Consider the following 57,003-nt stretch of genomic DNA (forward strand, 5'->3'; position numbering starts at 1 on the left):
GGCCGTCAGCGAGGATGGCCTGCTGTCGGTCGCGCTGGCCGCGCCGAAGGAGCTGGGCGGCCAGGGCGGCGCCACCAACCCCGAGCAGCTGTTCGCCGCCGGCTATTCCGCCTGCTTCATCGGCGCCATCAAGTTCGTCGGCAACCGCGACAAGATCGCCGTCCCGGCCGATCTGACGGTGAACGCCACGGTCGGCATCGGCGCCCGCGACGACGGCGAAGGCTTCGGCTTGACGGTCGATTTCATCGTCTCGCTGCCGGGCATGGACAAGGCCGCCGCCGAGGATCTGCTCGCCCGCGCCCATAAGGTCTGCCCCTACAGCCACGCCACCAAGGGCAACATCCCGGTCACCACGACCGTCGCCTAAGGGACAGGCCTGAGGGCGATGCCCCGAGGACCTCGTCCAGGGGCGTCGTCCGAGGCGAAAAGACCTTCGGCATTGCGCCGCCGGGCTGTTGCGCGCGATTGTGCTGGGCGCACGATCGACAGACGCGCGGCATCCCGGCGGCGCCATTCCTGTTCCAGTTGGCCGTTTCCGGGTTCCGCTTCCAAGGGTTCAGACATCATGGCAGCCGACAAGGACGACCCGCTTCTGCTCTCCAACCAGGCCTGCTTCGCGCTCTATTCGGCCAATCTGGCGATGAGCCGGGTCTATCGGCCGATGCTGGAGCAGCTTGGCCTGACCTACCCGCAATACCTGATCATGCTGTTGCTGTGGGAGGAGGACGGGCTGTCGATGAAGCTGCTGGGCGAGCGGCTGGGGCTTGACAGCGGTACGCTGACCCCGCTGCTGAAGCGGATGGAAGGGCAGGGGCTGCTCACCCGCAGCCGCGATCCGCAGGACGAACGGTTGGTGCGCATCGCCCTGACCCCGCAGGGCGCGGCCCTGCGCGCCGAGGCCGAACGCCTGCCGACGCGGATCGCCGCCGCCGCCGGCTGCTCGGCCGGGGAGCTGATGGCGCTGCGCGACTCGTTGCTGCGGCTGCGCGACGACCTGAACCGGGCCGCCGATCAGGACTGACGGATGCGTCGGCTTGGGACAAGGGGCTGGAAATCGGCGGCGGGAGGGTCTTTTCTAGAGAGCTCTTTCCAGTCTGCCGCTCTCCTGATCGCCCTTGACCGAAGGTTCCCGCCGTGAGCCCTGCATTGACCGACGACCGTCTCCGCCTCCGTCCGGCCGAGGCCGACGACGCGCCGGAACTGGCGCGGCTGATCGACATCGCCGGCGGCGGGGTCTACGGCTTCCTGCTCGACGGGCTGATGCCGGGGATGACGGCGGCGGAGATGCTGATGCCGGGGCTGGCCGGGCGCAGCGGGTCGCTGTCGCACCGCCAGAGCGGCGTCGCCGAGCTGGACGGGCGGGTGGTCGGCATCGCCCACGGCTATCCCACCGACTGGATCCGGACGGAGGATTACAGCGGCCTGCCGCCCGACCGTGTCGCCCATATGGGCTCCTTCTCCGAAACGCTGGATTGGGGCAGCTATTTCCTGTCGGCGTTGGCGGTCGATCCGGAGCTGCGGCGCCAGGGCATCGCCGGCCGGCTGCTCGGCTGGTTCTACGAGCGGGCGCGGACCGGCGGCTTCGACCGCGTCACCCTGCATGTCTGGGCCGACAACGAGCCGGCCCGCCATCTCTATGCCGGCGAGGGGTTCGAGGAGATCGGCCGCGCCGACATTCCCTGGCACCCCCGGCTGCCGCACCAGGGCGGCAGCATCCTGATGCGGCGCCATCTGTGAGCGGCGATCTATCGGACGGCGATCTGGCGCTTCGCCTTCTCCGCTGACAGCTCGCCGATCCGGCGCACCACCAGCTCCGGGTCGGCGTAATGCACCATGTGGCCGGAATCCGGCACCCAATGCAGGGTGCTGTTCGGCAGGACATGATGCAGCCGGCCGCTCTGCTCCTCCTGCCCGACGATGCGGTCGCCATGGCCGGCGAAGATCGCCGCCGGCACCATCACCTCGGCATAGCGGTGCTGCAGCCGGTCGGCGGCCGGCACCATGGTGACGCCGTCCTGGGCGTTGGCGCGCAACTGGCCCGGCCGGGTGGTCAGGGCGGCGGGGAAGCTCTCCGTCAGGTGCTCCGGCACCGGCCGCGGCGAGAACAGAGTCTTCAGCATCGCCGGCATCACCGCCTTGGAGACGGGCGGCGACAGCGTGTGGCGCAGCAGGTCGCCCAGCACCGGCGTCGCCACCGGCGCCACCAGGGCGGCGTCCACCCGCTTGGTCGGGAAGTAGTAGCCGGCCAGCAGCACCAGCCCCTTCACCGTCCGCGGATGGTCGAGCGCCAGGGCCAGCGCCACCAGCGTGGCATAGGAATGGCCGACCACCACGGCGTTCTCGATGTCCAGCGCGGCGAAGGCGCGGGCCAGCAGGTCGGCCTGATCCTCGGGCGTCCAGGCGCGGTCGCGGGGGCGGTCGCTGTGGCCCATGCCGGGGCGGTCGCAGGCGATCACCCGGTGGGTCTGCGCCAGCCGCTGGAACAGCCCACTCGCCAGCCAGTCGCCGAGGGCCGAGACGTTGCCATGCAGCAGGACGACCGGCGGGCCTTCGCCGGCCTCCCTATAATGCAGGCGGACGCCGTCGACGGTCAGGAAGCGGCCTTCGGGCGGATAGCGCCGCTCGGCGGCGCGTGCCGCCACCGTATTGGCGACGGCCAGCCCGCCGAGCGCCAAGGCGGTGAGGCCCAGGGATTTGACGATGGTGGTGTGGCGGTCGGTCATGGCGGTGGTCCTCTCGAAGCGGCTGCTGCGATGCAGCATGGTCGAGGGGACAACCGGAGGATGGGGGAAGGGTTCCCGGATGAAAATCCCCCCTCTCCCCCCGCCGTAAGCTCGGCTTACGGCGCCGACAGGCGAAGCGCAGCTTCGCCGAAAGGCGGGGAGAGGGTCGGGGTGAGGGGGATGCATCGCGTGGCTGTCCCGAGAATCCTCGCCGTGCGCCCCCCTCACCATAACCCTCTCCCCGGGGGGGAGAGGGGATTCTTCCTGCTTTGTAAAATGTATGCATCACAAGGCGTTAAAGGTGAGGGAGAGTCATCGACCTTTCCCCTATATCCTCATTTGCCCGCCTTCAGCTGGTCCCGCGTCAGCCAGAAAACCTCGCCGAAGCTGTTGGCGGTCTGCAGCCACAGGAAATCCAGGTTGGGATACTCCGCTTCCAGGATCTCGCGGCCGGTGCCGAACTCGCAGAGCAGGCCGCCTTCCGGCGTCAGGTGCTTGGGCGCTTCCTTCAGGATGCGGCGGACGATGTCCAGCCCATCGTCGCCGCCGGCCAAGGCCATCTCGGGCTCGGCCCGGAATTCCGGCGGCAGGGCGTTCATCGCCTCGGCGTCGACATAGGGCGGGTTGGTGATGATGACGTCGTATTTCCGCGTCTTCAGCGGCGCGAACAGGTCGCCCTGATGCAGGGTGATGCGGTCCTCGAACCCGCTGTCGGCGACGTTGCGCTTCGCCACTTCCAGCGCGTCGGGCGACAGGTCGACCGCGTCCACCTGCGCCTCGGGGAAGATGCGGGCGGCCAGGATGGCGAGGCAGCCGGAGCCGGTGCACAGATCCAGCACCCGCTCGACCGAGGTCGGATCCTCGACCAGCGTGAAGTCGTCGCCGCCGAACATGTCGGAGAACAGCAGCTCGCCGATGTAAGAGCGCGGGATGATCACCCGTTCGTCGACATAGAAGGGGATGCCCTGGATATAGGCCTTGTTCAGCAGGTAGGGCGCCGGCTTGCGGGTGTCGATGCGGGCATGGAGGATGCCGGCCACCGCCTCGCGCTCCGCCGCGGTCAGCCGGGAGTCCAGATAGGGATCGAGCTGGTCGACCGGCAGGTGCAGCGTCTCCAGCACCAGGAACACCGCCTCGTCGAAGGCCGTGCCGGTGCCGTGGCCGTAATCGAGGTCGGCCTCGTTGAAGCGGCTGACGCCGTAGCGCAGGAAATCGCGGATCGTCTTCAGCTCGGCGGCCGCTGCGGCGGCGGTGTGCTTGGTGGTCACGGGCGGCGGGCTCCGGTCAGGGGCGGGGCAAGGGTAAAGGGCGGACAATGCGGGTCAGAGGATGTCCAGCACCGACTCCGGCGGGCGGCCGATGCGGGCATGGTCGCCCTTGACCACGATCGGGCGTTCGATGGCCGCCGGGTTGGCGGACAGCGCGGCGACCAGCGCCTCGCCGTCGAGGTCCTTGGCGATGCCGGCCTCGGCCGCTTCCTTGGCGCGGGTGATGTCGCGCGGGCCCTTGCCCAGCTTGGCGAGGATGGCCGACAGCTCCGCCGGGCCGGGCGGGGTCTTCAGATATTCGATCACATTCGGCTCGACGCCGCGGGACCGCAGAAGCTCCAGCGTCTCGCGCGATTTGCTGCAGCGCGGGTTGTGATAGATCGTCACGTCGCTCATGGAGAATTTCCAAATTGGAAGGGCAGCTTCGAAGAGCGGTCAGACTGATACACCCAACCCGCGTGGCGCGCCAATCCGGCATGCGGAAACGGACGCCGCGGCGCAACATCCGTCAGGTGACAAGCCCTGCCTTTGGTATTATTTTGCGCGCTCGCTTTTCCGCGAGGGCCAGCCGCGCCGTTTCCGGCGGGCCATCCCTCGCGGAACAGAACCGATGCCCAGATATGGAAGCCGGCCGTGACCAAGCTCTCGCTCTCCAAGGACAAGATCAACATCCTTCTTCTGGAAGGTGTCCACGACAACGCCATCGACGAGCTGGCCCGCGGCGGCTATGCCTCCGTCGAGCGGCTGCCGCGTGCGCTGGACGAGTCCGAGCTGCTGGAGCGCATCGGCTCGGTCCACATCCTGGGCATCCGCTCGCGCACCCACCTGACCGCCAAGGTGTTCGAGGCGGCGAGCAAGCTGATCACCGTCGGCTGCTTCTGCATCGGCACCAACCAGGTCGACCTGAAGGCGGCGCGGCGCCATGGCGTCCCGGTCTTCAACGCCCCTTATTCCAACACCCGGTCGGTGGCGGAGCTGGTGATCGGCGAGATCATCATGCTGATGCGCGGCATCTTCGACAAGTCGCAGCTGGTCCATGGCGGCGGCTGGATGAAGTCGGCCAAGGACTCTTACGAGATCCGCGGCAAGACGCTGGGCATCGTCGGCTATGGCCATATCGGCACCCAGGTGTCGATCCTGGCCGAGGCGATGGGCATGCAGGTCCGCTTCTACGACACCGTGCGCAAGCTGGCGCTCGGCAATGCGCGCGCCTGCGATTCGCTGGAGGAGTTGCTGTCGGTCTCTGACGTGGTGACCCTGCATGTGCCGGACACCCCGCAGACCCGCGACATGATCGGCGAGCGTGAACTGGCCGCCATGAAGAAGGGCAGCCACCTGATCAACGCCGCCCGCGGCCAGGTGGTGGACATCGAGGCGCTGGCCGCCGCGATGAAATCCGGCCATGTGCTGGGCGCCGCCATCGACGTCTTCCCGGTCGAGCCCGGCTCCGACAAGGAAGAGTTCCAGAGCGCGCTGCGCGGCATCAAGACCGCCATCCTCACCCCGCATATCGGCGGCTCGACGATGGAGGCGCAAGCCAACATCGGCACCGAGGTGGCGCAGAAGCTGATCGAGTATTCGGACAACGGCTCCACGGTCGGCGCGGTCAACTTCCCGCAGGTGGCGCTGCCGGTGCAGGCCGGCTGCACCCGCTTCCTGCATGTGCACGAGAACCGCCCGGGCATCCTGCGCAAGGTGAACGACGTGTTCTCCGCCCGCGGCTTGAACATCGCCTCCCAGTATCTCCAGACCGATCCGGAGCTGGGCTATGTGGTGGTCGACGTCAACGGCGACGTGGACGAGCTGGAGGTCGCCAACGACCTGCGCTCCATCGAAGGTGCCCTGAAGGCGCGCTTCCTGTTCCCGTCCCAGCATTGAGGACGGCGGCGAGGTAGGAAAGGGGCGCCGGGCGATCCGCCCCGGCGCCCCTTCCATATCTCTTGTCGGCGACCGGTTTCCCGGTAACAGTGCTCGGATGACCGTTCGCCTCCTGTTCCTCTCCCTTGCGGGTATCCTGCCCGCCCTGTCGCCGGCTGCGGCGCAGTCGAACGGCTGCGCCGGCTTCCCGCCGATCACGCTGACCTTCGACAGCGTGCTGGCGCCGATCCAGCGCGACGACGCGCTGACGGTGGCGCAGCTCACCCGGCTGCCCGGGCGCACCCCCGGTCCGGCGAAGACCACCGACAGCCACGTCCTGGGACTGACCCAGGCGCGCTACGGCGAACAGTCGCAGGTGTCGGCCCTGTTCAAGGCGATGGGCGACGGCACCTACTGCGCATCGGCCAGCGCGCTGACCGTCAGTTTCGGTTTCCAGCAGCGCATCGTCCATGTCGCCAGCGAGATCCCGGCCGATTCCTGCCTGCATGGCGAGGTGCTGACCCATGAGATGCGCCATGTCGCGGTGGACGAGGCCCTGCTGCGCGAGATGATGCCGCAGATCCGCGGCCGCCTGGATCAGGTGATCGCGGGAATGACGCCGGTGCGCTCCCGCAGCCAGGCCCAGGCGATGGCGGCGATCCGCCGGCCGCTGGAATCGGCGATGCGGCGGATCATGCAGGATTTCGGCCGTGAGCGCGACCGCCGGCAGGCCCAGGTCGACACGGTGGAGGAGTATGAGCGGGTCAGCCGGGTCTGCAACGGCGAGGCCCGCAATTACCTGCCGAAGCCGGTCCGGCGTCCGGCGGTTCGCCGAGGCTGAGCCGCCTGGGTCAGCGCTTGCGCCGTCGTCGGTCGGTGGCGTGACGGTCGACGAACTCCGGCGGCTTGCGCCGGACCCAGCGGATGAAGGCGGCGATGTCGGGATGGCCGCGCAGCGCCTCGACCGCATGATAGTGGTCGCGCAGCTGCTGCTCGGTCAGCACGGCGTGGATCTTCGCATGGCAGATGCGGTGCATCGTCACCGTGTCCCGTCCGCCATAGGTTCGGGGGATCAGGTGGTGCTCGTTCAGGCTGGCGCCCGGCACCATCGCCCGGCCGCAGAGCGGGCAGGCGGGGCGGTCGGGCTCGGCGGCCGGGGGAGATCCGGGGGAAAACGGATAATCAGTGAGGCGCATCTCTTTTGGAACCGGCGGGCGCTGCCCATGTAGACAATCTTGGGGGACCGTAATCGATATGGTCCGCAACCTCCGGGAGGCCACTGTGGACGAGTCCAAATCACAGCCTCATGACGAGAAAAACGACGGCCGGGAGGCCGGCCGATCCGCCGATTGCACCCACTACGGGCAAGCCGCCGGGTCGCCCGGCGGGCGCGGCGGCACGACATGCTATGGCGGCATCCAGCGGGTCCAGCCGCGCACGGCGCCCGCCGGCACCCCGTCCGCGGACAAGGGCCGGGACGCCAAATGAAAAAGGGGGAGCCGCAGCGGCGGCTCCCCCTTTTTCTCACGGCCCTGTGCGGTGGCGTCAGGCCGCCTTCTTCTCGGCGATCAGCCCGATGAAGCGGTCGAACAGATAGTGGCTGTCCTGCGGGCCGGGTGAGGCTTCCGGGTGGTACTGCACCGAGAAGACCGGCTTGCCCTTCAGGCGGATGCCTTCGTTGGTGCCGTCGAACAGGCTGACATGGGTGACCTCGGCGTCGGCCGGCAGGGTCTCCGGCACGACGACGAAGCCGTGGTTCTGGCTGGTGATTTCCACCCGGCCGGAGGCGAGATCCTTGACCGGATGGTTGGCGCCGCGGTGGCCCTGCTGCATCTTGGTGGTCTTGGCGCCGAGCGCCAGCGACAGCATCTGGTGCCCCAGGCAGATGCCGAACATCGGCACGCCGGTGTCCAGCAGGCCCTTGATGGTCGGGACGGCATATTCGCCGGTGGCGGCGGGGTCGCCGGGGCCGTTGGACAGGAAGACGCCGTCCGGCTGGTGGCGCATCACGTCCTCGACCGTGGCGGTCGACGGCACCACCGTCACCTTGCAGCCGGCCGCGGCGAGGCAGCGCAGGATGTTGCGCTTGGCACCGTAGTCGATGGCGACGACGTGGTATTGCGGCTTGTCCTGGGTGGCGTAGCCGCCGCCGATGGTCCAGCCGGACTCGGTCCAGCCATAGGTCTGGCGGCAGGACACGTCCTTGGCCAGATCCATGCCCTCCAGCCCCGGCCAGCCCTTGGCCTTGGCGACCAGCGCCTCGATGTCGAACTTGCCGTCGGGGGCGTGGGCGACGACGCCGTTGGGCGCGCCCAGGTCGCGGATGCGGCGGGTCAGGCGGCGGGTGTCGACGCCGGCCAGGCCGACCAGGCCGTAGCTCTTCAGCCAGTCGTCCAGGTGGCGGGTTGCCCGCCAGTTCGACGGGTCGGTGATGTCGGCGCGCAGGATCAGGCCGCGGGCGGCCGGCGTGATCGTCTCGATGTCTTCGGCATTGGCGCCGGTGTTGCCGATGTGCGGGAAGGTGAAGGTGATGATCTGGCCGGCATAGCTGGGGTCGGTCAGGATCTCCTGGTAGCCGGTCATCGAGGTGTTGAAGCACACCTCGCCCACCGAATCCCCCGTGGCGCCGATGCCTCGGCCGCGGAACACGGTGCCGTCGGCCAGAACAAGCACGCCGGTGTGAACCGCATCGTCGGAGGGGGGAGTGGCGAGAGTCATTCCTATGAACCTTCCCAAAGACCGCGGCCGCCGACGGATCGGATGAGCGGCGGAACGGCGACGGCCTAGCGTCCCGCCGGGCGCGCACACGCAACCGCCCGCACCCCAACCTCCGCCAGGATCGGGCGGCGGCGTGGGATCGAGTGGGCTGATCGGTTGGGCCGGACATCCTATATGACGATTGGCTGCCGGATTTCCAGCAATAGCTTTGCAAGGCGGCCCTGATCGGCGGACAAGGTCCGGCCATTCGGCATGGGGCGGTCCGCATCGGGGCTTTTGCCATGGAAATCGGCCGCCATTTTCGGAATAGTCGGCTGTCCCGGCGGGCAGCGAACCCCGGATCGACGAACAAGGAAGACAGGACATGATGTTGCGCACGCAGTTCAACGACTCCCTGAAGGAGGCGATGCGCGCCAAGGACACGCGCGCGGTGTCCACCCTCCGCCTGATCCTCACCGACCTGAAGAATCGCGACATCGACGCCCGCACCCGCGGCGTGACCGACGGCATCGACGAGGCGGGCATCCTGTCGATGCTGCAGACGATGGTGAAGCAGCGCAACGAATCGGCGGGGATGTACGAGCAGGGCGGCCGTCCCGAGCTGGCCCAGCAGGAGCGCGAGGAGATCGCGGTCATCGAACGCTTCCTGCCCAAGCAGATGAGCGCGGAGGAGGCCACGGCCGCCATCGAGAGCATCGTCACCGAGCTGGGCGCCTCCAGCATCAAGGACATGGGCAAGGTGATGGCCGAGCTGAAGGCTCGCCATGCCGGCCAGATGGACTTCGCCAAGGCCGGCGGCCTGGTGAAGGCGCGGCTGTCCGGAAAGTAATCGGGGGCAGGCAAGCAGGGTGGCCGCCGCGGGGTGTTCAAGCTAGGCTGAGGCCCGGTGCTCCCGGCGGCAGGAGGAGAGTGGAATGGTCGCGGTCCGCAGATCCACCTTTTCGGACATGACGGTCGCTGAGTTCCTGGATTGGAGCGGTGACGGCACCGACACCCGCCATGAACTGGTGAACGGGGAACCGCGTGCCATGGCACCGGCGAGCGCCACCCACGCCTATCTCCAAGTGGCGCTGGCGCGGCTGATCGAAGGCTATCTGATCGACCGCGGCAGCCCCTGCCGAGCTGCGACCGAGGCGCCGGTGGTGCCGGGTCTGTCCAGCAACGTCAATCTGCGCGTTCCCGATCTGGCGGTGACCTGCACTCCCGACGATCCTGATGGACGCCTTCTTCCCGAACCGGTGTTGATCGTGGAGATCCTGTCGCCCGGCAACGAGCGCGACACGCGCGGCAACCTATGGGCTTACGCCTCGATTCCCAGCGTTCAGGAAATCCTGTTCGTCCATTCCACCCGCGTCGGTGCCGAATTGCACCGCCGGCGCAATGGCGACTGGCCGACCGACCCGCTCGTCATCGGTCCGGATGAGGAACTCGTGCTGGCCAGCATCGGCTTCCGTGTCCCGTTGACCCAGATTTACGCCCGGACCCGGCTGGTGCAGAGGCCGGACTGACGCCGCTGCGGCCTCTGCCATCTTCGCCCTTGGGGGCGGCGGCGCTGGTTCCCATACTATGCCTCTGCTATAGCCTTGCGCCCATCGCACCCGCCCTCCGTATTCCGGTGACCGTTCGACCATGGCATTTCCGCCCCAATTCCTGGAGGAGCTGCGCACCCGGCTGACCCTGTCGGAGGTGGTGTCGAAGCGACTGCGCCTGATCCGCGCCGGCCGGGAATACAAGGCCCCCTGTCCCTTCCACAATGAGAAGTCGCCGTCCTTCTATGTCAACGACCAGAAGGGCTTCTTTCATTGTTTTGGCTGCGGCGCCCATGGCGACATCATCGGTTTCGTCATGCGCCACGACAATCTCGGCTTTCCCGAGGCGGTCGAGCATCTGGCCGGCGAGGCCGGGCTGCCGGTGCCGCGCCCGACCGAGGAGGACCGGCAGCGCTATGAGCGGCGCAAGACCCTGCATGATCTCGTCGAGCAGGCGGCGCGCTGGTTCGAGCAGCAGCTGCACGGCGCCGCCGGGCGGGCCGGCCTGGATTACTTCGTGCGGCGCGGGCTGGACGGCGAGACGATCGCCCGCTTCCGGCTGGGCTATGCGCCCGGCGATTCGAACGCGCTGAGGACATATCTCGGCAAGCAGGGCTTCTCCGACGAGGATATGGTCAATGCCGGGCTGCTGAAGCGGCCGGACGACGGCCGGGCGCCCTACAGCTTCTTCCGCAACCGCGTGATGTTCCCGGTGACCGACCGGCGCGGGCAGGTGGTGGCCTTCGGCGGGCGCATCCTGGAGGGTGACGGGCCGAAATACGTCAACACCGCCGACACCCCGCTCTTCCACAAGGGCACGCTGCTCTACGGCCTGTCGCGGGCGCGGCAGGCGGCGGCGGACGGCAAGCCGGTGATCGTCGCCGAAGGCTACATGGACGTCATCGCCCTGGTCCGCGCCGGCTTCGAGGGGGCGGTGGCGCCGCTGGGCACCGCGCTGACCGAAACCCAGGTGCAGGAGCTGTGGAAGCTGATCCCGGCGGCGGAGAAGGTGCCGTTCCTCTGCTTCGACGGCGACAAGGCCGGCCGGCGGGCGGCATGGCGGGCGGTGGAGCGCATCCTGCCGCACCTCGGCCCCGGCCAGTCGGCCCGCGTCGCCTTCCTGCCGGAGGGGGAGGACCCCGACAGCCTGATCCGTGCGCAGGGGCCCAAGGCGATGGGCGCCTTGCTGGAAGCCGCCATCCCGTTGTCCGACGCCCTGTGGCGGATGGAGAGCGAAGGGCGGCCGACCGACACGCCGGAAGCCAAGGCGGCGGTGAAGGCGGCGCTGGAGGCCCGCGTCGCCACCATCGCCGACCGCGACGTCCAGAGCTTCTACCGCACCGAGATGCGCCGCCGCGTCGACGAGGCCTTCGCCCCGGTGCGGCCGGCCTACAACCGGGGGCCATGGGTGCCGGGGCAGGGGCGCGGCCGCTTCGGCGAGGCGCCGCGCCGCCATGTGCCGGGCACGCCCGGACGCCTGACCTCCAAGCCGGTGGGGGAGGGGAGGGGCCGCGCCTCCCGCCTCGTCTCGATGCGGGAGCGGATCCTGCTGGCGACCCTGATCAACCATCCGGACTTGTTCGGCGAACTGGCCGAGCCGCTGGGGCTGTTGCCGTTCGGTGACCCGGAGCTGGAAAAACTGCGCTGGTCGGTCATCGAATGTCTGTCCGACGACCGCAACCACGACTCGGCACTTGACGCCGCTGCCCTTTGTCGCCACTTGTCATCCGCCGGCCATGAGACGATGGTCGGTGCTTTGCTAGGCGAGTCGACCTATGTCCATGCCGGCTTCGCCCGTCCGGATGCCTCCGCGGAGGACGCCCGGAAGGGATGGTGGCCTGCGTGGCGGCATCTGCATCACGAGCGGGTGCTCGACGATCTTAGGGAAGCGAAGGCGGCTTTGACCCGTGACAACAGCGAGGTGAACTTCGCGAGGGTCGTGGCTCTTCAGCAGGAGGTCATCAGGTCCGGCATGGGTATGACGGACGATGGCGACTTCGACGAGGCCTGACGGTTGATGACCGATATCGTCGGGCGTCGGCTGGCGGGACGCGGGTTACAACAGGACGGGGCCGCATGACAGTTTCTGTGATGGCGGGTTCTGGGTAGATACATGGTTTGGGGGTGGAGCGGACGGGCCGGGCAACCGGGACCGGGCGCTCCTTTCGTCTTTATTCACTGGGGTAATGCGGGGGCACCGATCGCATGGCCACGAAAGCTGCGAACAGCGTGGAAGTTTCCGAAACGCGGGAGGAATCCGCAGACGGTCCTCTGATGGACGGCATGGGTTTGGCCGTCAAGAAGATGATCGCCCGCGGCAAGGAGCGCGGGTATGTCACCTATGACGAGCTGAACGCAGCGCTGCCGCAGGATTCGTCCTCGTCCGAGCAGATCGAAGACACGATGGCGATGCTGTCCGAGATGGGCATCAACATCGTCGAATCGGAAGAGCAGGATTCGGAGAACAGCGGCGAGGCCGGCGCCGAGGGCGAAGGCCGTTCGTCGGGCAACCTCGACGACGACGACATCGGCCGCACCGACGACCCGGTGCGCATGTACCTGCGCGAAATGGGATCGGTGGAGCTGCTGTCGCGCGAGGGCGAGATCGCCATCGCCAAGCGGATCGAAGCCGGCCGCGAGATGATGATCGGCGCGATCTGCGAATCGCCCCTGACCATCCGCGCCATCCTGGAGTGGCATGATTCCCTGATGGAAGGGAAGATGCTGCTGCGCGACATCATCGATCTGGACGCCACCTATGGCGGCGGCCCGGACGGCGAGGAGATGCCGGGGGGACTGACCGAGGTGGTCGAGGCCCCCGGTGGCGCACCTGCGCCTGCGCCCGCCGCCGACGCGCCGCCCGCCGAAGAGGAAGGCGACGAGCCGCGTCCGCCGCGCGCCGAAGGCGAAGGCGACGAGGGCGAGGAAGGCGACGAGGGCGAGAACAGCCTGTCGCTGTCGGCGATGGAAGCCGCGCTGAAGCCGCAGGTCATCGAGACCTTCGAGAACATCAAGGCGACCTACGACAAGCTGCACAAGCTGCACGAGGCCCGCATGGGGGCGATGCAGCGCGGCGAGGACGTCGCCAAGCAGACGGACAAGAAGTACGACAAGCTGAAGCTCGAAATGGTCGAGCTGATGAACACCGTCCGTTTGAACAACCAGCGCATCGAACAGCTGGTCGAGCAGCTCTATGGCCTGAACCGCAAGCTGACCGGCTTCGAAGGCCGCCTGCTGCGCATGGCGACCGAGTGCCGGGTGAAGCGCGAGGACTTCCTGAACCAGTATTTCGGCCACGAGCTGGACCCGAACTGGCTGGAGCGCATCCGCGGCCTGAACCCCAAGACCTGGGGCAAGTTCGCGGAGAAGTACGACGGCGACATCCGCAAGACGCGCGAGTCGATCTCGAACGTCGCCGAGGAAGCGCGCCTGCCGATCAACGAGTTCCGCCGCATCGTCTCCACCGTCCAGAAGGGCGAGAAGGAAGCGAGCCGCGCCAAGAAGGAGATGGTCGAGGCCAACCTGCGTCTCGTCATCTCCATCGCCAAGAAGTACACGAACCGCGGCCTGCAGTTCCTGGACCTGATCCAGGAAGGCAACATCGGCCTGATGAAGGCGGTCGACAAGTTCGAGTACCGGCGCGGCTACAAGTTCTCGACCTATGCGACCTGGTGGATCCGTCAGGCCATAACCCGCTCCATCGCGGACCAGGCTCGGACCATCCGCATCCCGGTCCACATGATCGAGACGATCAACAAGCTGGTCCGCACCAGCCGCCAGATGCTGCACGAGATCGGCCGCGAGCCGACCCCGGAGGAACTGGCCGAGCGTCTGATGATGCCGCTGGAGAAGGTCCGCAAGGTCCTGAAGATCGCCAAGGAGCCGATTTCCCTCGAGACGCCGATCGGCGACGAGGAGGATTCGCATCTCGGCGATTTCATCGAGGACAAGAACGCGGTCCTGCCGCTGGATGCCGCCATCCAGGCGAATCTGCGCGAGACGACGACCCGCGTCCTGGCCTCGCTGACCCCGCGCGAGGAACGCGTCCTGCGCATGCGCTTCGGCATCGGCATGAACACCGACCACACGCTGGAAGAGGTCGGCCAGCAGTTCAACGTGACCCGCGAGCGTATCCGCCAGATCGAGGCGAAGGCGCTGCGCAAGCTGAAGCACCCGTCGCGGTCGCGCAAGCTGCGCAGCTTCCTCGATACCTGACGGGAAGCATCCGGTTTCGAGACGAAGCGGGGGCCGAAGGGCCCCCGTTTTCGTTATCGGGCTTCCGCGTCGGAATGATGAACGAGGGGTTGCATTTCCCCGCCGCTTTGTCGCAGAGTGCGGCCCGCGGTAGGGCCTGTAGTTCAGCGGTTAGAACGCGCCGCTCATAACGGTGTTGTCGTCGGTTCAAATCCGGCCGGGCCCACCATCTTTCCCAAGTTTTCTTCCTATGCCGCGACGGACAGCCGCCGTCCCCGGCCATTCCCGGAACCGGGCGATTGCATCAGCTCTCCTCTGGTCGGTGCATCGTTGCGGTCGTCGTAGCGATCGACGGTGACGCCGGCGCCCAGTGACTTTGCCAAATCGCGAACGTACAGGTCATTCATCTGTTCTTTCGACAATCCGGATGACAGGCCCCGCTGGATGAGATTGTCCTTGTCCCAAGGGTTATCCGTGGGTCTCCGGACTTCGGTGGTTCCATCGCGCCATTGGATGGCGGCAATCTGACCGTCCTTGCGTATTATGCTGTGCGCCTGCGTGGCGAGGAACCGCGCGTTCATCGCGGCATCCGGTTCCTGCTTCATTCGCTCCATTGCGGTTACGGCCTTCCTCACCACGTCGGGAGCCGAGACGACTCGAACTGGCGTCACCGGAACCATGTTCGACAGCAAAGGAAGCGGTCCACCGATTTGTCCAATGCCTGCCATTGAGTCCTCCACCCAGGGCTTTCTCCGGAGAGCTTTTTGCAACCGCTGTGCCGAGAAGCGAAGCGTCAGAAGAAATACCGGCCTTCCCGCTTTGCCCTTGGGAGGAGGCATATTTTTCCGCCGGGGTCAGGAAAATTCCGCCCATCTCGACGGGGATTGCGCCTTATGGGGGCATTGATTGCCTGGAAATCCGCTGCAGGTTTATCGAGTTCAGGAAATTTATCCAAACTGCCTTGCAAGCAATTGGCTTTCGCCTCGCTACACGGTTAGGGTGCCGTCAGCCTCGTATGGTGATGACGCCGTCCTGCAGGTGGTCCGGATGATCGATCCTCTTGCTCGCCTCCAAAGTCATGATTGGGATCGATGATCATGGGCGACAGTCTCCGACTCCTTAAATCCGGTGCCGCGGCGTTGCAGCGGCGCGATCCGGCTGCGGCACGCAAGGCCTTGCGTCAGGCGCTGGCTCTCGATCCGGGGCAGGGAGACGCGTGGAGCATCCTCGGGGTGGCGGCGATCGGCGGCGGCGATGCGGTCGGGGCGTTGACGCCGTTTCGCCGGTCGCTGTGCTGCGCTCCCGCCAACCCTGCCCATGCCCGTAATCTCGCGGCCTGCCTGAAGCGGCTGGGACGCACCATGGATGCGGCGGCGGTGCTGGACCGGGCGGTGATGGAGGGGACGTTGGCGCCCGATCTGCTCTGCGACCTTGCCGATCTCCGGCTTGGAGAGGGCAAGGCGTCGGCGGCGCTGCCGCCCTACCGGCTGGCGCTGCTGCTGGCGCCGGATCATGGCCGCAGCCTGAACAATCTGGCGGAGGCCCTGCGCCGGCAGGAGATGCCGGAGGCGGCGACGGAGCTGTGTCGGCTCGCGCGGCTTCGCGGTACGGCGCCGGCTTGGGCCGCCGCGGGTGCGGAGCTGGTCGAGGCCGGACGCATCGCGGAGGCGCGATCGGCACTTTGCCGGGCACTGACGCTCGATCCGGCCGATGCGGTGGCCTGGACCAACCTTGGATTCGCGCATCTCCAGCGACATCGGGCAGAAGCCGCGGTGGCGGCATTCGCCCGTGCCCGCCGGCTCGATCCCGCATCGGCGGAGGCGGCGGTCGGGCAGGGCAGCGCGCTGATGCTGATGGGGCATGTGCGCGACGGAGCGGCGCTCTATGAGGAGAGGCTGCGGCTGTCCTTGTTCCGGCCGCCGCGGCGTTTCGATCGGCCGGACTGGGATGGCCGCATACGACCGGGAGCAACCTTGCTGGTCCACGCCGACCGCGGACTGGGCGATGCGATCCAATTCATCCGCTACGCGCCCATCCTCCGGGCGCAGGGGATGCGGGTGCTGTTCTGCGGTCAGGATGGCCTGCTGGAACTGTTGCGCTCCTCCGGTATCGTCGACGCGGCCTTCGGCTATGACGAGGACTTGCCGCCTTACGATATGCAGGTCCATGTCATGAGCCTGATCCACCGGATGGACAGCGATCTGGACAGCATTCCAGCCGAGATTCCCTATCTTCGCGTGCCGGCCGCTGCACTGGAACGCTGGTCCGGGCGAGCCGCCGGGCTTGCTGGGCTGAAGGTCGGCATCGTCTGGGCGGGGTCAACGCAGTTCCGCCATGACTGCGTCCGTTCGCCCCGGCTAGCGCCGCTGCTGCCGCTGTTCGACATCCCGGGGACCACGCCGGTGGTGCTTCAGTTCGGCCAGGGGCGCGAGGACATGGCCAAGCTGTCCTTGCCCGACGGCGTTGTCGATTGGGGTGGTGAGTTCCATGGCATAGTCGACACCGCGGCGGCCGTCGCCGGGCTGGACGTGGTGGTCAGCTCCTGCACCTTCATGGCGCATCTCGCCGGTGCGCTGGGGCGTCCGGTGGCGGTCCTGCTCCATGCCGGATCGGAATGGCGCTGGCTGCGCGAGCGAGAGGAGTCGCCCTGGTATCCGACGGCGCGGCTCTACCGGCAGTCGGTTGCCGACGACTGGAGCGGGCCGGTCACCCGGTTGAGGGCCGATCTGGCCGCCCTGGCCGAACGGCGGATTGCCCCGGCACGCAACTGATGCCGCCCGGCTGAAGCCTTTTCGGCACAAGCGCCGCCGCTCCGCATAAATTTTGCTGCAAGCCCGACAAAGTCTGGAATAAAGGATGCGCGGCGCGCGTTCGCACCCATATGCATCGGGTCCCCATTTCGACCGCAAGGTCGATTGAGCCGGCCCGGCCCTGGAGTTGCGGCGCCTTCGTCGCCCCGTCCGGCCTCTGGTTGGAAGGGGGAGGCCATGGCGTGAGCCGTGGCGTGATCGGTAAGGATCGGGTGCGCGGTTGAGCAAATTCGGGGTCGATCTGGAAGTCCACATCGCGTCCTTGCGGCGCTACGCGCGTGCGTTGCTGCGCAACAGCGCGGATGCGGAGGATCTGGTGCAGGAAGCGCTGACGCGCGCGGTGGCGCGCGCCGACAGCTTCCAGGCGGGGACCAACCTGCGGGCATGGCTTTTCACCATCCTGCACAACGTCCACGTCAATCAGGTCCGTTCCAAGGCCGCCCGGCCGCAGGAGGTCGACGTCGCCGACGTCGAATCCAAGCTGGTCAGCCCGCCCCGGCAGGAGGAGCGTGTCGAGTTGCGTGAGATGATGCGCGCGGTCGACGAATTGCCGGAGGAGCAGCGCAAGGTTCTGCTTCTGGTGGCGCTGGAGGGCCTGAAATACGACGAGGTCGCCGACATGCTCGGCGTGCCGATCGGGACTGTCATGTCGCGCCTTTCCAGGGCGCGCGAGGCGGTGCGGGCGAAACTGGCGAACGAGGGTGGCGTCACCCTCCGGCGGGTGAAGTAATGAATGCGCATCAAGCTACTGGACGGGTCACGGAGGACGAACTCCACGCCTATGTCGATGGGCAATTGGACGGCAATCGCCGTCTGGCGGTGGAGCGATGGCTGGCCGAGGATCCGGAGGCCGCACGCCGGGCAGAGGATTACCGCGCCCAGGCGGTGCTGCTGCACGAGATGTTCGACATTGTCCTGCGCGAGCCGGCGAGCGACACCGTCCAGGAGCTGTCCGACCGGCTGAAGGGGCGCATCGCCTTCAACGACAACCGTCCGGCCTGGCATGCCCGGCCACTGGTGCGTTTCGCCGCGGCGGTGATGCTGGTGGTCGCCGGTGCGACCGGCGGCTGGATGGGCCGCGGCGTCGACCAGCAGGCGGGCGCCCCCGTCGCCCAGCAGCGCCAGACGCTCGCCACCTTCGCGCAGGAGGCGACGCAGGCACACCGCTTCTACACCTCCGATGAACGGTTCCAGGTGGAACTGGGCGCCGACAACCAGGACGAACTGAACGGCTGGCTGTCCAAGCGGATGGGCCGCGACGTCTTCGGGCCAGATTTGGGCCGGGTCGGCTACCGGCTGATCGGCGGCCGGTCGCTGCCGACCGACCTCGGAGCCGGCGCGCAGTACATGTACGCCAACGACGGCAACAAGCGGATCACCCTGTTCGTCGGTGCTCCCCAGAGCGGCAACCAGTCCAACTTCAGCTTCACTCAGAACGGCGACGTCGCCACCTTCTACTGGGTCGAGGGACCGCTGGCCTATGCGCTGGCCGGCCGCCTGTCGAAGGAAGAACTGCTGGAAATCGCCAAGGCGGTCTATCAGGACGTCAAGGCCGGTCCGCCGCGGCGCGAGCCGCCGCCCGAACAGCAGCAACAGCAGCAACAGCAGCCGCAACCCCAACAGCAGGATCATCCGCCCGGGGTGCAGCCGATCAGCGACACCCAGAAGGCGAAGGAAAGCTGAGAGGGATGGTTTGTTGAAGGGGGGCTTCGGCCCATAGGCGCTAACTTACAGGTTCGATTGCTGTCGAAGCCAAGTACGTCCCTTATCGACCGTCATCCCCGCGGAGGTGGGGATCCAGTGTTTCCCAAGCAGAACCACTGGATAAGCCTGGATCCCCGCCTCCGCGCTACGGGATGCACAGATCTCGCGCTTGCAACAATGCATGCAGTCTGGAGTTGAGAAAAACCCCTCTCCCCTCGCGGGAGAGGGGTTGGGGTGAGCAACCGTATTTTTTGGGTAGCGAGAGCTGAACCGTTCGTGCTCCCCGTCAAGGCTCGCGCTGGCGCGCGCCCGCCCTTCGGGCGGCTTTGGCCTTGACGGGTCCGCGCGCTCGGTTCGTTAGGCTTTGGCATGCGGTCGGCGCGGTGCGCCGACCGTCGGCATCTCAGGCTTTCAGGCCTGCTTGTTCGTTCCAGGTCTGAGCGTGGGCGAGCATGGCGTTCAATCGGGTCAGCAGCTTGCGCATGCAAGCGGTGATGGCGAGTTTGGGCGGCTTTCCCGCCTTGATCAGCCGTTGATAGAAGGCGGCCACAATGCCTTTGGTGTGGGTGGCGGCCACCATGGCGGCCATGTAAAGAACCCGTCGCAGGTCGGCTCGCCCTCCGGCGATGCGACGCCGCCCAGAGCGCTCGCCGCTGTCGTCGGGAAACGGCGCCACCCCAGCCAAGGCCGCCATTTGCCCACCGGTCAGCCGACCCAGTTCCGGGGCCAGAGCGGCAAGGCTGACGGCCACCACTGGGCCAATGCCTGGAGCGGTCACCAAGCGCTCGACCGTCTGCTTGATGATGGGCGAGGAGTGAACTTGGCGGGTGAGCGTGTCGTCCAGCTTGGCGATGCTCCGGCTCAAAGCCTCGATGGCGGCGTCGACCGCCTCGCGAGCCGCCTCGGGCGCTGCCGTCGCTACCTTTCGCAGGTCGGCGCGCTTGTCGACCAGGGCGCGTCGTGTGCGAACCAATCCCGCAAGTTCCTCGCGCGCCCGATCCGGGACCACCGACGGGCCACCAGCCATGCACGCGGTGAATTCGGCAATGACCCGCGCATCGATCGGGTCGGTCTTCGCCCACTGCCCCTTGGCCTTGGCAAAGTAACGCACACGTGCAGGGTCGAGGACATGAACCTCCAGACCCACCGCGACCAGGGCGTCGCGCACCGGACGCTCGTAGCCGCCGCTGGCCTCAAGCCCAACCCGCACAGCGCCCTGCTCCTTGATCCAGATCGCCAACTCCTGATGCCCCTCGGGCGTGTTGGCAACCTGTCGGTGGGCCACAGCAGGGAAAAGGGCTGCATCGAGCCGGGATTTCCCGCAATCGATGCCGACATGAACAGCCGCTTGTGACATCCTCGTATTCCTTCCTTGTGGTGCGGGCTCAACGCCCGAGCAACCGTGCGGACTTCAAGGAAGGCTGGCCGCCCTCACGCTCACTAACGGCGTCTTACGCCTCGGGGGCAACAGGGTCGGCCAGCCCGGACGGCTCGAGGCCAACGAGCCGTCCGGGCTTCAATATGGGCACCCCGCAATACACAAGGGGGGCAAACTGAATTTTCCCAGGCCTCTGGCCAGCCGCACCCCTCATCCCAACCCTTCTCCCGCAAGGGGAGAAGGGCCAATCGCTACCAGAGGATGTATTTCTTCGCGAATGCGAGATCTGTGAATGCCGTAGCGCCTCCGCGGGGATGACGCCGAAAGAGGTGCCGGCCCATTAGAAAATGGGCAAAGTCCTTTAAGTCAGCGCCTATGGGGCTTCGGCCCCCCTTACCGATTCAGCAGATGTTCCTTCAGCCAGTCGCGCACCTCGCGGCAGACCGCCTCCGACGTTTCGTCCAACGCGTGGCCGGTGCCGGGGACCAGGACCAGCTTTTTCGGATCCCGCGCCTTGCGGTGGACGTGGATGGAACAGCTGGGCGGCAGAATCTCGTCCGCCTCGCCATGGATCAGCAGGATCGGGCAGGACAGGTCGCCGACGGGGTCGGTGCCGTAACCTTGGGTCGCCAGCGTCACCACCGTGCAGACGGCGCCGCGATTGGACGCCGCCGCCTGGACGACCACGGCGCCGCCGAAGGAATGGCCGACCAGCGCCACATGATGGATGCCCTGGCGTCCCAGGAAGCTCAGTCCGCAGAGGACGTCGTACACCGCCTCTTCCAGGTCGCGCGGATCGCGGAAGCGCAGGCGCAGCGAGGTGATCCCGTCGGCGGTCAGGTCGGCGGCAAGCCGGGGATAGAGTCCGCGCGCCGGCGTGTCGAACCCGCCGCCGACCCCGCCGACCCACAGCGCAGCCAGATCCCCGCCCGGCACCGGGTAATAACGGGCCTCGACCGGGCCGCGATCGGTTTCCAGCGTCACCGGCTGAAAACCCTCGGCGTCGGCGACGCCTAAGGTGGAATCCAGAAGCGGCACGGCCATTCTCCCTTCCGATCCTTGCTGCTGAAGATGGTAACAGCGGGAGCGCCCGGCGGTTGCCCTTTGCCATGGCGGGTGAGGCAACGAAGCCGCAACCCGGCTGTTCTCTGTCCATAGCCTTTGGACAGACGGGAAAGGAGCGGCGATGGCGTCGAACAGTTTGACCGGGCACGGCCGCCGGCCACAGCCGGGCTCTTTGGGTTCGGGCATGAGCCGGATCGGGGCCGGCCTGGGGCCGACCGGTGTCGCGACCGGCGGCCGCTGGCTCGCCTTGATGGGCGGCACTGCGCTCGGCGTGCTGGGGCTGCGGCGGTCCGGATGGGGCGGTGCGATGCTGGCGCTCGGCGGCGCCGGCCTGTTCGCCGCCGGCGCCCTGGGGCTGCGGCCCCTTGGGGAGCGGGCGCTGAACGCGATGCCGGGCTCCGGTGCCTGGCGCAGCCATGTCCCGGCCTCCCGCCGCCGGTCGCTGACGCCGGAACGCACGCAGGCGGTCGTCACCATCGCGTCGGAGCCGGGGACGATCTTCCGATTCTGGCGCAATTTCGCGAATTTGCCCAAGCTGATGCCGCAGCTTGAACGGGTGGACGTGCTGTCGGCCACCGAAAGCCGCTGGTTCGCCAAGGACGGCGGGACGGCGGGCGGCGAGGCGCCGAACTGGCGCTGCGTGCTCGACCGCGTCGACGAGGACCGGCTGCTGACCTGGCATACGGTGGGCGAGACGGTGCTGCCGCACCGGGCTTCGCTGATGCTGAGCCAGGCGCCGGGGGACCGCGGTACCGAGGTGCGGCTGACTCTGGTCTACCGCGTCCCGGCCGCCGAGGTGGCGGCGCATCTCGGCGTGACGCCGGAAGGGCAGGCGGAAGAGGCGCTGCGCCGCCTGAAGCAGCGGGTGGAGACCGGGGAACTGTCGACCATCGAGCGGCAGCCGCGCGGAAACGGCTCCGGCATTTTCCGGGGGACGGCGGAATGAAGGCGCTCTGCTGGAACGGGACCAACGATTTGCGGGTCGAGCGCGTGCCCGACCCGGTGCTGATCAATCCGCATGACGTGATCGTCAAGGTGGCGCTGTCGTCGGTCTGCGGGTCGGACCTGCACCTGATCGACGGCTATGTGCCGACCATGCGGCCCGGCGACATCATCGGCCACGAGTTCCTGGGTGAGATCGTCGAGAAGGGACCGGAAGTCCGCTATCTCAACCGAGGCGACCGGGTCATCACCGTGTCGATCATCGGCTGCGGCCATTGCGGCCATTGCCAGCACGGCGAAAGCTCGCTGTGCGACAACTCCAACCCCAACCCGGACCATGCCCGCACCGCCTACGGCCATTGCGGTGCCGGCATCTTCGGCTACAGCCACGCCTTCGGCGGTTATGCCGGCAGCCACGCCGAATACATTCGCGTGCCCTATGCCGACTTCAACGCTTTCCGCGTGCCAGAGGGCGTGAGCGACGAGAAGGCGGTCTTCGTGTCGGATGCGGTGCCGACCGGCTACATGGCCGCCGACATGGCCGGCATCAAGCCGGGCGACGTGGTGGCGGTGTGGGGTTGCGGCGGTGTCGGCCAGATGGCGATGCGTAGCGCCATCCTGCTGGGGGCGGAGCGGGTGATCGGCATCGACCGCTTTCCCGACCGGCTGCGCGCCGCCCAGATGAAGGCGGGGGCGGAGACGCTGGATTACAGCCGCGTCGACATCTTCGACGCGCTGCAGGCGATGACCGGCGGGCGCGGTCCCGACATCTGCATCGACGCCGTCGGCATGGAGGCCGACAGCGCGTCGAACGCGGTGGAGGACCTCTATGACCGGGCCAAGCAGGCGGTGGGGTTGCAAACCGACCGGCCGGCGGTGCTGCGCCAGATGATCGAGAGCTGCCGCAAGGGCGGCACCCTGTCGATCGTCGGCGTCTATGGCGGGCTGATCGACAAGTTCCCGATGGGGGCGGCGATGAACAAGGGCCTGACCTTCCGCATGGGCCAGCAGAACGGCCAGCGCTATGCCGAGCGCCTGTTCGGGCACATCCGCAACGGCGAGTTGGATCCCTCCTATCTGCTGACGCACCGCCTGCCGCTGGACGACGGTCCGCAAGCCTATCGCATGTTCAAGGAGAAGGCCGACGCCTGCATGCGCGTCGTCTTCGCCCCATAAGCACAGGAAGGGAGAAGGGTCATGGAACTGGTCTACGCCTATCCCGCCGAACGCGGCCGGGGCGTGGAGGCCGAGATCGTCGGCAGCCTGCGCGACCGCTTCGGCAACGTCGTGCAGACGGGACGGGAGGAGCGGGATGCCGAGCGCGGCGACCGCGCGGACGTGCTGGTGACGCTCGACGTCGCCGACGACAAGGTCGAAGCTGTGCTGACCACCCTGCGCGCCCATCCGCTGGTGATCGACGCTGCGGCGCGGAGCTTCGGCGAGAGGGTTTGAGGGGCGGTCCTGCTCCATGACGTTACCTCCATCGGGCCTCTTCCCAGGGAAAGCGGGCTGTCGTCCGCTCTCCCTTTTCGTGCTTCGGGAAAGGGAGTTGGGATGAGGAAGCTTCTGGGTGTCGTCGCCCTGGCCATCGCGCTGGGAGGGAACGATGCTGCCGCGCAACAGTCCATCATCGACGGCTGGTCATGGAGCACCCTCGTGCCATCGATTGCCCAGACCGACGTCCTCGGTACCCATCTGCGCGAACTCAGGAACGAGCAAGAGCGGCGCAACACGCCGCCGCCGGACGTCTCGCGGCTGGGCTATGCGCCGTCGAAGGCGCGGCGCAGTGCCAATCTCGCCGCCTTCGTCGAAAAGACGCGGGCGGTCGATCCGAACGGCGCCGCCGATCTGCAGCGGCTGTTCGCGGAGGGCGACATCATCGAGCGGATCGGGGCGGCGATCGCCCCCGTCGGCCTGCGGACCGACAATCTCGCGGACGTCTACGCGCTGTGGTGGATCACCGCATGGCAGGCGACGCGCGGCGACAATGACACGCTGGGCCGCGACATGTACGCCGCCGTCCGCGCCCAGTCCGCAGAGGCGCTGAATGGCGCCGGCAGCCCCGCCAGGGCGTCCGATGCCGAGAAGCAGGAGCTTGCCGAGGCTCTGCTGGTCCAGACGGCGCTGATCGACGCCGCGGTGGAGCAGGCCAAAGGCAATCCCGCGCTGATGCGGCAGGTCGAGCGGGCCGTTGCCAAGGGTGCGCGGGGCATGGGGCTCGACATGGCAAGGATGGAGATCACCAGCGGCGGCTTCGTTCCAGGCGGGGGACGGTGAGGAAAGGTGGTATCGCCTTGTCCCCCGGCGTTTCCTTAGTTTCCGAAACAATTTCCCGCCCCCGGCGTGACCACGCCGCCCGGCACCTGTTGACCATCCCCACAAGGCAAGTCCGCATCACTCGTCCGGGGGGTCCGTTTCCGTGAAGATGTCCGTCACAGTTCCGCCTGTCGAACAGGCGCAGGCTACCGTCAAACGCCGCTGGCCCATCGGGGTGGAACTGCAGCCCGGTGGCGCGCACGCGCGGGTCTGGGCGCCGAAGGCGACGCGGGTGGACCTCGTGACCGAACCCGACGGGCGGGCGACGGTGCTGAAGGGCGAAGGGAACGGCTATTTCTCCGGCGCGGTGCCGGGGCTGGGGGACGGCGGGCTCTACCGCCTCCGGCTGGACGGAAGGGACACGCTCTATCCCGACCCGATGTCGCGCTTCCAGCCGGACGGGCCGCATGGTCCCTCGCAACTGGTCGATCCCCACCGCTTCGCCTGGACCGACCAGGGCTGGCAGGGCCGAGCCATCAAGGGCCAGGTGATCTACGAGATGCATATCGGCACCTTCACCCGGGAAGGCAGCTGGGAGGCCGCCGTCCGCGAACTGCCGGCGCTGGCCGATCTCGGCGTGACGGTGCTGGAGGTGATGCCGGTGTCGGAGTTCCCCGGCCGCTTCGGCTGGGGTTACGATGGGGTGAACCTGTTCGCGCCGACGCGGCTCTATGGCGATGCCGACGCCATGCGGCGCTTCGTGGACGAGGCGCACCGGCTGGGGCTCGCCGTCATTCTCGACGTCGTCTACAATCATTTCGGCCCGGACGGCAATTACCTGAAGTGCTTTTCCGACGATTACTTCACCGACCGCTACAAGAACGAATGGGGCGAGGCGATCAACTTCGATGGTCCCAACTCCGCTCCGGTGCGCGAGTTCTTCCTGTCGAATGCCGCCTTCTGGATCGAGGAATACCATTTGGACGGGTTGCGGCTGGACGCCACCCAGTCGATCCATGACGGCAGCGAGGGGAGGGGCGAGCCGCACATCCTGACCGAGATCTCCCGCACCGTGCGCAAGGCCGCCGGCGGGCGCGCCACCATCCTGGTGGGGGAGAACGAGCCGCAGCATGCCAGCATGGTGAGGCCGACCGAGGAGGGCGGCTGCGGGCTCTGCGCCATCTGGAACGACGACCTGCACCACTCGGCCATGGTGGCGCTGACCGGCAGGGCCGAGGCCTACTACACCGACTATCGCGGCACGCCGCAGGAATTCGTGTCGGCGATGAAGCACGGCTTCCTCTATCAGGGGCAGTGGTATCGCTGGCAGGGCAAACGGCGCGGCATGCCGGCCTTCGATGTGCCGCGGCCGGCCTTCGTCGGCTTCCTGCAGAACCACGACCAAATCGCCAACTCGGCCCGCGGTCTGCGGCTGCATGCGCTGACCTCGCCGGGGCGACTGCGGGCGATGACGGCGCTGATCCTGCTCGGACCCGGCACCCCGATGCTGTTCCAGGGGCAGGAGTTCGCCGCCAGCACCCCCTTCCTCTATTTCGCCGACCACAAGCCCGATCTTGCCGGGCTGGTCGAGACGGGCAGGGCCGAGTTCCTGACCCAATTCCCCAGCATCGCGGACCCGACGATGCGGGCGGCCCTGCCCAAGCCCCATGCGGAAGACAGCTTCACCCGCTGCAAGCTCGACCATCGGGAGCGCGAGACCAATGCCGCCGCCTGGACATTGCACCGCGACCTGCTGCGCCTGCGCAAGGAAGACCCGGTCTTCGCCGCCCAGCGTGCCGGCGGGCTGGACGGCGCGGTGCTCGGGGAGGAGGCCTTCGTCCTGCGCTTCTTCGGGCAGGCGGGAGGGGACGACCGGCTGGTCCTGGTGAATCTGGGCCGTGACCTGACCCTGCGTGCGTTGGCCGACCCGCTGCTGGCCCCGCCGCGTGATGGGGCCTGGAGCTTGCTGTGGTCCAGCGAGGAGCCCGCCTATGGCGGCTGCGGCACCGCGCCGGTGGAACAGCCGGACGGCGCATGGCGGCTGCCCGGCCATGCCGCGGTGGTTTTCGGGCCGGCGCATGACTTTCCGACGAAAAGCGACGATGCCGGAGGCAACACAACCCCGGTCATCGTGGTTTCCAAGAGGTCGGCAAACGATAGAAGAGCGTAGGTCCACGATGGCTGATTTCGTCCGCACCCTGTCGCGTGAGGTCCTGAACACTGGTCCGAACGGCGCGGAGACCCGTGAATGGCTGGTCGCCAACGGCCTGGGCGGCTATGCCTCCGGCTCCGTGTCGGGGGCGGTGACGCGGCGTTATCACGGGCTGCTGATCGCGGCGCTGCCGGCCCCGCTCGGCCGCGTGCTGATGCTGAGCCAGTTGAGCGACGTCGTGATCGACGCCGATGGCCGCAGCTTCCACCTGAGCTGCCGCGATGCCGGGGGCGATTCCGCCGGCGGCGAGACGGCAGACACCGAGACGGGCGAAGAGGGCCAGACCGCCGCCCTGCAGGAGTTCCGCATGGAGGCCGGCCTGCCGGTCTGGCGCTTTCGCGCCGGCGGGGCGGTGATCGAGAAGCAGATCGTCCTGCCGCACGGCCAGAACATCGTCCATGTCACCTACCGGGTGATGGAGGCGAAGGCACCGGTACGGCTGCGCCTGCGGCCGGTGCTGGCTTTCCGTACGCTGGAATCGGCGGTCGACCGGCCGCTGGCGGGGGCCTACCGCGTCACCGCGGCCGGGCAGCGCTACGAGGTCTCGGCCGGTCCGGACCTGCCGGTGCTGCGCATGGCGATCGAGGGCGGCGATTTCCCGATGACGCTCGACGGCGGCATCCGCCGCGAGGTCTATTACCGGGTGGAGGACGAACGCGGCTACCAGTCCCGCGGGTCGCTGTGGACTCCCGGCTATTTCAGCGGCGAGGTCGGGGCGGGCCAGAGCATCACCTTTGCCGCCGCGACCGAGGAATGGTGGCGGCTGGAGGCCCTGCCGCCGGCGGACGTGCTGGGCTTCGAGGCGGAACGCCGCCGCCGCATCATCCAGAACGCCCATCCCTCCCTGCGCGACGGCGCGATGGCGGAGCTGGTGCTGTCGGCCGACAGCTTCCTGTTCGTTCCGGCCGGACGCGTCGCCGACCAGATGCGGGCGCGGGCGGAAGGCGACGAGGTGCGCACCGTGATCGCCGGCTACCACTGGTTCACCGACTGGGGCCGCGATACCATGATTGCGCTGGAGGGGCTGACCCTGTCCACCGGGCGCCAGATGGAGGCGGGGTGGATCCTGCACACCTTCGGGCACTACATCCGCGACGGCCTGATCCCCAACATGTTCCCCGACGGCAAGGACCGCGGGCTGTACCACACCGCCGACGCGACGCTCTGGTTCTTCCACGCCCTGCACCGCTATCTGAGCGCCACCGGCGACCGCGATACCTTGCGCCTGTTGCTGCCCAAGCTGCGCGAGGTGATCGACTTCCACCGTCGCGGCACCCGCTTCGGCATCGGCGTCGATCCGCGCGACGGGCTGCTGCGCCAGGGGCAGGAGGGGTACCAGCTGACCTGGATGGATGCCAAGGTCGACGACTGGGTGGTGACGCCGCGCCGGGGCAAGGCGGTGGAGATCAACGCGCTGTGGCACAACGCCCTTCGCCTGATGGCCGGATGGCTGCGCGAGGAGGACGGCGAGGCCGCCGCCCGCCCGCTGACCGAGTTGGCCGACCAAGCCCGCGCTTCCTTCAACGCGCGGTTCTGGTGCCAGTCGGCCGGCCATCTGTTCGACGTGGTCGATGGCGAACACGGCGACGACATCGCCTGCCGGCCCAACCAGATCTTCGCCATCTCGCTGGACCATCCGGTGCTGGAGCGCGAGCGCTGGGAGCCGGTGGTGGAGACGGTGCGCAGCCGCCTGCTGACCCCGCTCGGGCTGCGGTCGCTGGCGCCGGGCTGCCGCGACTACAAGGCCAAATATTTCGGCGACCTGCGGGCGCGCGACGCCGCCTACCACCAGGGCACCGTCTGGGGCTGGCTGATCGGTCCCTATGTCGATGCGTGGCTGAAGCTGCACCCGGAGGACAAGGCAGGCGCGCGCCGCCTGCTGGAGGGGTTCCTGCCGCATCTGGACGAGGCCGGGATCGGCACGATCAGCGAGATTTTCGATGCCGAGGCCCCCTTCACGCCACGTGGCTGCATCTCCCAGGCCTGGAGCGTGGCGGAGGTTCTGCGTTGCTGGGCGAAGACGGAAAGCTAGGCGCCGCCAACGTTACGGAGCTCTGATTCTCCGAAGGTCATAGGGCGGCCGATTGGGGCCGCCCCACCCGTAACGATGGTGCAATGCCCTTGGGGACAGTTGTCAACAGGGCACAACAGGGTGTGAAATCACCGAGTGCCCTGGAATATGACAGATTTCGGTTGACACGCGGCCAGGGCTTCCAGAGCGCGTAAAGTGCGTTTCTTCTTATAAATCAGCTGCTTACGATGATTGCCTGATTTTTGGGCAAACACAGCGGGGCCCTTGAATTGCCTAGAGCGAATCGGGGCTTCCCACGGCTTGCCCACACAGTTATCCACAGCCTCTGTGGAGACCGCGGACTTCGCCCGCGGCCATGGCTGCCTTTGCGCCGATCGGGAAGAAATTTGCTTTCGGTCTGTGTCCTTTGGTTCAATGCCGGGATAAGGCTCGGCGTAACGGGGTAATCGCTTTGGATTTTGGCCAGACTGGAGAAATCACCCTATAGTTCCCACCCTGGTTCACTCGGCGACAGAGACTGATCCAGTTGGCGATCGACCGTACGGGGTGCGGACAGAGAGACAGAGCGGAGGTGCCAATGCGGAGCATTGTGCGAGGCGTTGCCGGCATGCCGTACCCGACGGCCCGGCCCGGATGGGATGGGAGCGATGCCGAATCCGCCGCCATGTCCGCTGCCGTGTCGGACAAGCGCCCGCGGCATGCAGCCTTGGGCTTGTTGCCCGCCGTCATCGGTCCGTTGTTGGCGACCTCCGTTCTCGGGGCGCTGATCCTCCATCTTCTGGCCGGGCTGGTGGCACGTCTTCCAAACTCGGACGTGTTTGGGACCTTGTCGATCCTGGTCGGCATGACGGTGGTTCTCGTCACCTTGCTGCCCTTCGCCCTTCTGTCGGTCAAGCGGGCGCAGCGGGCTTGGACCTCCCTGCAGGACTCCATCCGGCATTGAGTGTGCCGCCGTGTCCGGCATCGAGGCTGCGGCGGGGTCTCGATGGCGGCGCCCTCCGCAGGATTCCGTTGCTCCGGGATGCGTGTCTGCGTTTAATCGCGGGTGAGGGCGGCGTTCGCCCTTCCGCCCGGCGGTCCGCGGCGGCTTTCCGGGGGCGCGGGATGGGGCTTTTCGATTTCCTCAAGGTTGCGGTCAGCGACAAGAAGCCGGCCAAGCCGGCAGCCCGCATGCCGGTCAGCGTCATCCAGTGCGACGGAAAGAGCTTTCCCATCCTGTCGCTGACCACGAAGGGCTTCGTCGCCCGCGGCTTCGACGGATCGCTGGTCGTTGGTCAGAACGCCAAGGTTTCGGTGCGCGTGGACGATCCCGCCGGCAAGTTCACCTTCAATGCGACCGTTTCGGTGGTGGAGATCAAGGGCGACACCTTCGGCGCGACCTGGACGATCCTGCCGACGGAAATCGATGCGGTGATCCGTCAGTATGCCCAGCACCGCAAGCGGCAGGACGGCAACAAGGGCGCACGGTAGCGGCTTGGTAGAAGGGCGTCGCCGCTTCGAGCCGCCTATTGGCGGTCGGACGACGCTCCGGCGGCGGGCGAGGGCATGCCGGCGTTGACGATCTTCGGCAGTGCCAGGACGCGTGCCCGCTCCAGCCATTCGGACAGGGTGACGAACTCGCAGCCCTTGGCCCGCAGTTCCGCGATCACGCGCGGCAGGGCCTGCGCCGTGCTGGGATAGGTGGAGTGCATCAGGAAGACGTTGCCCGGCATCCCGGCGATCTTGATCTGGCTGACGATCTTATCGGCGTTGCGCACATGCCAGTCGCGGGTGTCGACCGACCACAGGACCGAGCCCATATGCTCTTCCCGCGCGATGGTCAGCAGCTCGTCCGAATAGCGGCCGTAGGGCGGGCGGAACAACACCGGGTTCGCGCCGAATTCCTTCAGGATGCGGTTGGTCTCCGCGATCTCGTAGCGGGCACCGGCCGCATCCATCTTGCGCAGGTCGGAATGGGTCAGGCTGTGATTCCCGATCTCGTGCCCGCCGGCGACGAAATCATGGATCAACTCCCCCTGCCGCTCCGCAATGCGGCCGACGGGGAAATAGGTGGCGCGGACGCCCTCCTGGTTCAGGATGTCGAGAATCTGGCGGGTGACCGTACGATGCGGCCCGTCGTCGAAGGTGAGGGCGCAGAGGTTCCAGTTTTCCCGCTTGAGCGTCGCCGGCATCACGTCATAGCGTGAATCCGGCATCACCGAGCGCAGCCGGCCCTTGCGGCGGCTATGCTGCTCGATGTCCGCCATGGTGCGGGCGTCTTCCTCGTTGTAGATGACCAATCCATCGGCCGGCGGAATGGCGGCCGCCACCGACGGCGGCGGAGGGGCCAGCGGCGCGGCGACGGCGGAGCCGATCGGTGCCAGGACCGAGGTGGTGGTCGCCGTCTCCGGGCCGGCTGCCGCCTGCGGCTTGGGATCGGACGGCTTCGTGTCGAACGGGGGAAGAGCGACGGCGACGGTCACGGCCGGCGGCTTCGCCGTTGTGGAGACTGCCGTGGAGGCCGCGGCGGTCGTCGCCGGCGGAGCAGCGGCGCTGACCACCTTCCCGGCGGCCGGCTTTTCGCCAGGCGATTTCTCGGGCGCGGCTTTCGACAGGGTGGTCGGCGCCGCCGCCGCCGACGGCGGTACCGGTACCGCCATCGGGGCTGGACGGTCGACGACAAGGCAACCGAAGCCGGCGCCGATGATCCGCCGGCACAATGCCCGCGCGTCCGAGCCTTTGGCGACCTGGGCGTACAGGGCGACGCCGCCGGCCTCGCTCTTGCCGTCCAGCATCATGACAGAGGCGGTCAGTCCGGCGGTCAGGTCACGCTCGCGCTGCTGCAGGTTCTTCCAGATCCACCAGGCATCGCCGTCGCGCGAATAGATGCCCAACTGCAGAAGCGGGCCGTCGGGCGCGGGAGTGGACACAGGCGCGGAAGCGGGCAGCTGGACCGGTGCAACGCCTTTCTCCTCCGGCTTTGCGATCGGCGTTCTCGCGACGGGCTGGCGTTTGGTGGCGTTGTCGACGGCGTGGGAGGGCAGGGCAGGCAGGCTGAGAGCGCAGGCCAGCAGAATGGCTTTGAGCAGGCGGTCGCCCCCCTGCGGGGCCGGCATGACGCCATGGCGTCCGGCGTCATCGGCCATGCGGGAACCTGGGCTGGTGGAGGCGGCGTTCGGCCGGAAAATGCGCAACATATCGGTCCCGTCGCTTGGCCCGGCCACTATCTGCGGACCACCGGTTGATGGCGGTGCAATATCATCACGATGGGGTTAATTCAAACGACAAGCGGCGGAATTTCCCCGTCTTTCGTGCTTTTCGGAGTGGCGTTGCCGTTCGGAAACGGTATCGGAAACGGGAGTGCGGGCATGGACGATGGAGGGGCTTCGGAACCGGCGGGGGAGCGGCGGGGTTCATTAAAGGATCGGCGGAGTGGCCGGGCGTCGCGAGACGCGCCCCCGGTCGCGTCCGCTTCCCCCCTTTTGGAAAGCCCGACCCGTGAAGGAGACGACCCGTATGGCCGAGGATTTGGAAAGCCGCATCCGTCGGCGCGCGCATGAGATCTGGGAACGTGAGGGGCGGCCTGAGGGCCGTGCCGACGCCAATTGGGAATTGGCGAGCGAGGAGATCGCGATCCAGGACAATTATCTCGACACGCTGAAGCCCAACCCGGCGGGCGGCCCGGAAGCCACCGCGATGCGGACGGAGCCGGTGGAGCCGGTGCTGAGCATCGCCAACCAGGGCGAACAGCCGGGTCTCGCCGACCAGGGCGAAGAGATGGGGATCCCGATGCGCGGCGACCGCGACGTCTGGCCGACGCCGGAAGAAGCGGCCTCCACCGCCGTACCGCCCAATCGCAGCAAGAAGACGCGGCGTCGGGCGTAAGGGACCCGGGGCGGCGCGCCTTCCCGGCGCGCCGTCAGACGCGGGACCTGTCGGTCCCCGGTACCGCCTCGTTCGCCGACTTGCCGGCCGGGGTGTCGGACGGCGCAATGGCGGGCGTCCCGGCGGGGGCGGAGGCCGGCGCCACCGCCGGGAGCGTGCCGGGCACCGGTACCGTCGCCGGTGCCGACACGCCGGCCGGCGCATCGTCGATCCGGTCGTAGATGTCCGGATGCAGCCGGACCGCTCCGTCGGCCTCCACCGTTGCGATCCAATAGACGAACTGCACCGGCATCGGCGTCGCCAGCTTGACCCATTGCGGCTGCGGCTTGTCCAGCATGCGATCGATCCGCGCGGAGGTCACGTTGGTGCCCTGGAGCAGCAGTTCGGCCAGCCGGCGCGGGTCTTCAAGCCGGACGCAGCCTGAACTGATCGACCGCAGCTCCCGCGCGAACAGCCGCGGCTCGTTGGTGCCGTGCAGATAGATGTCGTAGGGGTTGGTCAGGTTGAAGCGGAAGCGGCCCAGCGCGTTGTGGTTGCCCGGCTGCTGCACGATGCGGACGCGGCCCGGCGTCACGTCGTGCCAGTCGACCGTCTCCGGCGCCACCTCCTGCCCGTCGAGATAGACGATGGCGTTCTGGATGCCGGGCGTGCCCTTGGCCCGCAGATTCGGCAGCTTGTCTTCCTTCATGATGGTCGGCGGCACCGTCCAGGTCGGATTGACGATGATGTGGGTGATGCGGTCGGTCAGCAGCGGCGTCTCGCGCGACGGCCGACCGACGATGGCCCGCATCGTCAACTCCTCTTCGCCGCCGCGCACCAGCGTCGTGGTCTGGTCGGTGAGGTTCACCACCAGGATATTGTCGGGGGCGGTGTCGCGGAAGCTGCGCATCGCCGTGGCGCTCTGTCGCATCAGGGCCGCGGCCTCCGCCGGGGTGCGATCGAGCGCCTCGCGGGTGCCGGCGCCAACCAGCCCGTCCGGCTTCATCCGCTGGGCAAGCTGGAAGGCCTTCACCGCGAGGTCGACGTCGCTGGTGAAGACCTGCGACAGCTTGTCCGCCGGCAGCAGGCCGAGTTCCACGAGCCGCTGCGCCAGCCGGCCGACGCGCTCGCCGCTGCTGCCGGGCTTCATCAGCCCGCCTTCGCCGATCCGGGTGGATGGCTGCACCGGCTTGCCATCCAGTTCGGCGGCGGCGGCATCCAACCGGTCGGCCCACTGGGTCAAGGTGTCGCGGTAGGGCAGGGCGTCCGCCGGCTCGATCCCGAGCAGCGCCAGCGCCGATGCGGCGCTCAGCGCCAGCATGGCCAGCTTGCGGGGCTTGAGGAGGTCGGCGAATGCGGTCATGTCGGAACCCTCTGTCACGGTGGGCCGGTTGAACGTCCGAACGGATGCGTTGCGGTCCTTACGATCAATTTATGCAACGCAATAATGGAAGGCGAGCCGTGCGGCGCGAAATTCCGACGATCACTCTTGCGGTGTGATCTTCCTGCCGCCGTCCTATGACCTGCCTATGCAGGAAGGTCACAGTGCAAAATTTTTTAATTGCCTCGGGCGATGACCTTCCTTATACGGATAGCCGTCCGGAGACGATTCACACCAGACGGAACGCTTCGGATCAGCGTTGGTCATAAGGCTAATACCATCGCGGGCGCCACGCGACCCGCCAAACGCCGAACGGCCACAGCGTAGAACGGCCAAAACGTAAAACGACGAGGTTCGGGGATGCATTTGGGGGATGACGAGCGTGCCGCTCCGATGATCGGGCGGCGCGGGTTCCTGGGTTTTGCCGCTGCGGCGGTATCGGCGGCCATCCCGGCCGCATCGGGGATGATGACGGGGGTCGCCACCAGCGTGGTGACGGGTGTGGCGACGGCTCCGGTCCTTCTGGGGTCGGGGGCCGCGGAGGCCGCTCCCCTGGCCGGCGGCGTCCGGCGCCTGACCCTTCACAACATCAACACTCAAGAGCGCTTCGAGGGCGTTTATTGGGCCGACGGCCACTACAAGCCGGAGGCGCTGCGCAAGCTGGACGTGCTTCTGCGCGACCACCGCGCCAAGCAGGTCTGCCATTACGACCCGCGCCTGTTCGATCTGCTCGCCCGCGTTCATCAGAGCGTCGGTTCCGACGATCCGTTCGAGGTGATCTGCGGTTACCGCTCCCGCCGCACCAACGCCATGGCGCGCCGCCGGTCGCGTGGGGTTGCCAAGGAAAGCTATCATACCCGCGGCATGGCCATCGACATCCGCCTGCCCGACACCCAACTGCGCGCCATCTCCGAGACGGCGAAGGCGATGCAGGTGGGCGGCGTCGGCTATTATCCGCGAAGCGGCTTCGTCCATCTCGACGTCGGACCGGTCCGCACTTGGTAGCTGTGCCGGGGTCGGTGTCTATCCGCCGGGGCGGAGCCGCCTGGGCTTCTTCATGCAAAAGGCACCGCATCACTGACGCGGTGCCTTTTCACTATGCGGCGTATTGACCGTGCGGCGTGGCTGTCCGTCACCGGCAGTGCGTTGTGACGGTCTCAGTTGCGGGGCGACGTCTTCGTCGTGCGCAGGATATCGGTCGGGTCCCAAACGGCGCCGTGGCGGCGGCGCGTCTTGCTCTGGTTCGAATCCTCGACGGACTTCGCCTGCTTGACCCGCGGCGCATCGCTGCGGATTGTCCGGCCCGGCTTCGTCTCCGGGATGACGGCGGTGACTTCTCCGCCGCCGGAACGGCTGCCGCCGACACCGGAGGATCGCGTCGCGTTCCGGAACGGCCTGTCCGGTTCGTCGTCCTCCCCATCGCTCGGGCCTTCGGGCGGCTCCTTGATCTCGGGCGAAAGTGCCGAAAGCAGCGACAGCATCTCGTCCGAAACATGGGAGGGGGCGGCACGCCACAACCGCAGAAGCCGCGCCTCGCGCCGGCTGATCTGGCTGTCGTTGTCTTCCGCCTGCTCGAAGCCGCCGCGTGAGCGGCGGGGGCTGTCGGCGTCGCTGTAGCTATCGAAGAAGAAGCTGACCGGGACGTCCAATACCTGACCCAGGCGATACAGGGTTCCCGCCGATATGCGGTTGGAGCCGCGTTCGTATTTCTGAACCTGCTGAAAGGTCAGGCCGATGGCTTCGCCCAGCTTTTCCTGGCTCATGCCCAGAAGGGTCCGGCGCATCCGCACGCGCTGCCCGACATGGGCGTCCACAGACCAGGATTCCGGCGATCCGCGTCGTCCCCTTTTGCGCGCCGTCGGCTCACTCATCTCCATCGGTCTCCGATACCCAGTCGTTCATCGCCTCTGTTTGCGAGAATGAAAGGATTGTTTACACATTCCTTGTCAAAATTCAAGAGAAAACTTTCGAATATTGACGCGTGACAGCCATATTCCGATAGGCGTGCCTAGTCTCGCAGCATTCGCACGAGTTGTCCTGTTACAGCTTTGTATTATTTGCCGGATTGCGAAATTCAATTGCGCGATGGCTCTATCGCAAGCCTGCGCTCATCCCTTTGTCGAAATCTCCGAGTCTTTCGGTTCACCCAATGGTTGGGGCCACAGCTTTTTGTTTACAGCAAATCGACGATCGTGAGCGGGCGACGTTTGTGCCGCCACAAACGGCGATCAGAATATTTCTAGTTGTAGCAAATATTCGAACCGGTCATGCGAAATTATCTGTTTCCAAGCCCGATACACTTTGTCACGCGGCGAAGGCCGTCGGTCACCGGCCGTCATCGTTGGGCACGCGATCATTAATAGATAATTAACCATATTAGCCGGCCTCGATCGGCCGTCGGAACGGCGGATTCAGGGCTGCGGACGGCGCGGCGCGTGACTATCCGTATCGGCCTTCCCCGCACCCCTCGTTCGAGCAGGGCCGGACGGGGAGGCGGAGCGCAGGGTCCAGGGGCCGTCAGCTGATGCGAACCCCTCCACATGGTCGCGCAGCTTCTGAACCTGCGACGGAGTGACGCTGCGGCCGAAGCGCGACTTCAGCAGGGCGGCCAGTGCGCCGCGGGTCGGCCGGACTCCTCCGTTCGACAGCGTGCGGTAGGCGACGAAAGCCTCGGCATAGAGCCGGATGCGATCGGGACGACTGCGCAGTTGCGCCGCCTGGGGGGAGGCGCTGCCATCCAGATGGGCGGTCAGACGCGCCGCCGCCTCCACCTCGGTCAGGTCGGGCAGGGCGATGGCTGGCGGCTCCGGCGGTTCCGGCCGGCCGATGGATTCGCGCAGGCGACGGCGGCGCTGGCGATCACGGTCTCCGGTCCGCAAATGCTCGGCATAAGCGGGGTCGGCGGCCCGGCGTTCGGTGCGGCTGCGGTTGGACCGTGCCGCCCGCTCGGCCTCCCGCTCCCGCAGCATCGGGTCGCGCAGCAGGAATGCCAATTCTTCCGCCGTCAGCCGATCCGACCGATCCGGCCCGTCGATCGGAGGCGTGGAGGCGGAATCGCTTTTGCCGTCGGGGTCGTCCATCGGGAGCAAACGCACGGCTACCCCGCCCTGTTCCCGCAGGAATGAGGAGGGAAATTTCATGTCCGATGCCGGTCGCGCCCGTGCTAGACAAAGACCGCCTTTCCCGGCCCGTTTCCTGGCCCGTGCAACAGTGGACTCCGCCCGCCCATGACTCCCCGGCAAGCCCTTCAGCAGCGCCTTGCGGCTTTGGATGCCCACCTGCGCGCCGAAAACCCCAACCTGCTGCCGGTCCTTCCGACCTTCCGCGCCTTCGACCGCATCCTGGCCGGGCTGGGGCTGATCGACCGCCATGAATCGCTGACCACCCGCATCCCCTGGTGGCCGATGGTCGCGGTGCTCGGCACCTTTTCGGCCGGCAAGTCGACCTTCCTCAACGGCTATCTGGGGGAGGTGCTGCAGAACACCGGCAACCAGGCGGTCGACGACAAGTTCACCGTCATCTGCCACGGGCCGGAGACGCGCAAGGAGGCGTTGCCCGGCACCGCGCTGAACGCCGATCCGCGTTTTCCCTTCTACCGCATCGCCGACGAGATCGAGAAGGTGGCCGCCGGCGAGGGCAAGCGGATCGACAACTACCTGCAGCTGAAGACGCTGGCGGGGCCGCGGACCAAGGGCAAGATCTTCATCGATTCACCGGGCTTCGACGCCGACGACCAGCGCCGCTCGGTCCTGCGGCTGGTCGACCATATCGTCGAGCTGTCGGACCTCGTGCTCGTCTTCTTCGACGCCCGCCATCCCGAACCGGGCGCCATGCAGGACACGCTGCGCCATCTGGTCGCCAAGACGGTCAACCGCGCCGACGCCCGCAAGGTCTGCTACATCCTGAACCAGGTCGACACCACGGCGAAGGAAGACAATCTGGAGGCGGTGTTCGGCGCCTGGCAGCGCGCCATCGCCCAGGCCGGGCTGGTGTCTGGCCGATTCTACGCCATCTACGACCAGCGTTCCGCCGTCGACATCGAGGATGACGGCCGCCGCGCCCGCTACGAGGCCCGCCGCAACCACGATCTAGCGGAGATCCAGAGCCGCATCAACGAGGTGGAGGTCGCCCGCGCCTACCGCATCATCGGTTCCATCGACAGCCTGACCAAGGAGCTGGAGGGGGAGGTGCTGCCCAAGCTGCGCGAGGCGATGGCGGCCTGGCGCCGCCGCGTGCTGATCGGCGACACGGTGTGGGGCGTGCTGCTGCTGGCGCTGCTGGGGACGGTTGTCCAGACGGTGGGCGGCGGCTTCGGCGCCTTCCTCGGCTGGCTGTTCGAAAACGACGGGAGCGGGCTGCCGCTCCACCTGATCGGCACCGCCGTCCTGCTGGGCGGGTTGTTCCTGGCCGGGCACTTCAAGATCCGGCAGTTCTTCGCCCATCGCGTCGCCGCCGCCTTGAGCGACCGCTTCGGCGATGTCGACCTGAACCTGCGGCAGGGCTTCCTGAAGAACACGCGTTTCTTCCGGTCGATCTTCGCCAAGCAGCCGGCGGGCTGGGGCGGGCGGGCCGGGAAGGCGATCTTCGCCATCCGCGAGGCGACGGCGGTGCATGTCCAGCGCGTCAACGACCTCTACACCGATCCGGCCGGCCGCCGCGCCAGGGAGGCCGCTCCCGACCACGCCCCGGTGGCCGACTGACCGCAGGACTGCATGGGATCTCGTAAGCGCTTTACGGGGTTGTGGACCGCCCGTTCGATCTCCTGTCGCCCCGTGCGGCAGCGGCGTGGAAACCGTCGGCGGGCGGCCGGTGGGGAGGCGGGGGGACGGCAGGCATGGGCGCTCGATCGACCGTGATGGCCGGGACAGGCGGCGTGGCGCGGAGGCGGTGGCGGTTGTCGGAGGCAACGCTTCGTCTTATCATGGCCGGACTGCTGTCCTGTGCGGTTCCGGCAGGGGCGTGGGCGGTGGATGCCGGTTCGGCTGCAGCCCCCGCCCCCGCCCCCGTCCCCGCCATGGTCCCCGCGCCGGCCCCCTACACCGGGCTGGATCTGGTGACCGGCAGCGATTACGCCCCTTACACCGGCGAGGATCTGCCGGGCGGAGGGCTGGTGACCGACTTGGTCCGCCGCGCCTTCGCGGTGAGCGGTCGCCGCTACGACTTGCGGTTCATGCCCTGGAAGCGGGGCTATGACGGCGTGGTCGCCGGCCGCTTCCTCGCCACCTTTCCCTATGTCCGCACCCCGGAGCGGGAACGGGAGGTGCTGTTCTCCGATCCCGTCATCGAGGTGCGGCAGTTCGTCTATCTGTCGAACCGGTCGGCGATGGGGTTTCATGGCCGGGACGACACCGGCGGGCTGGAGGATTTCCACGGGCGGACGATCTGCCAGCCGGTCGGCTACGCCCTGCCGTCGGAGCTGCAGACGCTGGTGGAGCAGCGCCTTTTGACCCGGCAGACCCCGCCCGACCTCGGGGCTTGCGTCCGCATGGTGGCGACCGGGCGGGCCGATGTCCTGGTGATCGACGAATACAGCGGTGCCGCCGCCGTCGCAGGTTCCGGGATGGCGGGCGACATCCGGGTCTCCGAAAAGCCCTTCGCGGCGGTCACCCTGCATCTGGTGGTCGGACGCGCGGTACCGGGAGCCGAGGCGACCGTCGCCACCTTCAACGACGGGCTGAAGGCGCTGAAACAGCAGGGGATTTACCGGGAGCTGCTGGCCGGCCACACCGTTCGGCCGCCTCCCTGATCTTCCAGCCGTTCCCGGCGGCTTCGCCGCGCGGCGATACCGGATCGGCGGTTTCGGGCGCGCTTTTCCACGCCGCATGCCCCCGTCACCATGGACAGGACGGTGCTTCGTGTTATAAACGCGCGGTTTCGATCATGGATAAGGGGCGCGGGGCGTGGCCATCGACGCGTCGATTCTGGTCCTCAACGGGCCGAACCTCAACATGCTGGGCGTGCGGGAGCCGCAAATCTACGGGTCGATGACCCTGGACGATCTGGAAGCCGCTTGCCACGAGCGTGCCGACCAGCTGGGTCTGACCGTGGATTTCCGACAGTCGAACCACGAAGGCGAGCTGGTTTCGTGGATTCAGCAGGCCCGGACGGAGAATGACGGCATCGTCATCAACGCCGGCGCCTACACCCACACCTCGGTCGCGATCATGGACAGCCTGATCCTGTCGGAGCTGCCGGTGATCGAGGTCCATCTGTCGAACATCTTCAAGCGCGAGCCGGTCCGCCATCACTCCTACATCTCGCCGGTGGCGAATGGGATGATCTGCGGGTTCGGGCCGCACGGGTATCTTCTGGCGCTGGACGCCATCGCGAACATCATCGACCGCGATTAAGGAAACGGGAACGACTGACATCATGGCGAGCTTCGACATCGACGGCGATCTGGTCCGCAAGCTGGCGGACCTCCTGCGTGAGACGGGCTTGAGCGAGATCGAGTTCGCCGAGGGCGAAAAGCGCATCCGCGTCACCCGCCCGACCGCCGCCCAGGCGGTCGCCGTCCAAGCAGCCCCGGTCCTGGCGGCCGCTCCGGTCGCGGTCCCGGCCGCCGCTTCGGGCAAGCCGGTGAGCCATCCGGGAGCGGTGACTTCGCCGATGGTCGGCACCGCCTATCTGGCGGCCGAGCCGGGCGGCACGCCCTTCGTCCGTCCGGGCGACGTGGTCAAGGCCGGCCAGACCATCATGATCATCGAGGCGATGAAGGTCATGAACCCGATCAAGGCACCGCGCGGCGGCACGGTCGCCGAGGTGCTGATATCCGACGCCCAGCCGGTCGAGTTCGGCGAAGTTCTCCTCATCATCGAGTAAGCGGGGCATTCCCTTGGCGATGTTCGAAAAGGTCCTGATCGCGAACCGTGGCGAGATCGCTCTGCGCATCCACCGCGCTTGCCGCGAGATGGGGATCCAGACCGTGGCGGTGCATTCCACCGCCGACGCCGACGCCATGCACGTCCGCCTCGCCGACGAGAGCGTGTGCATCGGACCGGCGTCGGCGCGCGACAGCTACCTCAACATTCCGGCCATCCTGTCGGCGGCGTCGATCACCAATGTCGACGCCATCCACCCCGGCATCGGTTTCCTGTCGGAGAATGCCCAGTTCGCGGAGATGGTGGAGGAGCACGGCTTCACCTTCATCGGCCCGACGCCGGAGCATATCCGGATCATGGGCGACAAGGTCACCGCCAAGAAGACGGTGATGGAGCAGGGGCTGCCGGTGGTGCCCGGCTCCGACGGTCCGGTGACGACGCTGGAGGATGCGGAGAGGGTCGCCCACGAGACCGGCTATCCGGTGCTGATCAAGGCGGCGGCGGGCGGCGGCGGCAAGGGCATGAAGGTCGCCCGCAATCCCGACCAGCTGAAGGAGGCTTACCAGTTCGCTCGGGCCGAGGCGCGCGCCGCCTTCGGTAACGACGAGGTCTATCTGGAGAAGTATCTCGGCCATCCCCGGCACATCGAGATCCAGCTCCTGGGCGACACCCACGGCACCTGCGTGCATTTCGGCGAGCGCGACTGCTCGGTCCAGCGCCGGCACCAGAAGGTGATCGAAGAGGCGCCGAGCCCGGCGCTGAACCTGGAGCAGCGTGCCTTCATCGGCGAGCTGGCGGCGAAGACGGCGGCGGCCATCGGCTATCGCGGCGTCGGCACCATGGAGTTCCTCTACGAGGACGGGCAGTTCTATTTCATCGAAATGAACACCCGCCTGCAGGTCGAACACACCATCACCGAGATGATCACCGGCATCGACCTGGTCCGCGAGCAGATCCGCGTCGCCGCCGGCGCGCCGCTCGGCTACGGCCAGTCGGACATCCGCTTCGAAGGCCATGCCATCGAATGCCGCGTGAATGCCGAGAACCCGGAGACCTTCATCCCGTCGCCGGGCAAGATCGACGGCTATCACGCGCCGGGCGGGCTGGGCGTCCGCGTCGATTCGGCGCTCTATGACGGCTACCGCGTGCCGTCGCATTACGACAGCCTGATCGCCAAGCTGGTCGTCCACGGCACCACCCGCAACGAGTGCCTGATGCGTCTGCGCCGGTCCATCGAGGAGTATGTGATCGGCGGCATCCAGACGACGCTGCCGCTGCATGAGCGCATCATCGCCGAGCAGGCCTTCATCGACGGCAATTACGACATCCATTGGCTGGAACAGTTGATGGCGAAATCCTGACCGTTCGCGGAGAGGATCGCACATGTCGCGGATACCGCGACAATATGTCGCAGTATCCGAAGCCCTTCTCTCCAGTCGAGAGAGGGGCTTTTTCTTTTATGATTATTTCCTCATGCGCGCTTCAGTTCTCGTGCTCGGCGATCGAATCTTTCGCAAATTGATAATTTGACAAGAATTTTGCATTTTCATTCGCAAAATGCAAAAGCGCATGCCCGCATAGCTCCGGCAATGGGCAGGGCCTCCCCCCATTCCAACCCCTGCTGTCCATAGGGGTTTTCCCGGAAGGCGCCTTTCCAGAAAATCCGGCGTGACTGGCATGCCTCTTGCGCATTTGATCTGGGTCAGTGCGGGGGTGTGCCTACCCAGAGTAGACGAAACTCCATTCCGCTATCTGTTCCGAATAGCGCCTTTTCGGCGTGCCGCTTCCCATGTCCTGCATCCCGGTCGCGCCCCGCCGCCGCCGAACGCGCCCTTTGTCCGACGAGGCTCCATCCATGCGCCTGAACGAACCGATCACCGACCGCGAAATCGTCATGGAAGATGGCGTCCTGCTTGTGTCGCGCACCGACACCGGCGGACGCATCACCTTCGTCAACAAGGCCTTCGCCGAGATCAGCGGCTACGAGGAGTCCGAATTGATCGGAGCTCCGCACAACCTGATCCGTCACCCCCACATGCCCAAGGAAGCCTTCGCCGACCTGTGGGCGACGATCAAGGCCGGCCGGCCGTGGGAAGGGCTGGTGAAGAACCGGACCAAGTCGGGCGACTTCTATTGGGTAAGGGCCAACGTCACGCCGGTGGTCGAGGACGGGGCGACGACCGGCTTCATCTCCATCCGCACCAAGCCGTCGCGCGCGCAGGTGGCGACGGCGGAACGGCTCTACGCCGAGATCCGCGGCGGGCGGATGGGACACCTGACGGTGCGCGACGGGCAGTCGGTCGGGCGCGGAGCGAGGGCGGCGTTCGGTCGCTGGGCAGCCAGCGTTACCGGACGGCTGACCATGATCTTCGCCTTCATGGTCCTGTCGATGCTGGCGGTCGGCGGTGTCACGCTGCGCGGCATGGCCGACAGCAATGCCTCGTTGAAGACGGTGTACGAGGATCGGACGGTCCCCGCCGTGCAGATCGGCGGCATTCTGGACCACATGCGCGACCAGGTGCAGACGCTGCAGCGTCTGATCATCGACACCCGCGACGGCACCGACGCCAAGGCGATCGCCGGCCGCGCGGAGCGCATCGCCGGTAACGCCGCGACCATCGACCGCCTGTGGGCGGACTATCTCACCACCTATCTGACGCCCGAGGAAAAGGGACTGGCGGAGCGGTTCGCCAGGCAGCGGACCGCCTTCGAGGCCGACGGACTGAAGCCGGCGGTGGAGCTGGCGCGCCAGGGCGATTCGCTGCGCCTGGAAGTGCTGGTCCGCGACCGGATCGAACCGCTGTTCCAGGCGGCCTTCCAGACCAACAAAGACCTGCTGACCCTGCAGCTGGAGGTCGCCAGGGCGGAATATGCGGGGGCGCTGGAGGATTTCCGCTGGCATCTCGTCTTCGCCGTCGCCGCCGGGATGGCCGTGCTCGTGGCTGCCGCATTCTGCGGGTTGCTTCTGCTGCGCACCGTGCGCCGGCCGCTGGCCGCCTTCTCGGTCGATTTCGACGCCATCGCCCGCAACGACCAGGCCCACATCATCGACCTGCCGGCGGCGGCCGAATTCCACCCGATCGCCGGTCAGCTGCGCGGACTGAAGGCCCGGCTCTGCTACGCCGTGCAGGAACGCGCCGAGCGTGCCCGCCATGCCGACGAGGAGCGACGCAACGCGCTGGAGGCCATGGCATCGACCGTCGAGCGCGAGGCCGGCCGTGCGGTGGAGGAGGTGGCCCAGCGCACCGGTGCCATGGCCGGCGAGGCCGAGGGCATGTCCGGCTCGGCCGAACGGGTCAGCATCAACGCCCAGACCGTGGCGTCGGCCGCGGGCCAAGCCCTGGCCAACGCCCAGACGGTCGCCGCCGCCAGCGAGCAACTAGCCGCCTCGATCCGCGAGATCTCCTCGCAGGTCGCCCATTCCAGCGCGGTCACCCGCCGTGCGGTGGAGAGCGGCCACACCACCCAGGCCACCATCCGCTCCCTGTCGGAAACGGTGGCGAAGGTCGGCGAGGTGGTGAACCTGATCCAGTCGATCGCCGGCCAGACCAACCTGCTGGCACTGAACGCCACCATCGAGGCGGCCCGCGCCGGCGAGGCGGGAAAAGGCTTCGCCGTCGTGGCGCAGGAGGTGAAGAACCTGGCCAACCAGACCGCCACCTCCACCGAGGAGATCACCCGCCAGATCACCGCCATCCAGGCGGTGACCGACGAGGCGGTGCAGGCGGTGGAGGAGATCGGCCGGACCATCGCCGAGATCGACCAGATCGCCGGCACCATCGCCGCGGCGATGGAGGAGCAGTCCGCCGCCACCCAGGAGATCAGCCGCAACGTGGTGGAGACCTCCACCGCGGCGCAGGAGGTGTCGCACCGCATCGCCGCGGTGTCGGAGGAGGCCGACCGCACCGGAGAGCAGGCGACCCAGGTCAAGAAGGGATCCGGCGACGTCGCCCGTTCCATCGAAAGCCTGCGTCAGGTGCTGGTCCGCATCGTCCGCACCTCCACCGGCGATGCCGACCGGCGGCGCAAGCCCCGCTTCCAGGTGAATGAGGCGGGGACCCTGCTGGTCGGCGGCGACCGGCTGGCGGTGACCGTGCGCAACCTGTCGATCGGCGGCGCCATGATCGACCCGGTGACGGCGACGGACGGCCGCTCGCTCGCCGGGATCGCCGGCCATCTGCGGCTGGACCGCTATGGTGCGCAGGCCGCGGTGGTGGTGAAGGCGGTCGAGCAGAAGCGCGTGCATCTCGCCTTCGATGCGGAGACGATGACCGGAGACTTCGTCCGGACCGTGGAGGTCGTGACCAAGGATCGTCCGACGGTCGACGTCGCGGCGTGATCGGGCGGAACTCGAATCGTCGCAAATTTTACAGGATTAAAACCATATTCCATCCGTTGGTAACCGACCATCGGTTGCCCGCCGCCGGTTCGGACGGTATCAGTGGACGGCGGCGATTTGGCTGGAGGGCCGGGAATGGGCATGCAGGCGAACGACTATTCCCGGCACCGTGTCCTGGTCGTGGAAGACCAGCCCTTCGTCCGCCGAACCATCGTCCAGATCCTGACCCAGATCGGCTTCCGCGAGGTGACGGAGGCCGACAACGGCGAGTCGGCGATGTACGAATGCATACGCGTCAATCCCGACCTGATCGTCTGCGACATCGATATGAAGCCGGTCTCCGGCCTGCAGTTCCTCGCCCATCTGCGCGCCAGCACCGAAGCCGTCAATCCGCGCGCATTGGTGGTCTTTCTGACGAACCACACGGAATCCGAGATCGTGAAGCAGGCGATGACGCTTGGCGTCAACGGCTTCGTCGTCAAGCCGCCGTCCTTCGCCGCGTTGAAGGAGCGGGTGGACAGGCTGCTGGGGGGACGGTGAGGTTCGCCGTCCTGCTCGCCGCGCTGCTTCTCGCCTCCTGTTCCGGCGAGCCGTCCGAGGGCGACATGCGCAGGCTGGTGGAGGCGCACACCCGGCGCATGCTGGAACGGCAGGGCACCGCCGGCTTCCGCGCCTTCGACATCTTTCGCAAGCAGGGCTGCGTCGACGCGAAGCCGAAAGGCGGACAGGGAAGTGGCGGCCCGGGGCGTGGCGCGCAGTATGACTGCTATTATGCCGCCACCTTCGTGCCGCAGCCCGGACAGCCGCCGTTGACCGTCAACGGCAAGGGGCGCTTCGGCCACACCGACACGGGCATGACCTTCGAGGATCTTGGCGCCCAGCCGCGCTGAACCCGCTTCGTTGCCCTTCAGCCGCCGCGGGCGAGACGGGAGAGGGTGGAGAGCGGATCGCCGGCCTCCTCGCCGAAACAGACCTCCACGTCGTCGCAAACCTCGCAGTTGGGGGATTTGCACAGCATCAGCCCCTCGCGCTCGCAAAGCTGGCGGTAGAAGAACTTCTTCCACTTCATGTCGGCGGCGTTCATCGCCACCAGGGCCGGGAAATGCCGCCGGAACAGGGTGTTCAATTCATCGCGGCCGTGGAAGCCCATGTCCTGCCACAGATGGTTCGGTTCCAGCGACCGACGGGCCAGGATGGCGGACAGCCAGCGTTCCTCATCCGTGCCGCCCGCCCCATGCTCGACCAGAAAGGCGCGCAGGTCGGCCTCCTCGATGGCGTCTTCGCCGAATCCCGTTTGGTCGGCGAGGGCGGCGACGGCATCGGCGAATTGCGGAGCGTGGCGGGCGGCAAGCTCGGAGAGTTCGGCCTTGGTCAGCGCCAGCGCCTGGGTCATCGTCCGCATCGGATCGCCGGCGGCAACCGCCAGGATGCGGCCGAAGATCATGCGGTCGGCGGCTGAGGCATCAGGGGCAGGCGGCTGGGCAAACGGTTGGGCAGTGGGCTGGGACAGGACCACTCGGCATCTCCACCGGCTGGAAGCACCCGCGACGCCTGCCATCCTGACCGATGATGCTGCACATGCGAAAGCCATCGCGATGCCGCCCGGCCTGCGGCATACCGCCGCATCATGCCGCGTCGCCGTCGATCTCTTCCGTGAAGCGTTCGAAGAAGGCGGCCAGCACGCGGTCGGTCTTGGCCTGCACCAGCTTCACCGCCAGCCGGCCGACGGCCCCACCCAGCGCCACCGACAGGCTGTAGGTCAGCAGGGTGCGTCCCTGCTCCTCTTCCAGCACGACCAGCGCCTCGCCCTTCACGGCGCCGGCCAGCCCGCCGCTGCCCTGGGCGACCAGCCGGTAGCGGTGGGCGCCATCCTCCGGCTCCAGCCGCAACCGGCCGGAAAAGCGCGCCTTCAGCGGCCCGACCGTGGTGCGCACCCGCGCGGCATAGTCGGTGGCCGATAGGCGCTCCATCTCTTCCAGGACGGGGATGCAGCGCATCAGGACCGCCGGATCGCAAAGCGCCGCGAACACGCGGTCGCGCGGTCCGGGAACGCTGTGGGTGCCGGTGATGTCCATCCGCCGTTTTCCTCCTTGCCGTTCCAGTACAACAGCATGCCCGGCCGAATCATCCGGGCACGACCGTCCGGGCGGTGACATCTGATATTGCATGGTCAAGGATCCAGGCCAGCGAAACCGACGAAGGACGCGAATCATGCGACAAGCCACCACGAGCCTGAGCGTTCCCACCCACGGAGCCGGCCTGGTCGAGGTGACCGCCCAGGTGCGGCGCTGGGTGGCGGAGCAGGGGATGGAAGCCGGATTGCTGACGGTGTTCTGCCGCCATACCTCGGCCTCCCTGACCATCCAGGAAAATGCCGACCCCGACGTGCAGGCCGACCTGCTGCGCTTCTTCCGTCGCCTGGTGGCGGAGGATCCGTCGCACTACGCCCACACGACCGAGGGACCGGACGACATGCCCGCCCATATCCGCTCGGCCCTGACCGACGTCAGCCTGTCGGTCCCGGTGATGGCGGGGGATCTGGCGCTGGGCACCTGGCAGGGCATCTACCTGTTCGAACACCGTGCCCGCCCGCACCGGCGGGAGATCGCACTGCACCTGATCGGCGAATGAGGCCGCCCGAGCGGGAGGGAGCGGCCTGCCTGAAATTTCTTTCATCCGGTCGCAAGGCGGCGGTGAAGGGCGGATGCCTATGTTGGGGACAACAGCGGTGAGGTGCTGCGGCGGACGAGACGCCGGCCATCGCCTCCCGGCAGTCGGAATCGCCTGATTGGAGTGTCGCCGTCATGACCACCCTTCCTCCCGCCCAGACCGAGCGCCAGCCCCAGAACCGGACGCAACGCCAGGGCCGCCTGCGCCGGACCGTCGCCGCCCTGCTGCTGGGGTCCACGGTGCTGACGGCTCCGGCGCTGGCCGGCTGGGCGGCATCGCAGGCCCAGCAGAACGCCACACCGCCGGCCGTCACCATGGTGCAGGACGCGCCCGGCAGCTTCGCCGACCTCGCGGCCAAGGTCAGCCCCGCGGTCGTCAACATCGCCGCCACCCAGGAGGCCAAGGCGGAGCCGCGGGCGCAGCGCGGCCAGGCGGTCCCCGGTTTCCCGCCCGGCTCGCCGTTCGAAGAGTTCTTCCGCCAGTTCCAGGACCAGATGAACCGGAACGGCGGTCCCAACGGCGGCCCCGGCGGCGACCAGGACGACCAGGACCAGGGGCCGCGCGGCAAGACGGGGGCACTCGGCTCCGGCTTCATCATCGACCCGGCCGGCTATGTCGTGACCAACAACCACGTCATCGACGGTGCCAGCGAGATCACCGTCACCCTGCAGGACGGCACCGCCATGCCGGCCAAGCTGATCGGCCGCGACGCCAAGACCGACCTCGCCCTGCTGAAGGTGAAGTCCGACAAGCCGCTGCCCTCGGTCGACTGGGCGGACAGCGACAAGACGCACGTCGGCGACTGGGTGATGGCGGTCGGCAACCCGTTCGGGCTGGGCGGCACCGTCACCAAGGGCATCGTGTCGGCCCGCGGCCGCGACATCCACAGCGGCCCCTATGACGATTACTTCCAGCTCGACGCCGCCATCAACCGCGGCAACTCGGGCGGCCCGACCTTCGACCTCAGCGGCCATGTGATCGGCATCAACACCGCCATCTATTCGCCCAACGGCGGCTCGGTCGGCATCGGCTTCGCCATTCCCTCCAACCTTGCCAAGGAGGTGGTGGCCCAGCTCAAGGAGAGCGGCAAGGTCGAGCGCGGCTGGCTCGGCGTGAAGATCCAGGAGGTGACCCCGGACATCGCCGACAGCGTCGGCCTGCCCAGTGCCAAGGGTGCGCTGGTGGCCGACGTCACCGCCGACAGCCCGGCCCAGCGTGCCGGCCTGCACCAGGGCGACGTCGTGCTGTCCTATGCCGGCAAGCCGGTCAACAACCTCCGCGACCTGACCCGCAACGTGGCGGAGACCAAGGCCGGCGACTCGATCGATCTGAAGATCCTGCGTGACGGCCGTGAAAAGACGGTGCCGGTGCGCATCGACCGCCTGTCCGAGCAGCCGCAGGTCGCCTCGGCCGACACTGGCAACGGTTCGGCCGAGCATGAGGAGGTGGCGCCGGTCAAGGGGCTGAAGCTGGCCCCGCTGGACCGGGCGGCGCGCAAGCGGCTGGGCATCGGCGAGGATGTCCAGGGCGTGGTGGTGACCGGCCTGTCCTCCAGCGTCGACGTGCCGATCCGTCCCGGCGACGTGATCGAGCGGGTCGGCGATACCGAGGTGAAGAGCCCGGCCGACGTTCGCCATCAGGTGACGGAGGCCGAGAAGGCGGGGCAGAAGGCGCTGCTGATGCTGATCAACCGGCAGGGCAACGAATCCTTCGTCGCGCTGAAGCTGAAGGCGTGAGGAAGACCCTTTCCCTCTCCCGTCCCTGGAGAGGGAGGGGACCCGCGCCGAAGGCGTGGGGAGGGTGAGGGGTGAACCAAAGGGCCAGAAGCGCATGGTTCCTCGGATCACCCCTCACCCCCCCCTCTCCCGGGGCGGGAGAGGGAGTTCTGCTCGTGCTTGGCCGGGCTGTTTTGGGAGGCTACACTCGTGCTCATGAAGATTCTCGTCATCGAAGATGATCGCCAGGCCGCCAGCTACCTCGCCAAGGGGCTGAAGGAGGCCAGCCATGTGGTGGATGTCGCCAACGACGGGAAGGAAGGCCTGTTCCTGGCCGGGGCCGAGCATTACGACGTGATGATCGTCGACCGCATGCTGCCCGGCCGCGACGGCCTGTCGCTGGTCCAGGTGCTGCGAGCCGCCGGCAACGACACGCCGGTGCTGTTCCTGTCGGCGCTGGGCAGCGTCGACGACCGGGTGAAGGGGCTGAAGGCCGGTGGCGACGATTACCTGACCAAGCCCTTCGCCTTTTCCGAATTGCTGGCGCGGATCGAGGTGCTGGTGCGCCGGCGCGGCGCCGCCCAGCCGCAGACCCGCCTGACCGTGGGCGACCTGGAACTCGATCTGCTGTCGCGCAGCGTCAAGCGGTCCGGCAAGGCCATCGACCTGCTGCCGCGCGAGTTCTCGCTGCTGGAATATCTGATGCGCAACGCCGGCAGCGTGGTGACCCGCACCATGATGCTGGAGAATGTGTGGGACTATCACTTCGATCCGCAGACCAACGTGATCGACGTCCACATCGCCCGCCTGCGCCAGAAGATCGACAAGGATTTCCCGACGCCCCTGATCCACACCGTGCGTGGTGCCGGATACAGCCTGCGCGCGGCGGAGGCGTAAAAGACTTCATGGAGTTTGGATCGTGACGGCGGCGATTCCCTTCGCTGCGGAGGGAGAAGGCCTGTGCTGAAAGGCGAGGCGCATTCCGCCGGCCTGCACGGCTTCGCAGCCGCGGTCCTGCGGCTGGTGCGGACCACGGCGTTCCGGCTGGCGCTGCTCTATCTGGCGATGTTCGTGCTGTCGGTCGGGCTGATCCTGGGCGTCGTCTACCGCACCACGGCGGGCTTCCTGGAGCAGGAGATCGGCGAGACCATCGCGCTCGAGGTCGCCGGCCTGCAGGACCATTACCGCAACTACGGACTTCCCGGCCTCGTCGAGGTGGTGCGGACGCGCAGCGCCGTGCCCAACAACAACTCCATCTATCTGCTGACCACGGCCGCGGGAAGCATCCTGGCCGGCAACCTGTCGGGCTGGCCGGCGGCGGTGCCCAATGCCAGCGGCTGGACCCATTTCAAGGTCGCCGATTACGGCGGGGTCACCGACCGCCCGTCCACGGCACAGGCGGTGACCTTCACGCTGCCGGGACAGTTCCGCCTGCTGGTCGGGCGCGACATGAGCGAGATCGACCAGCTGCGCACCCGCATGTTCCGCTCGCTGGGTTGGATCCTGGGGGCGACCGCCCTGCTGGGGCTGGGCGGCGGGTTGCTGATGAGCCGCGGCGCCATGCGGCGGATCGAGGCGATCAACCGCACCACCCGGCAGATCATGAGCGGCGATCTGAGCGAGCGGGTGCCGCGCTTCGGCGGCGGCGACGAGATGGACCGGCTCGCCGGAAATCTCAACGCCATGCTGGACCGCATCGAGCGGCTGATGACCGGCATGCGGCAGGTGACCGACAGCGTGGCCCATGATCTGCGCACGCCGCTGACCCGCCTGCGCTCCCGCATCGAGCTTGCGCTGCTGCACGAGACCGAGGACCCGGAGGTCTACCGGACCGTCCTGCAGGACACGATCGCCGAGGCCGACCGGCTGCTCGCCACCTTCACCGCACTGCTGTCGATCGCCGAGGCGGAATCGGGCGCCAAGCGGCAGGACTTCGTGCCGGTCGAGCTGGCCGAGGTGGTGGAGCTGGCTGCCGACCTCTACGAACCGGTGGCCGAGGAGCGCGGGCAGCGGCTGTCGCTGGACATCCGCGCCAGGCCGACCGTCCGCGGCAACGGCCAGCTCCTGGCCCAGGCGGTGTCGAACCTGCTGGACAATGCCATCAAATACACGCCGGACGGCGGCATCATTACGCTCGTGCTCGACGGTCCGGCCCCCGGCCGTGCCGCCTGCATCGAGGTCGCCGACAATGGTCCCGGCATTCCGGCGGAGATGCGCGACAAGGTCATCCAGCGCTTCGTCCGGCTCGACACCGCGCGGGCGTCACCCGGCAACGGGCTGGGGCTCAGCCTGGTGGATGCGGTGGCGACGCTGCATGGCGCCCGGCTGGAACTGGGCGACAACGAGCCGGGGCTGAAGGTCGGTCTGGTGTTCCCGCCCGAGGCCCGGCGCTAGCGGGCTTCCGTGCGGCGGTCAAAAAGAAGCCCGCCGTGAGGCGGGCTCTTCAAGTGACATCAGCGAGAATGACTCCTTGGCGTCAAAGGTTGATATGGGCCGGCCGGAACCGCCTTCCATACTCATCTTCGGACTACCGCCGATGGCCTAGCCTGCCGACTTTCCGCAACGTTGGCGGATCCTGCGCGTTCTTCCCCCGGGGCCGTCCGCCGGGCGGTCGCAAGCGTGGGAGTTTCGAGAGATGGCGACACCCAGCCGGCCAACCGCCTATCACGCCGCCACGCCCGGCGGCGGGCCGACGCAGGACGAGCCGCCGGCACGGGCCGGGCGCGGGGAACTGGCCGTCTTCACTTGGAAAGTGCTGATCGTCGCCGGGGTGGCGGCGCTGGGGATCTTCCTGTGGAAGATATCCGGCACGCTGCTGCTGATCTTCACCGGCGTGCTGTTCGCCATCCTGCTGCAGCGGCTGACCGGCTATGTGCAGCGGGGGACAGGGCTGGGCCATGGCTGGTCGCTGGCCATCGTGCTGGTGGTGCTGGTCCTGCTGGTCGGCGGCGGCGTCTGGCTGATGGGCACCTCGATGGCGGCGCAGCTCGGCCAGTTGCAGGAGCAGGTGACCAAGGCCATGGGCATGCTGCCCGACGGCTGGCGCGAGCGCATCACGGAGCAGGGCAAGGAATGGCCCTGGATGAACCAGTTGAGCAGTTTCGCCTCCGGCCTCGTCTATGTCGTCGGCGATGCCGTGGTGGTGATGTTCGCGGCGCTCTATCTGGCGGCGTCGCCGGGGGTCTACCAGCGGGGCGTGGTCCTGCTGGTGCCGCCGCGCGGCCAGAAGCGGGCCTGCGAAGTGATGGACGTCGCCGGGGACAGCCTGTGGAAATGGCTGATCGGGCAGCTCGTCGCGATGGCGGCGGTGGGAACGATGATCGCGGTCGGGCTTTGGCTGCTCGGCATCCCGTCGGCGCTGGCGCTGGGCATCGTCGCCGGGCTGCTGGAATTCATCCCGCTGGTCGGCCCCTTCCTGGCGGCGGTGCCGGCCCTGCTGATCGGCTTCGCCCAGTCGCCGCAGGACGCGCTGTGGGTCGCCGGGCTCTATCTGGTCATCCAGCAGGTCGAAGGCAACCTGATCACGCCGCTGCTGCAGAAACGGGTGGTCGACCTGCCGCCGGTGGTCACCATCGGCGCCATCGCCGCCGGCGGGGTGCTGTTCGGCATCATGGGCATGTTCCTGGCGACGCCGCTCGCCGTGGTCGTGCTGGTCCTGGTCAACCTGCTCTATATCGAGGACAAGCTGGGGCAGCCCAGGCACTTCCCCAGCGACCATTCCTGAGCGACCGGTTCCCGGTCCCTCAGCCTTCCGCCGGAGCGGTCGCGGAGCGGCCGGGATCGGCGGAGCGCAGCGGCAGTTCCTTGAGGAACAGCGTCATGGCGAAGGAGACGACCGCCAGCGCCGCCGCCAGTAGGAACAGAGTGGCGAAGCCATGCTCCAGAGTCGCCACCACCCCGCCGCGGGCGGCGGGGGGCAGCGCGGCCAGGGCGGCGGCGCCATGGTCGAGAACCGCGCGGCCGGACAGGCCGGCACTCTCGAGCCGTTCGGACACCACCGCGTTGAACACGGCGCCGAACACGGCGACGCCGACCGACCCGCCGAGCGAGCGGAAGAACCCCACCGCCGCGGTGGCGGCGCCCAGATCGCGCTGGTCCACCGCGTTCTGCACGGCCACCGTCATCACCGGCATCACCAGCCCCAGCCCCATGCCCAGCGGCACCAGGATCAGGGTCGACCACAGCCCGTCCGCCGCCAGAGCGGGCAGGGTGCCCAGCAGCGCGTACATCGCGCAGGACAGTGCCAGGCCGGCCAGCGGAAAGGCCTTGTAGCGCCCGGTCCGCGCGATCAGGCGTCCGCCGCCGACCGATCCGACGGTCATGCCCAGCACCAGCGGCAGCAGCAGCAGCCCCGACGTCGTGGCGCTGGCTCCCTGAACCAGCTGGAGGTGAAGCGGCAGATAGACGATGCCGGCGAACAGGACCATCGCCGACACCGCCACCACCGGTGTCGCGACCGCCACCACCGGGAGGCGGAACAGGTGGAGCGGCAGGATCGGCTCCTCGATCCGGCGCTCATGCCAGAGGAAGACCGCCAGCAGGACGAGGCCGGCGCCCAGCAGGCCCAGCGCCGCCGGGCTGCCCCAGCCCATGGCGTCACCGCGGGTGGCGACGACCAGCAGGCTGGTCACCGCACCGGTCAGCAGCGCCGCCCCGGCCAGATCGATGCGCGGCCTGGCCCGGCCGGCGGGCAGGCGCGACAGGGTGCCGCGGGTCATGGCGAGCGCCGCGACTCCCAGCGGCAGGTTGATCAGGAAGATCCAATGCCAGCCGATGGTCTCGGTGAAGATGCCGCCCAGCAGCGGACCGGCGACGCTGGCCAGCGCGAAGACGCCGCCGATCATGCCCTGGTAGCGCCCGCGCTCGCGCGGGGCGACCACGTCGCCGATGATGGTGAAGGCCAGCGACATCAGCCCGCCGCCGCCCAGCCCCTGAAGCCCGCGGAACAGGATCAGCTGCGTCATGCTCTGCGCCATCGCGCACAGCACGGAACCGGCGAGGAACAGCACGATCGCCGTCTGCAGCACCCGCTTGCGGCCATAAAGGTCCGACAGCTTGCCGTAGATCGGCGTGGTGGTGGTGGAAGTCAGCAGATAGGCGGTGACGACCCAGGGCAGCATGTCCAGACCGCCGAACTGGCTCGCCATCGTCGGCAGCGCCGTGGCGACGATGGTCTGGTCCATCGCCGCCATCAGCATCGCCAGCGCCACGCCGCTGAACACCCGCAGGATTTCCTGGTGGGTGAAGACGGGATGCGCGGAGGCGGGCTGGGCCGGGCGGGCGGCGGTCTCTGTCATGGTCGGGCGTCTCTGACTGAAGGCTTTGAACGATCAAATCTCCCTCTCCCCCCCCCCGGGGAGAGGGTCGGGGTGAGGGGGATACACGGGGAGGATTTTCGGTAAAGGGCCGCCGCGCGACCCCCTCACCCTAACCCTCTCCCCGGGGGGAGAGGGGACATAGCTGAGGCTCACCCTCCTCACCGGTCCAGCGACATCGTCGGCATGCGGGCCTGGACGCCTTCGCCCTGCGCAGCGGCCAGCAGGGGCCGCAGCTGGGCCAGCAGCGGGCGCAGCTCGGCCACGGCGGCCAGGGCGCCGACCAGTTCGCCCTTGCCCGACACCAGATCCATCAGCTGGTCGGTCACCGATTTCGGCGGCGGGTAGGGAGCCAGCGTCACCGCGGCGTCGGGAGACAGGCCGGCGGCGGTGCGGGCCAGGGTCAATGCCTGCTCCTGGCCGCCCAGATCGTCGACGAGACCGAGTTCGCGGGCCTGGGCACCGGTCCAGACGCGGCCCTTGGCGACGCCGCGTGCCTGTTCCGGCGACATCCGCCGGGCTTCGGCGACCCTCTGCAGGAAATTGGCATAGGTGTCGTCGATGATGGCATTCAGCCGTTCGGACTCGCTGTCGGCGAAGGGGCGCAGCGGCGACCACATGCCGGCGTTCCGTCCGCCCTGCACCCGGTCCCAGTGCACGCCGAGCTTGTCGGACAGGCCGCCGACGGCAAATTTGCCGGCGACGACGCCGATCGAGCCGGTGACGGTGGCGGGCGAGGCGACGATGCGGTCGGCGGCGAGCGCGATCCAATAGCCGCCCGAGGCGGCGGTGTCGCCCATGCTGGCGATCACCGGCTTGCCGCTCTGCCGCGCCCTGACCAGCGCCCGCCGGATCGCCTCGGACGCGGAAACGGCACCGCCGCCGCTGTCGATGCGGAACAGGATGGCACGGACCTCGGGATCGTCGGTGGCATCCTCGATGGCCTCGACGATGGTCTCCGACCCGGCGGAAACGCCGCCCAGCGCCGGCTTGCCGCTCTCGCCGCCGGTGATGGTGCCGACGGCATGGATCAGCGCGATGGTCGGCCCGTGGTCGTTGGGGCTGCCGGCGACCGACAGATAGTCGGCCGGCTCCATCGTCTCGGCAGTGTCGCCGGCCCGCTTCAACGCCGCGTCGCGGGCCTCGTCGGCATAGCCGAGCTTGTCGACGAGCTTCTGGTCCAGCGCTTCCTTGCTCAGCAGCGGCGCCTTGTCCATGGCCGCCCGCACCGCGGCGGGGGCGAGGCGCCGGCTCTTGGCGATGCCGTCGACCAGTTGGTTGGTCAGATCGGAGACCAGGGACTCCATCATCTCGCGGTTTGCCGGGGTCATGCCGGCCTTGGTGAAGGTCTCGGCGAAGCTCTTGTATTCCTCGCGCTGGGCGAATTGCGGCTGCACGCCCAACTGGTCGAAGGCGTCGCGGGCGAAGGGCAGTTCCGCCGACAGGCCGGTGATGCCCAGCGTGCCCAGCGGCTGCAGCCAGACCTCGTCGAAGGCACTGGCCAGCAGGTAGGAGCGGTTGCCGGGCCCGGCTCCGCCATACTCCTCGGCGAAGGCCACGGCGAAGCGGCCGGAGGCGCGGAAGCGCTCGATGGCGGTCCGCAGTTCCTGCGTCTGGGCGAAGCCGACGCTGTCGTCGCCGAAACGGGCCAGCACGCCCTTCACCCGCGGGTCGCGCCGTCCGCCGTCCAGGGCGTCCAGCACTTCGCGCAGCGTCGCCTGATGTTCGAACAGGCTGCCGATCCTGCCGCTCTCGCTTTCGGCCAGCGGCTTGGTCAGGTCGAGTTCCAGCACCACCGAATCGGGCAGGGTGGGTTCATGACGGACCGCCAGCACCACCACCGTCACCGCACCGGCCACCAGCAACAGGCCGATGAGCGCGAACAGACGGACGAAGAAACGGACGATCGCCATGATTCCTACCTTGTGTGGCCTCGACGGTGCCGGGGGACGGCGGTAACGATCCTGCTCTCGCAGAGCCTGCCCCTATCGATCCTGGCTGTGGTACTCGCGGTTCGGGATCATGTCCACCGCGGTCGCCAGGCGGTTGGACATGTTGTAGAAGGCCGCCGTATCGGCAATGTCGAAGATGTCTTCCGCGCTGAATCCGACGGCGCGCAACGCCTCGCGGTCGGGCTCGCCCACCGACATCGGGTCCTCGGTCAGCTTCCAGGCGAAGTCGAGCATGGCGCGCTGGCGCGGTTCCAGCAGGGCGACGCGGTAATTGGCGAC

51 protein-coding genes, 1 tRNA gene and 1 pseudogene (2 of these 53 running past the window's edge) are annotated in these 57,003 nt (G+C 67.8%); 36 read left to right on the forward strand and 17 right to left on the reverse strand.

The genetic code is table 11. The features are described 5' to 3' along the window. The 3 genes from JHL17_RS28790 to JHL17_RS28800 form a co-directional block, all read left to right on the forward strand. Positions 1-367: the 3' portion of an organic hydroperoxide resistance protein gene (locus JHL17_RS28790; RefSeq protein ID WP_200198067.1), read on the forward strand. 53 nt of this gene lie to the left of the window's left edge; the window shows 367 of its 420 coding nt (coding positions 54-420); the start codon falls outside the window, past its left edge; the stop codon is at positions 365-367. Between the two features lie 198 nt (positions 368-565). Continuing rightward, positions 566-1,021 (forward strand): MarR family winged helix-turn-helix transcriptional regulator, encoded by a 456-nt coding sequence (locus tag JHL17_RS28795; RefSeq protein WP_200198068.1) that lies wholly within the window; start codon positions 566-568, stop codon positions 1,019-1,021. Positions 1,022-1,134: 113 nt separating this feature from the next. Further along, the gene (locus JHL17_RS28800; protein WP_200198069.1) at positions 1,135-1,737 is read left to right on the forward strand and encodes a GNAT family N-acetyltransferase; all 603 of its coding nucleotides are present in this window, start codon (positions 1,135-1,137) and stop codon (positions 1,735-1,737) included. A gap of 8 nt (positions 1,738-1,745) precedes the next feature. On the opposite strand, the gene JHL17_RS28805 is transcribed toward JHL17_RS28800, so the two are convergent. From JHL17_RS28805 to arsC, 3 genes are all read right to left on the reverse strand, one after another. After that, on the reverse strand, positions 1,746-2,723 hold the full coding sequence (locus JHL17_RS28805) for an alpha/beta fold hydrolase (protein WP_200198070.1): 978 nt from the start codon (positions 2,721-2,723) through the stop codon (positions 1,746-1,748). A 335-nt stretch (positions 2,724-3,058) separates the two neighbouring features. Next, positions 3,059-3,991 carry a 50S ribosomal protein L3 N(5)-glutamine methyltransferase gene (prmB, locus tag JHL17_RS28810; protein ID WP_200198071.1) on the reverse strand — a complete coding sequence of 311 codons (933 nt, stop codon included), beginning with the start codon at positions 3,989-3,991 and terminating at the stop codon, positions 3,059-3,061. 54 nt (positions 3,992-4,045) lie between these two features. Further along, positions 4,046-4,387: an arsenate reductase (glutaredoxin) gene (gene arsC, locus JHL17_RS28815; protein WP_200198072.1), complete on the reverse strand. Its 342-nt coding sequence runs from the start codon at positions 4,385-4,387 to the stop codon at positions 4,046-4,048. A 237-nt stretch (positions 4,388-4,624) separates the two neighbouring features. Between arsC and serA the strand changes: the two genes are divergently transcribed. Beyond that, entirely contained in the window at positions 4,625-5,869 is a 1,245-nt protein-coding gene (gene serA, locus JHL17_RS28820; RefSeq protein WP_200198073.1) for a phosphoglycerate dehydrogenase, read from the forward strand. Between the two features lie 97 nt (positions 5,870-5,966). Continuing rightward, positions 5,967-6,689: a hypothetical protein gene (locus JHL17_RS28825; protein WP_200198074.1), complete on the forward strand. Its 723-nt coding sequence runs from the start codon at positions 5,967-5,969 to the stop codon at positions 6,687-6,689. Between the two features lie 10 nt (positions 6,690-6,699). Here the strand turns inward: JHL17_RS28825 and JHL17_RS28830 are convergent, their stop codons facing one another. Both JHL17_RS28830 and carA read right to left on the reverse strand, forming a co-directional pair. Further along, a complete protein-coding gene (locus tag JHL17_RS28830; protein ID WP_200198075.1) occupies positions 6,700-7,044 on the reverse strand; it encodes an HNH endonuclease in 345 nt (114 codons plus the stop codon). Between the two features lie 349 nt (positions 7,045-7,393). Further along, on the reverse strand, positions 7,394-8,566 hold the full coding sequence (gene carA / locus JHL17_RS28835) for a glutamine-hydrolyzing carbamoyl-phosphate synthase small subunit (RefSeq protein WP_200198076.1): 1,173 nt from the start codon (positions 8,564-8,566) through the stop codon (positions 7,394-7,396). 367 nt (positions 8,567-8,933) lie between these two features. Between carA and JHL17_RS28840 the strand changes: the two genes are divergently transcribed. The 5 genes from JHL17_RS28840 to JHL17_RS28860 all read left to right on the forward strand — a co-directional run bounded on the left by JHL17_RS28840 (position 8,934) and on the right by JHL17_RS28860 (position 14,518). Beyond that, complete coding sequence (locus tag JHL17_RS28840; RefSeq protein WP_200198493.1) at positions 8,934-9,395, forward strand: GatB/YqeY domain-containing protein; 462 nt, start codon at positions 8,934-8,936, stop codon at positions 9,393-9,395. A gap of 85 nt (positions 9,396-9,480) precedes the next feature. Further along, complete coding sequence (locus JHL17_RS28845; RefSeq protein ID WP_200198077.1) at positions 9,481-10,074, forward strand: Uma2 family endonuclease; 594 nt, start codon at positions 9,481-9,483, stop codon at positions 10,072-10,074. A 121-nt stretch (positions 10,075-10,195) separates the two neighbouring features. Further along, the gene (gene dnaG / locus JHL17_RS28850) at positions 10,196-12,106 is read left to right on the forward strand and encodes a DNA primase (RefSeq protein ID WP_200198078.1); all 1,911 of its coding nucleotides are present in this window, start codon (positions 10,196-10,198) and stop codon (positions 12,104-12,106) included. A 194-nt stretch (positions 12,107-12,300) separates the two neighbouring features. After that, positions 12,301-14,310, forward strand: a complete 2,010-nt coding sequence (rpoD, locus tag JHL17_RS28855; protein WP_200198079.1) for an RNA polymerase sigma factor RpoD — start codon at positions 12,301-12,303, stop codon at positions 14,308-14,310. 132 nt (positions 14,311-14,442) lie between these two features. Next, positions 14,443-14,518: transfer RNA gene (locus JHL17_RS28860), tRNA-Ile, on the forward strand. Between the two features lie 19 nt (positions 14,519-14,537). Here the strand turns inward: JHL17_RS28860 and JHL17_RS28865 are convergent. Continuing rightward, complete coding sequence (locus JHL17_RS28865) at positions 14,538-14,894, reverse strand: hypothetical protein (protein WP_200198080.1); 357 nt, start codon at positions 14,892-14,894, stop codon at positions 14,538-14,540. A 492-nt stretch (positions 14,895-15,386) separates the two neighbouring features. Here JHL17_RS28865 and JHL17_RS28870 point away from each other — a divergent pair, with 492 nt between their 5' ends. From JHL17_RS28870 to JHL17_RS28880, 3 genes are all read left to right on the forward strand, one after another. After that, positions 15,387-17,060 (forward strand): tetratricopeptide repeat protein, encoded by a 1,674-nt coding sequence (locus JHL17_RS28870; protein ID WP_200198081.1) that lies wholly within the window; start codon positions 15,387-15,389, stop codon positions 17,058-17,060. A 259-nt stretch (positions 17,061-17,319) separates the two neighbouring features. Beyond that, positions 17,320-17,829, forward strand: a complete 510-nt coding sequence (locus JHL17_RS28875) for a sigma-70 family RNA polymerase sigma factor (RefSeq protein ID WP_200198082.1) — start codon at positions 17,320-17,322, stop codon at positions 17,827-17,829. Beyond that, the gene (locus JHL17_RS28880) at positions 17,829-18,782 is read left to right on the forward strand and encodes an anti-sigma factor family protein (RefSeq protein ID WP_200198083.1); all 954 of its coding nucleotides are present in this window, start codon (positions 17,829-17,831) and stop codon (positions 18,780-18,782) included. The genes JHL17_RS28875 and JHL17_RS28880 overlap by 1 nt, the downstream gene beginning before the upstream one ends. 424 nt (positions 18,783-19,206) lie before the next feature. Here the strand turns inward: JHL17_RS28880 and JHL17_RS28885 are convergent, their stop codons facing one another. After that, entirely contained in the window at positions 19,207-20,160 is a 954-nt protein-coding gene (locus JHL17_RS28885; RefSeq protein ID WP_200198084.1) for an IS110 family RNA-guided transposase, read from the reverse strand. Between the two features lie 414 nt (positions 20,161-20,574). Continuing rightward, positions 20,575-21,225, reverse strand: a complete 651-nt coding sequence (locus JHL17_RS28890; RefSeq protein WP_211113580.1) for an alpha/beta hydrolase — start codon at positions 21,223-21,225, stop codon at positions 20,575-20,577. Positions 21,226-21,430: 205 nt separating this feature from the next. Between JHL17_RS28890 and JHL17_RS28895 the strand changes: the two genes are divergently transcribed. From JHL17_RS28895 to JHL17_RS28930, 8 genes are all read left to right on the forward strand, one after another. Then, the gene (locus JHL17_RS28895; RefSeq protein ID WP_247893876.1) at positions 21,431-22,192 is read left to right on the forward strand and encodes an SRPBCC family protein; all 762 of its coding nucleotides are present in this window, start codon (positions 21,431-21,433) and stop codon (positions 22,190-22,192) included. Then, positions 22,189-23,364 (forward strand): zinc-dependent alcohol dehydrogenase, encoded by a 1,176-nt coding sequence (locus tag JHL17_RS28900; protein WP_200198086.1) that lies wholly within the window; start codon positions 22,189-22,191, stop codon positions 23,362-23,364. The genes JHL17_RS28895 and JHL17_RS28900 overlap by 4 nt, the downstream gene beginning before the upstream one ends. A 21-nt stretch (positions 23,365-23,385) precedes the next feature. Then, positions 23,386-23,640, forward strand: a complete 255-nt coding sequence (locus JHL17_RS28905; protein ID WP_200198087.1) for a hypothetical protein — start codon at positions 23,386-23,388, stop codon at positions 23,638-23,640. A 102-nt stretch (positions 23,641-23,742) separates the two neighbouring features. Beyond that, a complete protein-coding gene (locus JHL17_RS28910; RefSeq protein WP_200198088.1) occupies positions 23,743-24,465 on the forward strand; it encodes a DUF6683 family protein in 723 nt (240 codons plus the stop codon). A 148-nt stretch (positions 24,466-24,613) separates the two neighbouring features. Further along, a complete protein-coding gene (gene treZ / locus JHL17_RS28915) occupies positions 24,614-26,614 on the forward strand; it encodes a malto-oligosyltrehalose trehalohydrolase (RefSeq protein WP_211113612.1) in 2,001 nt (666 codons plus the stop codon). A gap of 7 nt (positions 26,615-26,621) precedes the next feature. Continuing rightward, positions 26,622-28,688: an amylo-alpha-1,6-glucosidase gene (locus tag JHL17_RS28920; RefSeq protein ID WP_200198089.1), complete on the forward strand. Its 2,067-nt coding sequence runs from the start codon at positions 26,622-26,624 to the stop codon at positions 28,686-28,688. A gap of 664 nt (positions 28,689-29,352) precedes the next feature. Then, a complete protein-coding gene (locus JHL17_RS28925) occupies positions 29,353-29,631 on the forward strand; it encodes a hypothetical protein (protein WP_200198090.1) in 279 nt (92 codons plus the stop codon). 161 nt (positions 29,632-29,792) lie between these two features. Continuing rightward, complete coding sequence (locus JHL17_RS28930; protein WP_200198091.1) at positions 29,793-30,158, forward strand: hypothetical protein; 366 nt, start codon at positions 29,793-29,795, stop codon at positions 30,156-30,158. A gap of 35 nt (positions 30,159-30,193) precedes the next feature. Here JHL17_RS28930 and JHL17_RS28935 read toward each other — a convergent pair whose 3' ends face one another. Further along, positions 30,194-31,813 (reverse strand): polysaccharide deacetylase family protein, encoded by a 1,620-nt coding sequence (locus tag JHL17_RS28935; protein ID WP_247893877.1) that lies wholly within the window; start codon positions 31,811-31,813, stop codon positions 30,194-30,196. A 370-nt stretch (positions 31,814-32,183) separates the two neighbouring features. Between JHL17_RS28935 and JHL17_RS28940 the strand changes: the two genes are divergently transcribed. Then, positions 32,184-32,552, forward strand: a complete 369-nt coding sequence (locus JHL17_RS28940) for a DUF2934 domain-containing protein (RefSeq protein ID WP_200198093.1) — start codon at positions 32,184-32,186, stop codon at positions 32,550-32,552. A 34-nt stretch (positions 32,553-32,586) separates the two neighbouring features. Here JHL17_RS28940 and JHL17_RS28945 read toward each other — a convergent pair whose 3' ends face one another. Next, positions 32,587-33,894: a L,D-transpeptidase family protein gene (locus JHL17_RS28945; protein WP_200198094.1), complete on the reverse strand. Its 1,308-nt coding sequence runs from the start codon at positions 33,892-33,894 to the stop codon at positions 32,587-32,589. A gap of 378 nt (positions 33,895-34,272) precedes the next feature. Between JHL17_RS28945 and mepK the strand changes: the two genes are divergently transcribed. Beyond that, positions 34,273-34,917, forward strand: coding sequence for a peptidoglycan L,D-endopeptidase MepK (gene mepK, locus JHL17_RS28950; protein ID WP_200198095.1), 645 nt, complete (start codon positions 34,273-34,275; stop codon positions 34,915-34,917). A 607-nt stretch (positions 34,918-35,524) separates the two neighbouring features. On the opposite strand, the pseudogene JHL17_RS28955 reads toward mepK, so the two are convergent. Both JHL17_RS28955 and JHL17_RS28960 read right to left on the reverse strand, forming a co-directional pair. Beyond that, a pseudogene (locus JHL17_RS28955) lies at positions 35,525-35,783 on the reverse strand (helix-turn-helix domain-containing protein); the annotation flags it as partial. A 540-nt stretch (positions 35,784-36,323) separates the two neighbouring features. Continuing rightward, positions 36,324-37,007, reverse strand: a complete 684-nt coding sequence (locus JHL17_RS28960; RefSeq protein ID WP_345773896.1) for a hypothetical protein — start codon at positions 37,005-37,007, stop codon at positions 36,324-36,326. A gap of 132 nt (positions 37,008-37,139) precedes the next feature. On the opposite strand from JHL17_RS28960, the gene JHL17_RS28965 reads away from it, so the two are divergent. The 8 genes from JHL17_RS28965 to JHL17_RS29000 all read left to right on the forward strand — a co-directional run bounded on the left by JHL17_RS28965 (position 37,140) and on the right by JHL17_RS29000 (position 45,962). Then, positions 37,140-38,612 carry a dynamin family protein gene (locus JHL17_RS28965; RefSeq protein WP_200198096.1) on the forward strand — a complete coding sequence of 491 codons (1,473 nt, stop codon included), beginning with the start codon at positions 37,140-37,142 and terminating at the stop codon, positions 38,610-38,612. A gap of 221 nt (positions 38,613-38,833) precedes the next feature. Beyond that, on the forward strand, positions 38,834-39,658 hold the full coding sequence (locus JHL17_RS28970; RefSeq protein ID WP_247893878.1) for a substrate-binding periplasmic protein: 825 nt from the start codon (positions 38,834-38,836) through the stop codon (positions 39,656-39,658). A gap of 154 nt (positions 39,659-39,812) precedes the next feature. After that, positions 39,813-40,262 carry a type II 3-dehydroquinate dehydratase gene (aroQ, locus tag JHL17_RS28975; protein WP_200198098.1) on the forward strand — a complete coding sequence of 150 codons (450 nt, stop codon included), beginning with the start codon at positions 39,813-39,815 and terminating at the stop codon, positions 40,260-40,262. Positions 40,263-40,284: 22 nt separating this feature from the next. After that, entirely contained in the window at positions 40,285-40,734 is a 450-nt protein-coding gene (gene accB, locus JHL17_RS28980) for an acetyl-CoA carboxylase biotin carboxyl carrier protein (protein WP_200198099.1), read from the forward strand. 19 nt (positions 40,735-40,753) lie between these two features. Beyond that, a complete protein-coding gene (accC, locus tag JHL17_RS28985) occupies positions 40,754-42,094 on the forward strand; it encodes an acetyl-CoA carboxylase biotin carboxylase subunit (protein WP_200198497.1) in 1,341 nt (446 codons plus the stop codon). A gap of 494 nt (positions 42,095-42,588) precedes the next feature. Beyond that, positions 42,589-45,072, forward strand: a complete 2,484-nt coding sequence (locus JHL17_RS37760) for a methyl-accepting chemotaxis protein (protein ID WP_200198100.1) — start codon at positions 42,589-42,591, stop codon at positions 45,070-45,072. Between the two features lie 135 nt (positions 45,073-45,207). Continuing rightward, positions 45,208-45,612, forward strand: a complete 405-nt coding sequence (locus JHL17_RS28995; RefSeq protein ID WP_200198101.1) for a response regulator — start codon at positions 45,208-45,210, stop codon at positions 45,610-45,612. Next, entirely contained in the window at positions 45,609-45,962 is a 354-nt protein-coding gene (locus JHL17_RS29000) for a hypothetical protein (RefSeq protein WP_200198102.1), read from the forward strand. The genes JHL17_RS28995 and JHL17_RS29000 overlap by 4 nt, the downstream gene beginning before the upstream one ends. A gap of 17 nt (positions 45,963-45,979) precedes the next feature. On the opposite strand, the gene JHL17_RS29005 is transcribed toward JHL17_RS29000, so the two are convergent. Both JHL17_RS29005 and JHL17_RS29010 read right to left on the reverse strand, forming a co-directional pair. Next, positions 45,980-46,588 carry a nitrogen fixation protein NifQ gene (locus JHL17_RS29005; protein ID WP_345773897.1) on the reverse strand — a complete coding sequence of 203 codons (609 nt, stop codon included), beginning with the start codon at positions 46,586-46,588 and terminating at the stop codon, positions 45,980-45,982. A 109-nt stretch (positions 46,589-46,697) separates the two neighbouring features. Beyond that, positions 46,698-47,147, reverse strand: a complete 450-nt coding sequence (locus tag JHL17_RS29010) for an SRPBCC family protein (RefSeq protein ID WP_200198104.1) — start codon at positions 47,145-47,147, stop codon at positions 46,698-46,700. A 136-nt stretch (positions 47,148-47,283) separates the two neighbouring features. Here JHL17_RS29010 and JHL17_RS29015 point away from each other — a divergent pair, with 136 nt between their 5' ends. The 5 genes from JHL17_RS29015 to JHL17_RS29035 all read left to right on the forward strand — a co-directional run bounded on the left by JHL17_RS29015 (position 47,284) and on the right by JHL17_RS29035 (position 53,181). After that, on the forward strand, positions 47,284-47,703 hold the full coding sequence (locus JHL17_RS29015) for a secondary thiamine-phosphate synthase enzyme YjbQ (protein ID WP_200198105.1): 420 nt from the start codon (positions 47,284-47,286) through the stop codon (positions 47,701-47,703). A gap of 173 nt (positions 47,704-47,876) precedes the next feature. Continuing rightward, positions 47,877-49,478: a DegQ family serine endoprotease gene (locus JHL17_RS29020; RefSeq protein ID WP_200198106.1), complete on the forward strand. Its 1,602-nt coding sequence runs from the start codon at positions 47,877-47,879 to the stop codon at positions 49,476-49,478. A gap of 195 nt (positions 49,479-49,673) precedes the next feature. Further along, positions 49,674-50,354 carry a winged helix-turn-helix domain-containing protein gene (locus JHL17_RS29025; protein ID WP_200198498.1) on the forward strand — a complete coding sequence of 227 codons (681 nt, stop codon included), beginning with the start codon at positions 49,674-49,676 and terminating at the stop codon, positions 50,352-50,354. Between the two features lie 63 nt (positions 50,355-50,417). Next, positions 50,418-51,851 carry an ATP-binding protein gene (locus tag JHL17_RS29030; protein WP_200198107.1) on the forward strand — a complete coding sequence of 478 codons (1,434 nt, stop codon included), beginning with the start codon at positions 50,418-50,420 and terminating at the stop codon, positions 51,849-51,851. A 241-nt stretch (positions 51,852-52,092) separates the two neighbouring features. Continuing rightward, entirely contained in the window at positions 52,093-53,181 is a 1,089-nt protein-coding gene (locus JHL17_RS29035; protein WP_200198108.1) for an AI-2E family transporter, read from the forward strand. Positions 53,182-53,200: 19 nt separating this feature from the next. On the opposite strand, the gene JHL17_RS29040 is transcribed toward JHL17_RS29035, so the two are convergent. The 3 genes from JHL17_RS29040 to JHL17_RS29050 all read right to left on the reverse strand — a co-directional run. Further along, entirely contained in the window at positions 53,201-54,754 is a 1,554-nt protein-coding gene (locus JHL17_RS29040; RefSeq protein ID WP_200198109.1) for an MDR family MFS transporter, read from the reverse strand. A 179-nt stretch (positions 54,755-54,933) separates the two neighbouring features. Then, positions 54,934-56,685, reverse strand: coding sequence for a signal peptide peptidase SppA (gene sppA, locus JHL17_RS29045; RefSeq protein WP_200198110.1), 1,752 nt, complete (start codon positions 56,683-56,685; stop codon positions 54,934-54,936). Positions 56,686-56,757: 72 nt separating this feature from the next. Continuing rightward, positions 56,758-57,003, reverse strand: the final stretch of a protein-coding gene (locus tag JHL17_RS29050; protein WP_200198111.1) for a peroxidase-related enzyme. 327 nt of this gene lie beyond the right edge of the window; only the last 246 of its 573 coding nucleotides appear in the window; its start codon lies off the right edge, out of view; its stop codon occupies positions 56,758-56,760.

It is taken from the genome of Azospirillum endophyticum (assembly GCF_016595245.1).
Lineage (GTDB): Bacteria > Pseudomonadota > Alphaproteobacteria > Azospirillales > Azospirillaceae > Azospirillum > Azospirillum endophyticum.

Coding starts and splice junctions, on each gene's coding strand:
- JHL17_RS28795 (WP_200198068.1), top strand. CDS start 566: ATGGCAGCCGACAAGGACGACCCGCTTCTGCTCTCCAACCAGGCCTGC.
- JHL17_RS28805 (WP_200198070.1), bottom strand. CDS start 2,723: ATGACCGACCGCCACACCACCATCGTCAAATCCCTGGGCCTCACCGCC.
- arsC (WP_200198072.1), bottom strand. CDS start 4,387: ATGAGCGACGTGACGATCTATCACAACCCGCGCTGCAGCAAATCGCGC.
- JHL17_RS28825 (WP_200198074.1), top strand. CDS start 5,967: ATGACCGTTCGCCTCCTGTTCCTCTCCCTTGCGGGTATCCTGCCCGCC.
- JHL17_RS28830 (WP_200198075.1), bottom strand. CDS start 7,044: ATGCGCCTCACTGATTATCCGTTTTCCCCCGGATCTCCCCCGGCCGCC.
- carA (WP_200198076.1), bottom strand. CDS start 8,566: ATGACTCTCGCCACTCCCCCCTCCGACGATGCGGTTCACACCGGCGTG.
- JHL17_RS28840 (WP_200198493.1), top strand. CDS start 8,934: ATGTTGCGCACGCAGTTCAACGACTCCCTGAAGGAGGCGATGCGCGCC.
- JHL17_RS28845 (WP_200198077.1), top strand. CDS start 9,481: ATGGTCGCGGTCCGCAGATCCACCTTTTCGGACATGACGGTCGCTGAG.
- dnaG (WP_200198078.1), top strand. CDS start 10,196: ATGGCATTTCCGCCCCAATTCCTGGAGGAGCTGCGCACCCGGCTGACC.
- rpoD (WP_200198079.1), top strand. CDS start 12,301: ATGGCCACGAAAGCTGCGAACAGCGTGGAAGTTTCCGAAACGCGGGAG.
- JHL17_RS28865 (WP_200198080.1), bottom strand. CDS start 14,894: ATGAAGCAGGAACCGGATGCCGCGATGAACGCGCGGTTCCTCGCCACG.
- JHL17_RS28870 (WP_200198081.1), top strand. CDS start 15,387: ATGGGCGACAGTCTCCGACTCCTTAAATCCGGTGCCGCGGCGTTGCAG.
- JHL17_RS28880 (WP_200198083.1), top strand. CDS start 17,829: ATGAATGCGCATCAAGCTACTGGACGGGTCACGGAGGACGAACTCCAC.
- JHL17_RS28885 (WP_200198084.1), bottom strand. CDS start 20,160: ATGTCACAAGCGGCTGTTCATGTCGGCATCGATTGCGGGAAATCCCGG.
- JHL17_RS28890 (WP_211113580.1), bottom strand. CDS start 21,225: ATGGCCGTGCCGCTTCTGGATTCCACCTTAGGCGTCGCCGACGCCGAG.
- JHL17_RS28895 (WP_247893876.1), top strand. CDS start 21,431: ATGAGCCGGATCGGGGCCGGCCTGGGGCCGACCGGTGTCGCGACCGGC.
- JHL17_RS28900 (WP_200198086.1), top strand. CDS start 22,189: ATGAAGGCGCTCTGCTGGAACGGGACCAACGATTTGCGGGTCGAGCGC.
- JHL17_RS28905 (WP_200198087.1), top strand. CDS start 23,386: ATGGAACTGGTCTACGCCTATCCCGCCGAACGCGGCCGGGGCGTGGAG.
- JHL17_RS28910 (WP_200198088.1), top strand. CDS start 23,743: ATGAGGAAGCTTCTGGGTGTCGTCGCCCTGGCCATCGCGCTGGGAGGG.
- treZ (WP_211113612.1), top strand. CDS start 24,614: ATGTCCGTCACAGTTCCGCCTGTCGAACAGGCGCAGGCTACCGTCAAA.
- JHL17_RS28920 (WP_200198089.1), top strand. CDS start 26,622: ATGGCTGATTTCGTCCGCACCCTGTCGCGTGAGGTCCTGAACACTGGT.
- JHL17_RS28925 (WP_200198090.1), top strand. CDS start 29,353: ATGTCCGCTGCCGTGTCGGACAAGCGCCCGCGGCATGCAGCCTTGGGC.
- JHL17_RS28930 (WP_200198091.1), top strand. CDS start 29,793: ATGGGGCTTTTCGATTTCCTCAAGGTTGCGGTCAGCGACAAGAAGCCG.
- JHL17_RS28935 (WP_247893877.1), bottom strand. CDS start 31,813: ATGGCCGATGACGCCGGACGCCATGGCGTCATGCCGGCCCCGCAGGGG.
- JHL17_RS28940 (WP_200198093.1), top strand. CDS start 32,184: ATGGCCGAGGATTTGGAAAGCCGCATCCGTCGGCGCGCGCATGAGATC.
- JHL17_RS28945 (WP_200198094.1), bottom strand. CDS start 33,894: ATGACCGCATTCGCCGACCTCCTCAAGCCCCGCAAGCTGGCCATGCTG.
- mepK (WP_200198095.1), top strand. CDS start 34,273: ATGCATTTGGGGGATGACGAGCGTGCCGCTCCGATGATCGGGCGGCGC.
- JHL17_RS28965 (WP_200198096.1), top strand. CDS start 37,140: ATGACTCCCCGGCAAGCCCTTCAGCAGCGCCTTGCGGCTTTGGATGCC.
- JHL17_RS28970 (WP_247893878.1), top strand. CDS start 38,834: ATGGCCGGACTGCTGTCCTGTGCGGTTCCGGCAGGGGCGTGGGCGGTG.
- accB (WP_200198099.1), top strand. CDS start 40,285: ATGGCGAGCTTCGACATCGACGGCGATCTGGTCCGCAAGCTGGCGGAC.
- accC (WP_200198497.1), top strand. CDS start 40,754: ATGTTCGAAAAGGTCCTGATCGCGAACCGTGGCGAGATCGCTCTGCGC.
- JHL17_RS37760 (WP_200198100.1), top strand. CDS start 42,589: ATGCGCCTGAACGAACCGATCACCGACCGCGAAATCGTCATGGAAGAT.
- JHL17_RS28995 (WP_200198101.1), top strand. CDS start 45,208: ATGGGCATGCAGGCGAACGACTATTCCCGGCACCGTGTCCTGGTCGTG.
- JHL17_RS29010 (WP_200198104.1), bottom strand. CDS start 47,147: ATGGACATCACCGGCACCCACAGCGTTCCCGGACCGCGCGACCGCGTG.
- JHL17_RS29015 (WP_200198105.1), top strand. CDS start 47,284: ATGCGACAAGCCACCACGAGCCTGAGCGTTCCCACCCACGGAGCCGGC.
- JHL17_RS29020 (WP_200198106.1), top strand. CDS start 47,877: ATGACCACCCTTCCTCCCGCCCAGACCGAGCGCCAGCCCCAGAACCGG.
- JHL17_RS29025 (WP_200198498.1), top strand. CDS start 49,674: ATGAAGATTCTCGTCATCGAAGATGATCGCCAGGCCGCCAGCTACCTC.
- JHL17_RS29035 (WP_200198108.1), top strand. CDS start 52,093: ATGGCGACACCCAGCCGGCCAACCGCCTATCACGCCGCCACGCCCGGC.
- JHL17_RS29040 (WP_200198109.1), bottom strand. CDS start 54,754: ATGACAGAGACCGCCGCCCGCCCGGCCCAGCCCGCCTCCGCGCATCCC.
- sppA (WP_200198110.1), bottom strand. CDS start 56,685: ATGGCGATCGTCCGTTTCTTCGTCCGTCTGTTCGCGCTCATCGGCCTG.